Origin of the sequence: Paenibacillus sp. CFBP 13594, assembly GCF_014842675.1 — a bacterium.
GTDB lineage: Bacteria > Bacillota > Bacilli > Paenibacillales > Paenibacillaceae > Paenibacillus > Paenibacillus amylolyticus_B.
The window spans coordinates 230,687-287,740 of the sequence record NZ_JACYVQ010000002.1 but is presented as its reverse complement, the minus strand read 5'-3'; the positions used below and the strand labels follow the sequence as shown (position 1 = coordinate 287,740).

The following is a 57,054-nucleotide window of genomic DNA, read 5'->3' as shown; positions in this document are numbered from 1 at the left end:
GAGGGTTCGTGAATACACAACGTTATAGGAAATCAGCAAAAAACTAAAGGTGTATATGAAACCAGAATGGAAAAACATATACATAAAATAAATAAGAAATTTCAGACAGAGGAGAAATAACATGTTAGAGATCTTGAGAGTTCCATATGAAGATAAAATGATCTTAAACAGTTTGATCCAGTTCTACAGATATGACTCAAGTGAATTTGATGGACATGAATTGACTAATCATGGAGTTTATCTTTACAAGTATCTAGATCATCAATGGACAGATGACTATCGTAAGCCATTTTACTTAAAAATTAATGGAGAACTGGCTGGCTTCGTACTTGTTTTAACAGATGTTCCTAAAGAGTATGTAAAAGCAAGTACAGCAACTCAGACAAATGTAATTAGTGATTTTTTTATAATGCGCAAATTCAGAAATAAGGGATATGGAAAAGAAGTAGCCCATTTTATTTTTAATACCTATAAAGGGATATGGGAAATACGACAGACTCCACAAAATAGGCCAGCAAATCTATTTTGGAACAAGGTAATTAACGAGTTTACAGGTGGGAAGTACGAAGAAGTTATTTTAAACAATGAAAGCTGGAATGGACCTGTTCAAGTATTTCAAATGAAAGAATAGATGCTAGGGTACTCGTAGAAGCTGCTGACATCCTATAACATAATATTCACGCTGCGGGGCATCTGCCCTTGGTCCGGCATAAGCCGGACACTCGACATGCGTCGAGTCGTGAATACAGGAACGTTTTACGTAATTACTGCAAATTTATAAAATGATAAAAACACATTGGAGAGCATATGAATAATTTTCTTGAAAGCAGCATTGCAGGGATTCCTTGTATACAGATCAATTCTAGTAATGAATCCAAAGGTGTAATTCTTCTGTATCATGGCTGGGTTTCAAGCATTAATGATTACGTGTTCCTTGGATCATTGATTTCTAGTTGGGGTTACATGGTGATCATTCCTGAGATCCCGCATCATGGAGCCAGAGGGAAACTTAATTATTTCGATCCATTAGAGTTACAACAATATTATTGGAGTGTCGTTGTTCAGGCTGTGGACGAAGCACGGCAAATTATTTCTGAATTAAATGATAATATAGTTGCGGTTATTGGACATTCCGCAGGCGGGTTTATCGCTGGAGGTATTTTCGCGAATAACGTAGGTATTAAATCTGCAATTGTAATAAACGGTTCTTGTGCTTGGGTGAGATTTGAAGAACATATATGTGAACTAGAAGGAAGAGAACCTTGGAGATTAATAGATAGGGACAGAATCAGGAAGTTTGATCCAGTGTCCTCACTAGAATACATGCGGGGTAGATCAATGCTGATTTTACATGGAGCAGAAGATACCACAATATCAATAATGAGCCAGAGATACTTCATGCATATAATTAGGGAAGAGAATCTATTAAATTCAGTAAAATTCGTTGAGTACTCTAGGGTTAATCATCATATTACTCTAAGTATGTTAGAAGAGGCTAAGCGTTGGTTATTAGAACAAAGTGACATCTGAAAGTGATTCAGTGAAGGCAGTAACTACGTATAACACAATATTCACGCATCGGGCATTCGCCCGCGGTCCGGCACGAAGTGAGAAGAGGATTCGAGGAGGCAATTCAGTTTCAGGGAAGCGGAATCAGCGGACACATCCGCACCGTCTAATCGCATCGCGGCCTGTTCCTGGCGGAGCCTTAAGTCGGTGGGACGTCGTGAATACGAGAACGTTATACGCAACCCCTTAAGAATGTTAAACCATGCAACCATTTAATAACAAATAATAAATATAGGTGAAAGAATACATTTACAGCGTAGCAGTTGAAACCAGGATGAACGGAATATTAGAAGGTGTACCATATAACAATAAATTTCTACATCGTTAGTTATGCTCCTTGGTCATCAAGAGGAATACCAGAGAAGCGGATTCATAATAAAGTGCAAACTAAAAATATCTCTATTATGCGAAAGAGAGGATCAAATGAAATATCATTTTGGTTTTTCATGGAAGGGTCTGATCATCTTTTTATTGCCAATGATACCAAATATATTTTATTTTCTAATTCCTGCGTCAGATATATCAGGAAACAATGCAAATAGCCATTTTATTTTAGATGTTTTGGAGCACGGAAGTCAGGCGATATTTTTCTTTCTTCTGATATTTGTTGTAAGAAAACAAGCATCTGAAATGCGATGTCCGTATATAATTGGTATGGCAATAATGTTGATTTTTTATTATGGGCTATGGATATTGTATTTTACAGGCAATGCAAACTCGATTATTTTTTTGGGGATGGCCGTTCTCCCGGTAGTATATTTTATATTAGCTGAGATTTGGCTTCGAAATTATCTGGCTATTATACCAACAGTACTTTTTGGTATTGTGCATGTCATTAATACATATTTGTCTATTGCGAATTAAAGGGAGGACAACAATTCTCTTAAATTTTGATTGTGCGTTCAACATGTATTCTATTTCAAGGATTAAGTCCCGAATGGTGAAGGCGTACGAGAGTAAATGAGGGGATCTTTCCTATGCGGAAACGGATTTGATAGGAGCAAATGATAGAACCAAAAGATAAAACACGTAAAGACATATTAAATACATAAAACACACAAGACATATAAGGATGTGGAATCGAAGAAGGGGCAGCGTATAACAATGCATTTTTGCTTCGTCGCTGACGCTCCTCGGTCTTCAAGAGGGATTTCGGAGAAGTGGAATCAGGCGACACATCAACCAGCTAAGTGGCAAAGCTACCCGAACCTCCGGTCCTTAAGCCGTTTGGACGTCAGAAATGCGCAACGCTATACGCAATACCCTAAAGTCAAGAAGAAAAACTAAAGAACAATAAAAAGAAGAAACATAATAAAACTTAAATGAAGGTGATAATTATGAAAGAATGGGACTATAGTAAGCCTTGGTTCCATGGCTCGCCATTATTTCTAAATGAATTACTAGTCGGAAGCACAATAACTCAGGATCGAGAGTTAGCAAGAATCTTTTCACACAAACCATCTATTGTTGCTTTTGATGAGAATGGCGCAAGATTTCATAATGGCAAGTTATGTGGATACATTTACATAATTGATGAAGAAATTATAAGTGAAGATGTTTATCCACATCCAGAAACTACTATGAAACCTGGTGAAGAATGGCTCATAAAAAGAGGATTAAAAGTACGAAAGATAGATGAGACGAGAACAAGAGCGGAAGAACAACTTTCTGAGGAAGAGGAGTTAGAGTTATTAAAAAAGCTAAATAACAGATAGCTCATAGCTTGTTCGCAGAAGAAGTTACTGCGTATAACAATATATTCACGCCTCGTGCCATTCGGCCCTGGGTCAGGCAGGGGCATTGGGAGCAGCCGGACAACCCTGCACTGGCTAAGTCCGTCAGACCCGGCTGTAGCCCTTAAGCCAGTGAGGGTTCGTGAATACAAGAACGTTATCTGTAAGATTGAAAAATGATTAAAACTGTAAAAAGAAAAAGTATATATTATCTAATTATAGAGTTAATTCAATTGCAACGTTCTGTTGCTAGAGGGGAAGTGATCAAGGTGCTAATTTTGATCCTGCTTATAATTATTGTTATGGGAGTAGCAATCATAGATGGGAGATTAAAAAAGAAACTTGAAAATGATAAAAGAATTATTGAAAGATTAGATGTGTTAATTAATGAAGTGAGAGATATCCGTAAAAAATAGAGAAATAATAATCACAAAAGAAAATAAAGGTTTATTGTTAATTGTAAATCGCTAAAACCTATCAAATTCAAATCAGATGGAAAATGGGATTAAGTGGACTTGTTTACAAAAGGCACAAACGATTTCTTTTTTTATCAGGGATGCATTTCTAACGGACAACTGATTAGTAGTAATGAAGAAAGTATAGAACTTCAATTCTTCAATCCTGATGAAATGCCTGATTTATTTAATCAGCAACATACTGATGCTTTTAATGATTTCAGGACTCAAAGAGTAGAAGTATTTAGATAGAATTAGAATAAAGTCTTAGGGGTGAAGGCAGATTCGAAGACGACTGATCCATAACATAACATTCACGCTACTGGCGTCAGCCCTTGGCCTGGCATCCGCCGTACACTCGACATGTGTCGAGTCGTGAATACAGGAACGTAAGGTGAAATTCAGCAGAATGCTAAAAACTTTATCAAATCGAAGGAATAGATAACAACACCTGAATGGAAATAAAAGTGATATAGATCAGTTAAGGAGATCGTTTGGTTGGTTCGAGTTCCAAAATGTCTAAACTTTTCTTCAAAACAAACAAGTTTTTGTATGATGTCGACCCATTTCCTCCAGGTTACCTTGTAACAATCAGAAATGGCTTCATTAAAGCACTGAAGCGAAAGGAATATATAAACATGAACAATTCCCTCCTGAAACTTCGAAAGAAATTTATCTTAATAATAGTGATTATAGATATAATTTGGTTATTTTCATTTATCATCAATTATGATATTACTATATTCAAAAAAAGTAACTTTGTAATGCCTATCATACTACACATCATTTTATTTTTTTGGTTAGGCTATAAAAGTAAAGGAAGAAAGCTAATTCTTTTTGTTGTTTTGATTATTTTTTCTTCTCTTCTTTTGATTAAGTATTCATTTGCTCCAGTATTTGATCCATACAGCTACGAACATCTGCATATCCCTGGCCCTGGGCATTATAGTGAAGTTATAGTTGAACATCGAGCTAATCTGCTGGATCAAGGCATTACACAGTATCGTGTCTACCAAACGAAGTTTTGGGGTTTATTCTTAACTGAGTTAACGACTAAGGAAGTTGTGATAGAAGAGCCACATGACTTATATCTTTCCCAAGAAGATATTTTTGATTTCTCTGCTCCAAAATGGACGAGAGGGACAGTTAGCTTTGATACCTATAAAGGAAAACTTACTTTCAAGCTTAAATGACTGAACATAAAATCCAAAATATTTATGAATTGGATTACTTCAAGAAGGTGCTATGGAAAGGCATTAGGATAGGGACATAAGGATGATTTTAAATGAGAACTCAAAGAAGCTCCCAACATCACCTACCATAATATTCATGCTGCGGACATTCGTCCTTTGTCCGGCATTTGCCGGACACTCAGCATACGCCGAGTCCTGAATACAGGAACATTAGCAGAAACCAAGGGATGCCTTAATTAAATTACAAAGACTAGAAAAATTATTATTTAAGGACGGGGATTTCAATGAGTAGCTTGTTACTAACCTCTTGTGGTTTTTATACTGAAGATATTAAAAATCAATTTCTGGATTTTATTGATGGAGATATTTCTCAATTAAAAGTCTCAATTATTACAACAGCATCCCCTAGAAAAGAAACTAATAGATATGCACAAAGAGCAATGCAAGAGTTTAAGGACATGGGATTTCAACATATCAATTTTGTAGATATTGAATTTGATGACCCGCAAATTCTCTTACATAGAAATGTTATATATATCAATGGTGGAAATCCATTTACATTATTGTATTACGCGAAGAAAAGTGGTGCTGATGAAGTTATTAAAACACTGGCTGCACAGAATGTAATTATAGTTGGTGTAAGTGCTGGAACTTTATTACTGGGCCCGAATATTAACATTGTGGATTTCTTTACTCCACAGATGAACACAATGAATTTATCGGATTTTAAAGCATTAGGTGTAACCGACAAGCTTATTTTTCCTCACTATGATCGAGAGGACATATTTAAAGATAGTACTAATAAAACAATTGAAGAGAGAATAATAGAATTTGAATCCAATGAGAACTGTAAGGTGACAAGGCTTAAAGATGAAGAATATATTTCAATCTTAATAAACCAAGCACATTGAATCGAAGAATTCCCTGAAATCTTGCTAACACTGTATTCACGCTGCTGTACTACGCCCCTTGGGCTCCCAGTGGGATTTCGAGGAAGTAGCGTCCAGCAGACACAACTCCTGTGAGGCTAACTCTTCGACTTAGTCGCTCCTTTAAGCCTCACGGGTCGTGAATACAACAACGTTAGATAAAATAACGAAGAAGTTTATATTGGGAGTTGATTCATTGAAGTATTCAACTGTAGTTCTTGACTTGGACGGAACATTATTAAATTCAAAGAAAGAAGTATCTAAAAGAAACGTAGATGCGGTCTTATCTTGTTATCAGAAAGGAATGAGAATAATATTTGCAACAGCTCGACCGCCTAGGGCGGTAAATTGGTTGCTTCCACAAGGATTAGTAGATATCGGGGCTTTTGTATATTACAACGGAGCTCAAGTGATATGTAAGGAAACCAAGATAGAAATTAATGAAACAATCCCTGCTAATGTAACTACAGAAATTCTTGATTACTGTTTGAAGTGTGACCCTCAAATTGAGCTGACTATGGAAGTGAAGGATGAGTGGTTTAGTTTAAGAGAGCTTGATTATATTGGCTCAATGGACACACAATCAAACCCCATAGTAAAACCCTTAAAAGAATTAAAGCAATATGATGCTACGAAGATACTTCTGACTGGCAATAATCACAATTCTGGATTGTTTGAAAAATTCGAGGGTAGAGTGAATATACTAATTACGGATAATAATAAATTAGTACAAATCATGCCTCTTATGGCATCTAAGGAAATGGCAATTACTAAACTCTGTGAATTGTATAATGCAGAATTGGATTCCGTTATTGTATTTGGTGATGATCATAATGATGTAGGCCTCTTTAAGATGGCGGGATATTCTATTGCTATGGGAAATGCGATTAGGGAATTGAAGGAAATCGCTGATGAAATAACCGTTAATAATGATGAAAACGGTGTTGCTGTAAGTCTAGAAAGATTTTGTGGGTAACTTAAGGTTACTTTATCTCACAGTACATTCATACACCGTCGCACTTGCTCCTCGGTCGCCAAGAAGGATATCGGAGAAGTGGATTAAGGCGACACATTCAATCAACTAAGTCTATTGCCCGTTCCCTACGGTAAGCTGCTTGAACGTCAGGAATACAAAAACGTTAGCCGAATGAAGTTCTTATTTTAGGAGGAGTCTATATGATATTAGAAAAAGTTATAAATAGAATTGCAATACAAAGTGAATATAAGGATTTGGTTGATAAGTATGTGGATCGTATACTTTACGAATTCAAAGATAAGATTCATAGCATTTATATGTGTGGCTCGATTCCCAAAGGAACGGCTAAACCTTTTAAGTCAGATTCAGACTTTACTATTGTATGTGCAAATCCCGAAGATATTGATTACGAAAGATTGTCAATGATTAAAGACAGGCTTTTGGAAGAATATCCATTCGTCACTAAGATGGATACGATCATTTGCTCGATTGATGATGTATTAAGTAGACCGAACGATTGGGGTTTTTGGATTAAGATCATTTGTGTTTGTATACATGGGGAGGATATTGGTGAAAAAGTACCCCCGATCATAATTTCTCCAGAATTCATTTTAGACTTAAATACAGATACCAAGGAGGAAGTAGATCGTGTACATCGTTCACTTTCTAATGTTAGTGATCACGCAATGAAAACTAGATATATTAAAGGTTACTCTAAGAGATTAATTCGTGCATTATACTCTTTGGTTTTAGAAGATACAGGGGTATGGGAAGACGAAATCATTAAGATGAAGAATGCTATATTAAACTATTGCGATATTGACTCCGCTTTAGTTGAGTATCTTTATGCTTGTTACTTGGATAGCGATGTATCTGTTGAAGAGTTTCTGGAAATCGCAGATGAAGTATATAGCTATTTTGAGAACGCCTTAAATAAAATGGCTGCCTCCAGAAATTAATCCAACCCCTAAGCCTTCTGGACGGAAAGGAGAAAGAATGATACTTGGGTTGTATGAAGCGCATTTACCAGTGAGTAACTTACATCAATCAATTGAATTTTATTCTAAATTAGGATTAGAGCTGGCCTGGAGAGATGAAGATACAGCTTTCTTCTGGATTGAAAAAGAAAAGAGTTGGGTCGGTCTATGGCAAGGTGAAGAGTATCTCACTTCTTATCATCCATCATTAAGGCATATAGCATTTCGAGTGAGTTATGAAGATCTTCGAGACAGTGTGAAATGGCTTCAATCAATTGAAATAGAGCCAGTTCCATTTGGGAAGAGAGTTTCAATAGATCCTTTTGTTAGGCCTAATCAGGGAAATGCTTCGGTCTACTTCAATGATCCAGATGGAAATAGTTTAGAATTAATGTGTTTTGTAAGTGTACCTGAAAACTTTAAAAATATATCCGATAAATTATCAATCGAAGAATGGGAAGACCTTTTGAAAGCAAAAAACTAAAGAACCTATCGGGGGATTTTAAAAAAAGTAACAACATCAGCTAACATAATATTCAAGCAGCGGCTCCTCACGGAGCCTTGGTCTGCTAGCATATTTTGTGGAAGCGCTTCACCGAACCCTTTAAACTAATGTTGAACGTTATGATTACAGGAACGTTAGGTAAAATAATGGTTAGTGAGAGGAGAATTGAATGCATATTAGAGGAGTAATTCTTGAGGGGTACTCAAATGCCGGGAAGACTTCAGTATTAAAAGCGATTAAACGTTATCAATCACAAGAAGAATCCTCAGAACGGAGCGTAGTTATTCTTGGAGAACATTATTCTCAAATTTTGAATAATAAATATGGAGAATATGTGAGTCTAACGCGAGAAGAACACATTGAGTTACTTAAAGAGCGGGTTGAAATGCTAAAGAAACTTAACGATTGGGCAATTCAACTTGGTCCTGCATCTAGAGGATCTAGGGGACTATTTTATGTTCTGGAGAGGTTTCACTTAAATCATAGAGCTGCATTTGCAGATTCGGATTTGGATGAGATAAATAAAATAGAAGAACAGCTTGAGTCTTTAAACGCCAGGTGTATTTTGCTTACAATCTCGCCCGAAGTCGTAGAAGAAAGAATCAAAAGCAGACAATCCGAAGAATGGATCTATAAAACAGAAGAAGAAGTAAGATCGTCGGTAAATGAATTATTAAAAGTCCAAAATGTATTAAGACATCAAGCTCAAATCTCAAGAGTGCCAACAATCGAAATCAATACAGACGGTAAGGATTGGGATGAGTATGTAAGGGTAATCATGGAGGGCCACGACATTGCCTAACCAAATGTTTAAGCATCGTCGCTAGTGCTCCATGGTCGGGTAGAAACTATAAACAGAAGAATGTATCCAGCCAGTCGTCGTGAACACAAAATGTTAGATGAAATCAGTTAAAATCAAAATCAATATGAGGTGCGTAATGGATCGTAAGATTATTCAAACCGCAAAAGAGATTGCGATAAGAATTATTCGCGAAGCAGGTCTAATCTCTAAAGAAAAGTTTGATAACTTTGTTGAACTGAGATCTAAAGATGAATTTGGGGATGTAGTTACTGAAGTAGATCATATCTGTGAAGAAATCATCATCAAACAAATACAAGACGTATTTCCAAATCATCAGATACACAGTGAAGAGGCAGGGCTTATCGGAACTAAGCACGATTGGTTATGGTTAATTGATCCTTTAGATGGAACTAATAATTTTGCAATTGGTTTACCTGTTTTTTCGATATCAATTACCTTAATGTACAAAAGAGAGCCTGTTCTTGGAGTGGTCTATGAACCTCTAACAGAACGTTTATTTGTATCTGTTATTGGTGAAGGGGCAAGCTGTAATAATCGACAAATACAAATGAAGAGTAACCCGAATATTTTCAAAGGAAATATAGGTTGGATTCAAGGTCACAGAGTACAAAACGACCCACAAGCAGTAAAACTAAGACAATACATTGATATTAGATTTAAACGAATGTTAAGATTATGGGCTCCAACGCTTCAATGGTGTATGTTGGCCAAAGGAGATATTGATGGAATTGTTCTGTACAATTCTGAAGGTGATGACTTGTATTCAGGTATCTTAATGGTGAAGGAAGCGGGGGGACTTGTTATAGATTTTGAAGGAAATAAGTTTAATGGAATGAAAGAAGAACCTTATTTAATTGCATGTCACCCGAACCATAAAGAGGAATTGTTGAAAATTGTAAGAGAAGGATTGAGTTAATGTTACAAGCAACTGACTTCATCTAATATTATATCCATGTATCGGGGCTTACGCTCCTTGATCATTCCGATGTATAATTATAGGAATATTTCTGATGACATCCGAGCCGACCTAAGATAAGAGCTATCTAAGGTCGGCTCGGGTCGTGAATATAGGAACGTTAGATGAATATCTTGTATTCAATACATTACATCATATTAATAAAGGAGATCTGAAAATGAGAAAACTCGTTTTATTTCTGCACGCTTCACTTGATGGGTTTGTAGAAGGGCCGAACGGTGAAATGGACATTGGCTGGGTTTCCTACGATGCTGATTTGGAGAAACACGCACAAGAAGTTTTGAGTACTGCCGACACTGTCCTTTGGGGACGTGGAACTTATCAGATGATGTATAATTACTGGCCATCTGTGTCTTCAGACCCATCAGCTTCACCGTATGAACGGAATCATGCCGAGTGGATCGAAAAGACAGCCAAAATCATATTTTCCACAACGCTGGAGAAAGTGGAATGGAACAATTCCAGACTGGTGAAAGAAGATGTCGAGGAAGAGATTAGGAACCTCAAACAGCAGCCAGGCAAGGATATGGTAATCCTAGGCAGTCCAAGGTTTGCACACCATGTGATGGGTCTTGATCTAATCGATGAGTACAAAATCACAGTTTCTCCTGCCCTGATCGGTAGCGGTTTGCCATTGTTTCAAGGACTACAAGAGAAGACCAATCTTAAACTTATTGAAAATAAAACTTTCAAGTCGGGAGCTATTGGTCTCTGCTATCAGGTGGTTAGATGACTCCTCGTAAAGTAGTTGCATCACCCAACGGGACTTACTAACGGGCAGACACCTCCTACTAGGATAAGTCTTAGACCCGGTGGTTGATACTACCTTTAAGTAGTCTCTCGAGTGCATGAATACAACAACGTTATCTGGAATCAAGGCAAAAAAAAAATATCTGAAAGATGGTGAAGTGATGAGTAGTATGTATACTGAATCCGTACAAAACGATATTATGAAAGATATCGAAACAAAATATGGATGGATTGTACATGCAGTTGAACCAAACTATCTGGGTTATGGTAATTTAAAGTGGATTATGACAACTGAGATTGGGCCCATCTTTGTTAAACAATATTGCAAGATAAGGTATCGACGCGGATTAGATGGGGTTAAAGAAGCACTAAAGTATCAACATCTTATGCATCTTGATGGGATTCCTTGTCAGCCAATATATAGTTTCAACAGTGAGTATATTCATACCACATCATCCGGGGAGGACTATATGATTTCTGGTGTTAGTACTGGAAATTTAATAGAAGCAGGGCAATTAAACAGCCTTCAGATGTATAGTCTTGGTGAAGCTACTGGTCGTATGCATATGTGGATGAATATACATATGCCAAAATTACCATCCTTACAATGGGAGTTGCCTTCAAAGGCAAAGATGTTTGAAAAGATACAAACCAATCTAAATGAAATGAAAAAAGTGACTAATAAAAGATACATAGAAGCGGTACAGAAACAAAGAATTATTCTTGAAAAATTAGATTTGGATATATTTAATGAGTGTGCTAAAGGTTGGGCGCATTGGGATATGCATGTCGACAATTTATTATTTTACGAAGATAGGCTAGAAGATATTTTAGATTTTGATAGACTACACTACGTATATTCAGATTTCGACATTTCCCGCGCGATACTCTCAAGTGCACTTTTAGATGACGGGAAATTAAATGTTGAGTCAACTAGGGCATATATTGATGGTTATAGAATTCATACTAATCTTACGATTGAACAGTTGGTACTATCGATTAAATTAACTTGGTACAAAGAGTTTAAGTGGGTACATGAAAAGTTTAGTCAAGATAAAGCTATGAGTCGGTTTATCGAAGAAATGATTTGGATAGGGAATGAGTGGGAAAATCTCGAAGAGATATTCACAACTATCTTTAAATAATGATTGTGGGTTAATTGGAGGAAGGTATTATCTTAAGCCTCTCGGGTTCAAAGGAACATTATCGGAAATATTCGTAAATACTTTATTTTTTGCGGGGGATCTCAAGGATGCGTATAAAGTCAATAATTATTGAAGATTACAACAATGAATGGCCTGAAATGTTTTTTGATCTGAAATCTATCTTAGAACATAGACTCGGGGATCTAGTACTTAGAATCGAGCACGTTGGTAGTACTGCAGTACCTGGACTAGCGGCAAAACCTATTTTAGATATTGATGTAGTAATTGATTCTATGGCATTGCTCCCAGATGTAATTCAAGGATTAGAAAGTTTAGGTTACGATCATGAAGGGAATTTGGGTGTTGAGAACAGAGAAGCTTTTGCAAGGAAAGATGCAAATGTTCCCTATAGTATAGTGAAAATACAGAAACCTGAACATCATCTATATGTTTGTAATAAAGAGAGTAAAGAGTTATTAAGACATATTTCCTTCAGAGATACATTAATTAGCAATCCTGAATTTGTAGTCGAATATGCCAATTTAAAGAAAGAACTTGCTATTAAATATAGAGAAAATCGCCAGTCTTATACGGATGGGAAGACCGAATTTGTAAATAAAGTTCTTAATAAATGTGAAATAATTTGTAGGTAGTTCAATTGGCTAAGACATCCGCTAACAAATTTTCACACTCGCGAGGCTAATGCGCCTTGGTCTTCCAGAGATATTTCGAGGAAGTCGTATCAGACAGACAACTCCTACGAGGCTGAGTCTTTGACCCAGTCGCGATACAGTAACTTTATGCGCCATTAAAGGAGATTCGTTTATGAAAGGTAAGATACTCTTATTATTTTTTATTACGATAGTGTTTTCATCTTGCCAAAATAGTAGTCAATCGACTACCTTGAACAGCGAAACTAAATCAATAATGAATTCTGAACTGCCTCCTGAAGCAGTGAGTACAGGTGATGGAACAGAATTAAAAGAAATAACGGAAGGTCTATCAGATACTGCTAACAATAAAAAAAATATTACCCATGAGCATTGGGAACCTTGATTTAAAAGGAGAATTTTATGATGAAATGCTTCGAAATCCTATAGATCATGATTATGAAGTGGAATTTAATGAGGCTCAAAATTCAAAAGAGATTATTACAACAATGGGATGGGGGGCGTTGGAAAGCAAATATACAGAGATTTGGGATAAAGAGTTGAATCAAATATATAAAGAGCTTCTTTCTAAGTTGGATGAAGAACCAGGAGAAGCACTAATTGAATCGCAGAAAGAATGGTTACAGTATCACTTAAGGGAAACAAAATTTGTTGAGAAGAAATTTATTAATAATGGTTACCTAGGATCACAAGGATCGGTAAGCCTAGGCACGGTTATACGGGAGAGAATTAGGGAAAGAACAATGCAATTATTTGAATATCGATATTTGTTAGATGGTGAAGTTGAGTTTCTATACCAAAGTAAAAAATAGAGTTGGAATCTGGATCGAAGGTGTTAGGTGATGCTTCGAAGTCAGTAACGGCATATAACAATGTATTCAAGCTGCGGGGATGCCAGGCCTTGGTCGCCTGCGAAGTTTCGATGAAGTGAATCCAGACGACACATTGAGTTTACTTAAGATAAGAGCTATCTAAGGAGAATCAAAGTCAGGAATGGACATACGTTAGATGAAACCACGAAATGCATTGAAAAAAACAAAAGGAGTTAGATGCAAATATGGAATTAAAACTTGTCCCAGTAAATCCTGAAGATAAAAGTATACTAATTAATTTATATGAATTGTACGAGTATGACTTCAGTAAATATACAGGTCGAGATATAGATAGAAACGGAAAATTTGAAGTAAACATAGATTATTATTGGGAAGGCGACGAAAGATGGAATCCATTTTTTATAGAAAGAGCAGGTATAATCGTTGGTTTTATAGTAGTCCTTTTTGAGAATATGGATACTGATCCAGATCCGACGCATGTGATATACGATTTTATGGTTTTACAGAAATACAGAAGATCGGGCATAGGTCGTAAAGCAGCAATAGAAGCATTTAAGATGTACAAAGCGAATTGGAAGATTTCGCAAATGGAGAGCAATCTTCCGGCAAGGACCTTTTGGAGAAGTGTAATAGAAGGTTTTAAAGGAACTAATTACACTGAACACTATGTACAAGATCAAAAAAAATATATACAAGAATTTACTACAAGAAATTAAAGGCATTGCGGGCTAATTCAGTACAGCATCACTAACCCTCTTATATATTAGAATTCTGCAATTCACTAAATAGTTGTAGGGCATCTTTGAAACCTTGTATGTAGATACTTCTTTCTAAGATGGATTGGAGTGAGATTTGTGCGTCTTCGTAAAGAAAAACTGTATGTTGAAGTTGATCGGGCAAAGCATCACGAAGTGTTTTAAAATATTCATCTCTCTCAGCAGAAAGCTGAGTGTACTCCCTATGACACTCCAGAAGCTTAGTATAGAGCAAATCTAAACGTATCCTTATCAGTGGTTCTGTTGATGATTGCTAATATGAAAGATAAGATAGAATTATGGAGGGGAAAAGATGAACATAATCAAGTGTAGTATACGAGAACTCATGGCGGAACATCGAATAGATGATATAACAGAATTGATGGCAAAATCGGGCTTAAGTCGGAATTCGATCAATAAGCTCTATAGGGAAACAAATATAGAAACAACAAAGCTGGAAACCTTACTCAAGCTATGCGATACATTTAATTGTAAATTATCTGATTTGATTGAATACGTACCAGGAGAAAAATAAATCGTGAAGGTCAATTCTAGAAGCGATTCCATCCTATAACATAATATTCAAGCATTGCTCCTTCGGAGCCTGGGGCTGCGATGGATTTTGAAAAGATTTTCAGCTGACAACCCCCTTTGGGTTTCATTATTACAGAAACGTTGTCCAATACTCCCAAAAAAAACAACAAGCATAGGAGCAATATTATGACTATCATTTTCAAAGAAGTAAAAGACATTGATACACAAGCAATTCAAGAACTGTTTCACTCTGTGGAATGGAAATCAGGAGATTTCCCAGAAGATCTGAGACAAGCAATAAACAACTCACATACGGTTATTACTGCATGGGATGGTACCAAATTAATTGGCTTAATAAATGCATTGTCTGACGGCGTGATGACAGTATATTTTCATTACATGTTAGTACACAAAGAATATCAATCATTAGGAATTGGAAAGAGAATGATGGAACAAATGCTTAGTCGATATTCTAATATCAAAACAAAAGTGCTTATATCCTATGATAGTGCAGAAAAATTCTATGGATTATTTGGATTTAAGCCAGAAGAAGGCACAAAAGCCATGTTTATTTCAGATATGGTATAGCATTTTGGGAGTTTATCAAAGAAGTTGGGATCATCAGATAACAACACTTTTCAGTTCTAGGCATTTAGCATAGCCATTAGAGGAAGAGTGGTTATATAAACCAACATAGGAGGAATTAGAATGAAATTTATCGTTTCTGCTAGTGTAATCGTTCTCAATGAACATAATGAGATTTTACTCATGAAAGGTCGAAGAGGCTGGGAAATGCCTCAAGGTTGTGTTGAAGAAGGAGAGACTATTAGGCAGGCAGCAGTACGAGAAGTGAAAGAGGAAACAGGGATTGACATTGAATTAATTAAATTTTGTGGTTTGTATCAGAACATAACGCGCGGCGTATGCAACAATATATTTACTGGAAAACCGATTGGTGGAGCTTTAACTACCAGTGATGAAAGTGAAGAGGTGGGCTACTTTACTTTAGAAGAAGCTGGGCAAATGATAACATGGGGGAATTTCTATGACAGAATTCACAATGCATTAGATGAGAAAAGTCATCCTTTTTTGATTGAATTTTCAGAATAAGGGCAATCATTAGATCACAATATATTCACTTATCGGGTTTACTCCCTCTGTCCGAAGACGAGATCTCGATAAATTAGAGAAAATATACTCCACATGACACTCCACAAGCTCTACATTATGGTAGATTCCATCTTAAAAGGTGCTCCTCTCATGGTTGGTGATGTTCTAAACAAACACCATTCTACCATAGATAGGAGCTCTTTTTATATGATTTTACCTTCGTAACTCAGGTTTAATTGCGCTAGTTTTCTTATTAGGATATAGATATAAGAGTAGGTTAATATAAGGAGCAGCCTGAAAATAAAGGTTGCTTCTTTTTTCACTTTTACACTTCGCAAATGGAACATTGTGGGTTATATTGGATATCATTTGGTTCTATAGTAGGGAAATGGAGGTATTCAGCCTTGGATGAAAATATACGCTTTCCGATCGGACACTTTGAGCCAAGTCTTAACACCACTAATGAGGACCGAGTTCACATTATAGGTCAAATTCCCGGAATTACGAAGACCTTAAAAGAGATTACACAACATCTCAATGCTGATCAACTCTGTACTCCTTATCGTGAAGGCGGTTGGACAATCACACAGATTGTGCACCACCTTGCGGACAATGACATGAACGCTTATATCAGATTTAAGAGAGCTTGACTGAAGATGAACCGATGGCAAGCTCATATCGAGAGGATTTATGGGCATCATTAGATGATTACAGGAGTGCGCCCATTGAAGATTCAATTTTGCTGATGGAAATACTACACAAGCGATTTCTCTCGCTGTTGTATGGTTTACATCGGGATCAGTTTAGACGAAAACTCCGAACAGAAGTGTTAGGTACAATTACACTGGATATCGCGATTCAAAGATTTGTATGGCATGGTCAGCATCATATTGCTCAAATTAAATCTTGTATAACATCGCAAGGGTGGTAGGGTCTTATACACATCTCAAGTGTGGAGGTAACATATGGGTAATGGAAGGATTCTGGGCATTGCATATAATGTGATTCCAGTGAAAGAGTTAGAAGTGTCAGCTGCCTGGTTCGTAAAACATTTTGGATTTAACATTCGCCACCAACGCGAAGGATATTTGAGTTTATCTCGGGGTGATCGCCCAATTTTGGACTTGATCCAAAGCGATAATGAAACACGAGCGACATTTGAAATTCATCAGAGAAAGAGATGGGTCATTACATTTTTCACTGATGATATTGCTGCTTTACATAACTATTTAACATCAGAGAATGTGAAAGTAGGGGATATTAGTGATGAGGGACACTATGGGAAGTTTTTTGTGTTAGAAGATTTGGACGGCAACATATTTGATGTGTGGGAACACCATGATTGTGAATTGAATTTTTAATGAGGAACTTTGGTCAGCTACTATCATTTACCGAGGGTTTAGGGGGATACGAATGTTGATTGAAGACGAGAAAATATATCCTGACTGTTCAGTTGAAATAAGAATAGTAGACGTTGGCGGCTTAACAAAGCCACAGCTTAGTCAGAAATTGGACCAACACTCTATTTTATTGAATAAATATGGAAAACAGTTGTTAAATGATGAGAGATTTATAGTCTCCAATACAAAGCAAAGCTTGCAAACGGTTGAGTTGACCGTCAGACAACTTGGATTTTCGGATGGTGCTACAACTCTCCAGTTATTTCGAAGAGCAAATGAACTTGGGTTGGATTGTTGTCCGGTTGAGTTAGGACCTTATCTAAGACTGCAATATTTGGATCAGCCCGAGATAGTTTCTACCCATATTTCAGAGGAGAGGAAAGCTCCGTCCGGCTCCATTACTATAGCATCTGAAGCCCTTACAGAGGATATTGATTTTCCAAAAGGTTTTTATCTCAGACGAATAAACGACGAGTTTTGGTTACGAGGATATCTTACGGACCATCTACATGTATGGAGTCCTCATGATCGCTTTATCTTCTGCAGGGCTCAGCTTCTATTATATGAGGATCAGGAAGATGTTTTGAAAGGAAAGGAGTGAAGATCAATGGATATCAAAAACAAAAGCGGAGATGTGCTTGGGAAAATTCAAATTGAATCCTTACGCAAAGATCATGCGATTGACCGGATCGTCATTGACTTAAAGCCTGGTGAGGGGAAGGCGATTTATACCGCAGATGCTACAGAGAACCAATTCACACAACAGACCAATTATGCAGCCATTCCATGGGAAGACGGGTTGGAACAATTGCAGAAACTTTATTCTCCATGGCAACCGAAATTTCCGATCGATTCTGATATCGATGCCATTCATGTATTTTATGGATTTGATAATCTAACTCCGCAAGAAATCGATGAAATGATTGAAGAAAGTAACAGGTTAGGCAGCAATGTAGTTATACGAGACCTCAAGCCCAATAAGAAGGTTGTGGGCATCAGCATCACGTATAAAGAATACGGTGGTTATAAACTTAACATTTTCGGGACAACAAAAAGCCGGATCGCATTGCCTGATCATGATGGTACTAAGGTTAAACAGGTAGCCTTACGTGGCGTCGAAGCATTTTATATTTTCAATAACGAAACTTCCCAATTGATATGGATCGAAGAGGATGTGCATGGGAAGGCACTGCAATACGAGATCATTGGCAGAAATATGTCAGAAGATCTTGTGATGAAGATTGCGAATTCAATGAACGGATAAATTTTATATTATTTTGAGTGAGGTGCTACGATGAGTTACAAAGCTATTCTCATAGACCAATTAAATGCCTGTTATCATGATCAGAGCTGGTTTACTCCGCTTCATGATATGTTGACAGACCTCAATGCTGCGGAAGCCGCTTATGTAAAGAATGAGGGAGAGCATTCCATTTGGGCGATCGTCAATCATCTTATTTTCTGGAATGAGAGGTGGCTTGAGAGATATGTTGCCGAACAGGTCGACGGGCTGCATTCAGTGAATAATGAGGATACATTTGACATAGATCCGTCTAACCTGAACGATGTGGAGTGGCGCAAGACACTACATAGACTGAAAACCGTTTTTAGTGATTGGAACAGGGCACTCGAAGATAGCGATGAACATAAACTGACCCGTGAAATTCCTTCTTATTTCAACGCGCCTTGGTGGGGAGTTGTATCGAATCTATGTATTCATAATGCCTATCATATTGGCCAGATCATGCTGCTCAAAAAATCAATGAAACACACGTAGTACACGCTGTATTGCGTTTACAAAATTATACTTAAGCAAAGGAAGATGACTTTCATGGAAAAAGGCAAAATTATATTTTTGAACGGTGTAACGAGCTCTGGTAAAACTTCAATTGTAGAGGCGATGCAATCATACGATGATCCGTTTTTCTATGTGGTCGCTAATGATCTTTTTGAAAATACGATCGGGGATAAACATCTTCAGACGGATTACTGGAAGTATCTGAGTGAAGCGATTGTAATGATGTATCATACGGCAAAAGTATTCTCAGACCATGGCAAGCATGTACTGATCGATGGCATACTTGTGGAAAGACCGGAGCTTGCGCCGCATTATGAACAAGTCAAACAGATTTTTGAAGGGTATCCACTGGATATCGTTGAGTTATATTGCCCTCTCGATATCTGTCGTCAGCGTAACATTGAGCGTGGTGATCGCAGAGAAGAGCAATCGGATGAGCAACATCAAATTATGGCCAAACACATCCACTATAGCTATTCGATTGATACAAGTATGAACACACCCGAAGAATGTGCGGAGAGGATTATTGCAGCACTGTTCAAGACCAATCATGAACCATTGAAAAATATATAAAGATGATATTTCGAAACTGTAGTGGAATCGATATCTAGTAACAACTTTGTCTGCTTTGGTCTGGAGGATTAAAGGAGGAATTCAATGGAATTACAAAAAACACTCTGATTAATGATTTAAGACGATTAGGTGTTAAGAAGGGCATGACGATAATCGTTCATTCCTCCTTCAAAGCAACAGGTAAGGTTATAGGCGGCCCGGTAAGTGTTATTTTAGCTCTGGAAGAAGCCGTTGGAACCAATGGAACCATTGTCATGCCCACTCAAACAGAACATCTTTGTGAACCTTCAGAGCATGACGCGAACCTGTCTTCAGAGGCAATTGAGTTCATCAAAGACAATATGCCTATTTATTATCCTGACTTAACACCAACCTCGTATATGGGCATCATTCCCGAGGTGTTTCGGAGGCAAGATGGTGTGTTTCGAAGCTCACATCCGCACATGTCTTTTGCTGCCTGGGGGAAAGAGGCAAAACGGATAACGGAAGATCACAACTTGCATTATGCATTAAATGAGAAATCTCCGTTAGGAAAAATCTATGATTTGAGTGGATACATTCTGTTACTTGGTGCACCTACAAATAGTAACACCTCCCTGCACCTGGCCGAATATAAACAGCAGAATACATTTGTTAAGCCAAAAGTCTAGGGAGTAAAAATGCTGGTGGATGGACTTGAACAATGGACTACATACGATGATATTAACAATGAATCGGATGATTTTGAATTAATTTTTAATGAGTTTAAGATCCAGACTAACGCTGTTACCGAAGGAATGGTAGGGAACGCTGTGAGTTATATGATACCCCAAAGAGAGATGGTTGATTATGCTTTGGGATGGATGAATCGGAACCGAAGAGAACATATAGGGCAGTGAATCATCTCAAAAAGAAAGAAGGGGGAAATGTAATCATGACCAAAGAGATTGAAGATTTGCTTCAAACTTTTGAAGAATGGGCTTTGTTTGTTAAGACGATGAATCATCTTGAAGAGAAGACCTGGAATTCGAGCTTGGAAGAAGGGAAATGGACGATAAAATCAATCGTAAGTCATATCATGTTATGGGACCGATATTTTTACAAGGAAGCGATTGAGAAGATTGCGCTGAAGCAGGAAGTTACGTTGAAACATATCAATTTTGAAGAGTTTAATCGAAAAGCTATTGAGTACGGGAACCGAACAGAGACGTCCGAAATCGTAAATAAGGCTATCACGTACCGCCATAAAATTATGAATGACATTCGAGGGTTATCGGAAGAACAGCTTCATCAGACGTATTTGGACGCCAAGGGGAACGTATTCTATATTCCCCAATACCTTAAAGATTTTATATGGCATGACCAGCATCATATGCAACCGTTGAAGAAATATCTTTCCAACCTTGAAGCGTAAAGGATTGCAGGCAGGGGGCGGAACGTAATACAGCATGTTGCTTGCTTTGAATATAATATGTATCCCAAACTAGGGAGGGATTGTAGTGAGTACTCATACAATTGAATTAACTCAGGCAAATCTGATCGGTTCATTAACCAATGAGGTAACTCCCATATTGAGCGTGAAATCTGGTGACTCCATTCGTTTTCAGACGCTGGATGCGGGCTGGGGAACGGGTGTGAGTTATGAGGAACGCAAGAAACCTTTTGATCGACAAGGTGAAAAAGATGGAGGTCATGCCTTAATCGGTCCGATCTATATCGAAGAGGCGAAGCAAGGACAGACGTTGGAGATTGTTTTCAATGAGATCGTACCCGGGAGATACGGGTTTACTTCTGCTGGCGGATATCCGAACTGGCAGAACCAGAAGTTACATCTAACAGAGGTTGAAGAACTGTCGCTGAATTGGACACTTGATCGTCAAACGATGAATGGAACCTGTGAAATAAAAGGAAAGTCCTTCACTGTATCTCTCTCGCCGTTTATGGGTGTAGTGGGCATGCCGCCAGAGTCACGAGGGATTCATACAACATGGCCGCCTCGCTATTGTGGAGGAAACATCGACTGCAAGGAACTGGTGCAGGGAAGTAAATTATATTTACCTATTCCCGTAGACGGAGGTTATCTCGCAATTGGTGATGGTCATGCACGGCAGGGGGACGGTGAAGTCAGCTGTCAGGCCATTGAATGTCCGATGGAGCTTGTCGATATCACGATCAACGTGATTAATGATATGATTTTAACCAATCCTCGTGCACATACGCCATCCGGCTGGATTACCTTCGGTTTTCATGAAGATCTGAATGAGGCTACGGTTCAAGCATTAGACGGAATGCTCCATCTGATTGGTGAGTTGTACGGACTAGATCGAGTGGAAGCGATTGCACTTGGAAGCGCGGTAATTGACCTGCGTATCACCCAAATTGTGAATGGCGTTAAGGGTGTGCATGCTGTCCTTCCACATGATGCTTTTAAGTAACTTGAGCCCCGTTATACGTCGTATTAGATGAACTTGGGAGTCGATAAAATGAAAGGCAGACCACAGATCGTTTTAGATATCGCAGGGGTTTTGTTAAGTAATATTTCATTGACGTGCTGGAGTGATATGATTCAGGAAACCAACCTATCGGCAGCATCCTTGAAAGTACATTTTACAGGAATCAAGCGACAGCTCTGGACAGGAATAATGCGAGAAGAAGAGTTCTGGCAATCGTTGAATCAGGCTTATCCCGAATTATCAATAAGCCGAGCGAAGGACATCTTAACCAATTCAATTGTTCCCTTACCAGCGGCTCAATACCTTGAGCGATGGAGTGAGTTTGCCGATATCCATCTGCTCAGCAATCATTGTAAGGAGTGGATTGAGCCGAATCTGAACCGTTTAAGCTTATTTACCAAAAGTATAACCATCTCTAATCAAGTGGGTTTATGCAAGCCTGAGATTGAGATATATCAACGGGTCGAGACCTTCCTGGCAGCTGGAGAAGAAGTTCTATTTATAGATGATCAAGAGAAAAATTTACATTCGGCTAAGCTACTTGGTTGGAAGACTTTACTGGCTGACGAAGCAGGAGATTGGGTTAATGAAGTTGAGTCATTGCTAATTTAGACGGTAAATAACCCTAAACTCCAAATTGCTTTAGATGATGATCTAAATGCTTGTATATGCCCTTACCCCATTGCTCGGCTGTTAATTTTCCGAAGAAGGGATGGGGGTGGCGGGAGAATTTTTCTGAAGCACCTTGTTGAAAGATATTAATCTGCTGCTCGAGTTTTTCTTTTTCTGTTATAAACTGTCGATGATCATCAATAATGATTGTCGGGATCGTAGACATATTATGGGGCAAGGGCTTGTCATTATAAAACATTGGTTTTGCGAACCGTCCTATAAGTCTCCCAAGTAATCCTCTAGGTGGAAAAGCATTTCCTAAGGGGATATCATGAAATGCTGAACAGTGAGCCAGCATTTGAGAGACCTGCATCGTGCCCCATTTAGGGATGGAATTTTCACTAAGTTGATCCATGCGCTCTTTAATTTCAGCGGCATTTATCGTATCAAATATACTTTTCACAAGAACACCTCAGTTCTTCAAGATATATAATTTGAACTTGAACTATCATCATTCTATTATTGAAAGGTTTATCCTCTTACTATCAAGAATAATAAAATATGGTAAGATTAGTCAATGTATTATGGGAAAATCACAATTGAAATCGGAGGATGCGAACTTGGAAAATAAGGAAACATTTAATCTCGTAGCAGATGAATATGAACGATATAGACCTGTCTATCCGAGTGAAATGTTTGATGATATTTTTACATATCTGAATCTTAATAAAGAGGATTCCATTCTTGAGATTGGCTGCGGAACGGGACAGGCCACAAGCGGATTGGTGAGCAAGGATTATACAAACATCACCTGTATTGAATTAGGCAGTAACTTGGCACAGTTCACCGCAGACAAATTCAAGTCATATCCATCGATTCAAGTAATCAACACTTCCTTTGAGGAATGGAATAACGAAGAAAAGCGATTTCAATTGATTGTGTCAGGAACGGCCTTTCACTTCATTGATCCGGAAGTAGGTTACAACCGGGCTTGGGAATTGCTAGAGAATACAGGCGGCATTGGACTTTTCTGGACGATTCATGTACCGGTCTATGACCCGCTGCACAATGAAATTCGTTCCCACTACACAGCATTAGCCCCTCATTTGGATGATTCTCAATATCCTTCGCCAGATGAAGTTATCCAGGAGCGTAAAGAAATAACAGAAAAATCCGGCTTGTTCACGGATATTGAGGTTAAGGAGTATAACTGGATACAGACTTGCTCCAGCGAAGAATATGTCGCTTTATTAAATACCAATTCCAAACATCAGCAGCTTTCTATTGATGTTCGGCGTTCACTTCTGGAGAGAGTCAAAGATTCCATTGATGCTGCAGGTGGAACGATAGAGAAACAACATAAGGTTGCTCTTTTTTTAGGGAAGAAAAAGGTCTAAGAATATATGTTTTTATTATTCTACTTAAGAACAGGAGAGAATATATGAGTGATCCGCGTTCAACATACAGTATCCAAACGGCAGTGTTAAGTTTACAAGAGGAATTAGAGAGGTTAAAGATACAGGCGGTAATGGGGTGGTCCAAAGAATTCCGAAATCTGGAGTGGTATGGTTTGAAAAATGGAATGTGTGTATTGGAGGTCGGAAGCGGACCAGGTTACATTACAGAGCAATTATTGAACAGTCTGCCGGACAGCGAGCTTACCTCGCTTGAGATTGATCGTTCACTGCAAACACAAGCCAAAGAACGGCTGAAAGATACTCCTTCCAAGCGATTACAATTTGTAGAGTCTTCCATCTACAAGATGGATCTGCCTGATGATTCTTTTGATTTTGTCGTGGCAAGACTTATCTTTCTTCACTTGAACAATCCTGAAGAAGCCGCAAAAGAGATATTCCGTGTACTGAAACCTGGCGGCCGTCTTGCTATTATTGATGTGGATGACGGCGTTTTTGGAGCAGTGAATCCTGATGTCCCTGCTTTGCATACGGTATTAATGAAAATTTCGGACTATGTGGCACAACACGGCGGTAATCGCTTAATTGGCAGAAGTCTGCCGCGTCTCCTTTCTGAGAGCGGATACATCGATGTTGACATTGATTCTGTCCTTCAACATAGTGATCTGTTAGGCATAGAAGGGTTTAAGCACCAGTTTAATCTTAATCGTTTTGTACATTTTGCTGAAAAAGGTGTGATCAGTTCGGAGGAATTTGCTCAGCTGCAACACGCTTCTGAAGCGATAAATCATTCGCCGGAAGCCTATGCCATGATGAATTTCATTACAGCTTGCGGCACGAAGCCATTGTAAGAACTGTGTACGTTTGAATTAAGTTTTACTTGCTCGGTGCTCGGACACTGTCTATGACAGACTAAGCTTCCTAAGAGACGGAGGATGGGAATGAATATCGCTCAAGCTTTCCAGGAAACTGTAGTGCAAGGAGATCATCAAGGTATGATTGATTTGCTGAAAAAATATGAACAATCCAGCAAGCTATCTGTCAATGAACGAGGTTGGGTCTACTGGAATGTTTCCGATGGTTATGCCTTGTTAAGAGAGCCGGAACTGCTTTATGCCAATCACCGGGCATTCTTCGAATGGGGGAAAGAAAATCTCGCCCCGGAGCAGTTACACTGGATCGTTTCGGATTCGACACAAGCGTTGTCATTATCTCTGGGGAACTACTTTGATAATTGGATGGATTGGTACCAATATGCTTGTGATCATGCCCCGAAGTTGGATACCAACCGAGGTGTTCGATTCGAGAGTCATCGGGCTTTGGGTGGTTCGCTTTGGGTTTTGGAGAGATACAGTGAAATGGAAAGTTTGCTTGAAAATATGAACCAGCTCATACAAGAAGATGAGACATGGTCCAACATTCTTTTTGCCCGGATTACATATAACAAACAGCGTCTGGTCTATCTGTATCATGCCGCGGATTTTGCGGGAGTCGAAGCTCTTGTAAACGAAACGACGGACTGGATTGATGAAATCAATGATAGAGCACTACGGATTTCAAGAAAAGATGAAGTGGTCGGCAGCTGGGAGGATATTAATGTCTCCAGAAATTCGCAGAGAGATATCACAATTGCGTTAAACAATTTGGCCTGTATTTTAACGGATATCGAAAGGTATGAGGAAAGTGTGAATTTGTTTATCCAGATACAGGAACGTGGTCACCACATGAATGCATATGGTTTTTCCAAATGGATATATTCGATCTGGAAGACAAGAGGGACTGAGGCAGTTAAAGATGCATTAGCAGTTAATGCCTCTTATGAAATAGCTGACCTTGTGAAACATACTCCTAAACTATTAGAGATCAAAGGTTAGCATGAGGTGATTTAAGTTGCCAGAGGTTTGCACAAAAACGTGAAAGGAGTGATGTGATATGAGAAACAATACAAATCTGAGTAGAAGAAATAAAGTTGCCAGAGGTGTTCTTGTCTAACGCAGAGGACCCAAGAAGGGTTTCGAGGAATTCCTCTGTGTAATTTTCACTAGGAGGAGTTTCAATCTATGATTCATTTAAAACGTGTGTCGGTGGATAATTGGTATGCATGTACTCAACTGAATGTAACGGAAGAACAGAAAAAAAGTTTTCCCGCGCCGGTTGTATATTGGATTGCTGAATCCAAGGTAGTGACCGATTTTCGACCCATGGCCATCTATGTTGATTCGGATCTGGTTGGTTTTGCTGTGTACTCAGATAAGCCAGATCATGAGGATAACTATTGGCTTCTTGCTCTAATGATAGATACCAAATATCAGGGCAGAGGTTATGGAAGAGAATCGCTTAAGAAGTTGATTGATCTAATGAAAGAATCGCTGAATTGCAAATGCATCATGATTGGACACAGGCCGGAAAATGGTATCGCCGGGAATCTGTATGAATCACTTGGTTTTCAGAGAGTAAGTGAGGGATTGATCGATGGCGAAGTCGTTCGGCTTCTAAGATGCAAGTAGTACCAGAACGCACGCGCTTTGGATTGTAAAGGAGGTAGCTTGTCTTTGAAGCATGTACACATTATTTTCTCATTACTCTTTATCATGTTAGGAATTGTGATTATTACGATCTCGAAAATAATTGAAGAGGTGATTCCCAAGCTAGGGTATGCAGCATTCCAGTCAGCAGCAGCTGGAAGTTATACTCCGAGTGATTATCAAGTGAATTTTGCACTGAATTATTGGATAGGTGCGATATGCATTTTGGGTGGAGTTATCTATTTATTAGCTGGAATGAATTGGATTCAGAACTCCATTCGTGAAATGAATATAAGAAACAAAGCGTTTGATGAAACTCATCATGCCGACACAAGAGAACTGAAATAGACTATGATATGACATAAAAAAGAAAGGACAGATCAATATGATTACATTTCAATACTTTGAACCGGAAGATTTTGATCAACTAATCGAATGGAGTGGAGATGAAGCGTTTCTGCTCCAGTGGGCTGGTCCGCAGTTTCATTATCCACTTTCCAGAGAACAACTAGCAGATTATTTGCATGGTGCGAATGATAAGAACACTTCGAATAAGTTCATTTATAAAGTGCTGGATGAATCAACTCAGGAGATTGTTGGTCATATTGCTCTTGGCGGTATCGATCGATATAATCGTTCAGGACGTATCGGTAAGGTACTTCTTGGTAAGCCATATCAGGGTAAAGGCTATGGAAAGCAAATGATCGATGAGGCACTTCGAATTGGATTTGAAGAGGAGAAGTTACACCGGATCAGTCTGGGTGTGTTTGATTTTAATGTCTCAGCCATCCGATGTTATGAAAAAGCGGGCTTTGTACGAGAAGGACTTATTCGTGATGCGAGAAGACATGAAGATACATTCTGGAATCTTATCGAGATGAGCATATTAGAAAACGAATGGAAGAAATAGCTTCTCAAAAGGGCTCATTATACTTGAGAGGAGGTTTACCCACCCGTCATGCTGAACATACTGAAAAAGCTGACCTTTTGGTTTGTTATTTTCTCGCTAACCGTATGTTTTATTAATCTATCAGGGAACGATGATAAGAATATTCTGATTTATCTAACGAATCCTATAAATCCGTTGCTGAATGACTGGTTGACCAAAATAAATACAAATCCAGAGACGACCTCATTGTTCAGGCCGTTAATATACTTGTTCCATTTGATTTTTTGGGGCGGAATGGGGTTCATCCTCGATCGGCTCATTATGAAGTTTAAACGCAAAGGGTAGATAGGAGCAACTCTCAGAAAAAGGTCATCTTTCTTGAGAAACACTTCGATGAACGGATGTAATAACTACGTGTACGAAAATTTAAAAGGTGCTGTCCTCCTGTCATTTTCATGACAAGAGGACAGCACCTTATTTACTTCCTTCCTGATTGATTACAATGATCCCCGTATCAATAAATTCCTTCACAGGCGCGCCGTCGCTTGCGAGTAACAAGGTCTCCATCATTTTGGCGCCCCAGACTCCTTCATTCTGTGAGATAACGGCAGACAATTGACCGTTGAGCAACCCGTTTTCACTGGTCGGGCTATCACCGAACGCGATTAAATGCCGGTTAAGGCCTTTCGCTTTCCAGATCAGGGTAGAGGCAGAGACGGATACAAAATCGAGGCCAATAATCGCATTGAAGTGAGGGTGAGCTTGAATCATGTTCTCCATATCGGACATGGCTTGATCTTCATTCCCTTGATGATAACGAACCTCCAAGATTTCGATGTCTGTTTCACTGCGGATATAATCAATGAATCCATTAAGCCGCTGTTGCAAACCTTGCATCTCCTCCAAGCCGTTCTCGACAAGAATCATGCCTTGATTATGCAGGAGTCGTGTAGTCGTCATCGCGAACTGCTGGCCAGTGCGATAGTTATCGGCGCCCACATAAGCGATTCGATGACTGGATGGGACATCTGACTCAAATGTAATGACAGGAATACCCGCAGCTTGGGCTGCATCAATAACGGGTGTAAGTGCAGCAGCATCTACAGGAGAAATAGCTATCCCGTCCACATGCTGTTTGATCATATTCTCCATGATACGGATCTGTTGTTCGGTATTGGCTTCATCAGGTGCGTTTACAATTAACGTAATATTGTGTTTCCCTGCATACTCCGTTGCATCCTTCGTGATCATCTCATAGGTTGGATACGTCATTGGATAGATAATACCGAAAGTTTTGCTCGCTGCAGATTTCTCTACAGGTGAAGTCGCAGGAAGTGTTGCAGCCATCTGCTGTGGACGAATGTTTGCCGAACCGAATGAAATGATCATCGGGAACACAAGTATTAGTGTAAGTAAAAGTGCAAATCTGGCTTTATTCATACATTGGCTCTTTTCTCATATCTGATGGTCTGGTCTGCGATGCCTCGGTCCCTTGAGTTCGGTATTCTCTTGGTGTAAAACCTGTTGTTTTCTTGAATATATTAGAAAAATAGTGAGAGTCATTGTAACCAACTTTGTAAGCAACCTCAAAGGTTTTGTTGTTGGTTGTTTTCAGCAGCTCCTTGGCTTTGCCGATTCGAATCTGGGTTAGATACTCCGTTATCGTTTGACCAGTTTCCTGACTGAAAATCTTGCTTAGATGACTTGGACTGATTCTGACGTGTGCAGAAATCATCTTCAACGAGACCTGTTCGTTATTGTATTCACGAGATACATAGGCTTTCACCTGATCAATGACGTCACTGTATTTCCCGGAGCATGCTGCTCTTCTCTGCCATAACAGGTTAAGTAGGGAGCACAGATATTGAGTGCAATCTTCCCAGCACGTAATCTTCCGAATTGTCTGCTGTAAGGAAGTAATGTTCTCATCCGAATGATCACTCATGCGGAACAACTGATTCGCCAGCCGAAACGACTCCAGCGTAAGATCATTCAACAAATAGAAGCCATACGAGGAGGACTTCCAGTCGAAGGACTGTAATGGAGCGGCAAACTCCTGCACAAAATGGTCACGCAGATTGGGGCTGCCGATTTTGAGGAATTCAAGAAAAGAATTCCTGTCGAGAAAAAGAGTCGTGTGCTCATCCGGGTTGATTTCACGTAGAGAAGCTCTGTTCTGAAGGGTGAGCCGGGTAATATATTTATCCTCCTCCGCTTCCAGATACGAGACATGAATTCCTTGCAGACGCTCCTGCTGACTGCCAATGCCCAGAATAATATTACATTTGAACGTATGTTCAAGTTCCATACGAACCCGCCCGCGAAGCTGCTCCAGATATACGGATATGCTGTCATCGGAGTGATACTTGAGCAGAAGCACCAACTCGGTTCGGCTTCGAATATAAGGAAGAAGTTCAACGTGGGGATCACGAGTTTCCTCCAGTATGGGAAGTAGCTTTTTCATCAGGGATTCCGGGTCCCGGGAATCATCTGTTAATCGAACGTCGATAATGACAATGGTATAATACCTGGCCGAGAGAGGAAGTGAGAGTTGTTTGGCTGATTCAATTGCATCGGTTGTACCGATGAGTCCTCCGCACAGATCGGCCAGCAGTTTTTCTTTGGTGATCGTCCGGTTTGTCATGCGTTGATGTTCTTCATCCATTTGTTTGCTGACCTTATGCAGCATTTGGATTAGCTCTGCTGCACTAATGGGCTTTAGACAGTACTCGGTCACCCCAAGTCGGATGGCCTCCTGGGCATAGCTGAATTCATCATGACCACTCATGATAATGATTTTGATATCAGGTTGTTGAGTGCGAACAATGGAGGTCAGTTCCAATCCGTTCATAAATGGCATTTTGATATCTGTAATCAAAATATCCGGAGCCCACTCATGAATTAAAGGTAACGCAAGCTCGCCGTCGGGTGCATCCCCGCAGTAGTGAAAACCTTCCTTTTCCCAATCGATGCAGCTCCGTATATTCTCCCGAATTCCAATTTCGTCATCCACGATCATCACCTTTTTCAACGGTTAACCTCCTTGCTTTTGGGGATACGAATCATAAATGTGCTGCCTTCCATATACGTACTTTCCATTTCAACACCATAAGATGGTCCAAAATATAGTCGAATCCGGTGATGTACATTGAGCAGACCGAATCCGCCTTCCTGCTCGTCATCTTGGGGTGAACGGGAAGCAGCCGGCTTCTCCAGCTCTTCACGTAATTGTGCCAATCGATCCGCAGACATGCCAATTCCGTTATCCTGTACGGTGAGAATGATGCTATTGTCCTCTACATATCCGTGTATGGATATCAGCCCTTGACCGCGTTTGTTCTTGATCCCATGATAGAGCGCGTTTTCAATCAGGGGCTGCAGCGTCATTTTCAAAATGGGATAATCCTGAAGCTCACGATCAACGCTGATCTCGTAGGTGAGAATATCGTGGTACCTCATCTGTTGAATAACCAAGTAACTCCGCGCATGTTCAAGCTCGGTTTGAATGGATACCCAGTCGAATCCTTTGTTCAGACTCAAACGAAAGAACTTCGAGAGGGCTTGCACAAGTTTGATTACATTTTCTTTTTTCTCTGCTTCAGCCATCCATAAAATAGACTCCAACGTGTTATACAGGAAATGAGGGTTGATTTGAGCTTGCAGCGTACGTAGTTCAGCTATTTTCACCTGTTCATTCTCCCGGATGCTCTTTTCGATTAGCATTTTGAGCTTATCCAGCATCACGTTGAAGCTTTTGCCCAGATCAGCAATTTCGTCCGAGCCGTGTGGTGTGACTTTGGCTTCCAAGTAACCGTTTGCAGCTTTACGCATCTTGTTCATCAGAATTTGGATGGGAAGAATCAGTCGATTATTCAGGAAAAAATATAACGATATTGCAAAGAAGGCACTTAACAAAACCGTGATGATGATTAATTGGCGAATGCTATTGGCCTCTGCAATGATTTCCTGATAAGGAGCTACCCCGATCATCTTCCATCCGGTCTGTTTTGAGGTGCTGTATACAACAAACTGGGGCTTGGATCCTGCAGACAGAATAAAGCTGTCGTGCTGTAGATGTAAAGGGACCGATCGGATCTGATCCATCATGGTTATGGATGCCGTGGTGGCATCCGGCCTGAAGAGTGTATTTCCGTGTTGATCACTAATATAGAAAAAACCGGAATCCTTAATGGGGGTATTCGTCAAAAAATCATCAATGAACGAATCATTTAAATCAATTACTATGAACCCGATGACCTCATGTGTAATTCTCTCTTTGACCGTGGTTATAATTGAAAGCGCATTCTGTTTAGAGTAAGCAAACCCATCCAGCCTGTTATATTCGGCATAGGCTGCAGAATGAGGAATGCGCAGAATGGCATCCGGATACTGTATCAGATACTTGAAGTACGGGTTACGCAGCGGATTTCGTTCCAGCTTGAACACGCCTTTTCGTTCACTTATGCCTTTTCCATAAAAATTCACGAACGAGATATTAAGTACCTTGTCATACTTGTAGGTTTCCCGATAAAGATTGTATGTCTGAAGGATGGCTTTGGCTTCCGGGTAGGACTCCGATTGAGAATACAGATATTGAAGCACTTGCGGGTTCTTGCCCAGTTCGAGCAGCCGTTCCGTATCCTCAAACAAGATGTCAATGTTCCTGGCAAGCTGGTCGGCAACCAGCTGTGTCGAGGCCTTGTTATGATTGGATACGACCGTATAAGATTTGTGGTAAGAAATCAATCCAACCACGATCAGTGGTACTGAACTGAGGATGATAAACATGCTGAGTAATTTAAGCCTGAGGCTTGAAGCAATCCATTGAATGAGTTTCAACGTATTCCACTCCATCTGAAGGGATCAAAAATGTATCATTAGTATAACATGATTTTCTAATATGTAAGAGAATCGCTAAATACTACACAATTAAACAAAGAAATTACACTTTTTAAACTCCATTTTTTGAAATTACTAAATTATTACATAAATAAAGTATGAGACTCCATATAAGCTCGGAATGAAAGCGTTTTATAATGTGGTCACACCACAAGGTGAAACGAAAAAAAGGGAGGATCACAATATGCGAACCAAAAAAAAGTGGGGACTTGCCATAACCTTGGCTATGGTGATGCTGGTCAGCACGGCATGTAGCAGTACCAATGGAGGAGCAGGCTCCGATAATGAAACTTCAACGAATGGGAATGGCAGTACACCTGCCAGCGCCAAAACAATTACGCTTGGTTTTTCGCAGGTTGGTGCGGAGAGTGGCTGGCGTTCGGCGAATACCAAGTCGATTCAGGAATCAGCCAAAGAAGCGGGTTATGATTTGAAATTCTCCGATGCGCAGCAGAAGCAGGAAAATCAAATTAAAGCTTTGCGATCCTTCATACAACAGAAGGTGACGGTGATCGCTTTTTCCCCTGTTGTAGAATCCGGTTGGGATACCGTATTGAAGGAAGCGAAGGATGCAGGAATTCCCGTGATTTTGACGGACCGTGCTGTGGATTCCCCGGATAAAACCCTCTACAAAACCTTTATTGGCTCCGACTTTGTAGAAGAAGGACGCAAAGCAGGTCAGTGGCTGAGTGACCAATACAAGGACACACAAGACGAGATCAACATTGTTGAGCTGCAGGGTACAACAGGCTCCGCACCAGCGAATGACCGTCAAGAGGGCTTTATGGAATTGATTGCTTCCAATTCGAAGCTTAAATTGATTGCTTCACAATCGGGTGACTTTACACGTGCCAAAGGCAAAGAAGTCATGCAAGCTTTCCTCAAAGCACATAAAAAAATAGATGTTCTCTATGCACATAATGACGATATGGCACTTGGTGCAATTCAGGCCATTGAAGCGGCAGGATTGAAACCAGGCGTAGATATTACCATTATCTCTGTGGATGCCGTGAAGGATGGGATGCAGGCTGCTGCTGATGGCAAAATCAACTTTATCGTTGAATGTAATCCGTTGTTAGGACCTCAATTAATGGAAGCGGTTCAATCAGTAGTAGACGGGAAAGACATCGAACCCCGAATCGTTACGGATGAGACGACCTTCACATCGGAGCAAGCCAAAGAAGCATTGCCAACACGCGAATATTAAAAGCAGATTCGTATAACACCGAAAAGTCATTTTTCGACTAGGCTGTCGCTAAATGACTTTTTTCCATAACAAAGGAGAGGGTTATATGGCCGAGCAAGCACCCATTTTGCAAATGACAGGCATCACCAAACAATTTCCCGGGGTTAAAGCGCTGTCCAGCGTCAGCTTTCGCTTGTTTTCGGGCGAGATTCATGCCTTGATGGGTGAGAACGGAGCGGGGAAGTCGACGCTTATTAAAGTTTTGACCGGCGTTTATTCCATTGATGAAGGAACGGTAAGCATGGATAACCGGGATCTTTCGATCTCCGGTCCGCTTGAAGCGCAAAAGGCGGGAATCAGTACCGTTTACCAAGAGGTCAATCTCTGTCCCAACTTAACGGTTGCTGAGAATATTTTCATCGGGCGTGAGCCGATGCGATTTGGCAAAATCAATTGGAAGCAAATGAACAAAGATGCGGAGAACATTCTGCGAGACAGATTACATCTGTCCATCGACGTTAAGGCTCCTTTACAGACCTACTCAGTCGCGATGCAACAACTGATTGCAATTGCAAGAGCACTCAGCATCTCGGCAAAAGTGCTCATATTGGATGAACCCACATCCAGTCTGGACAAAAACGAGGTTCAGCAACTGTTTCGTATTATGCACAAATTAAAGAGTGAAGGTCTCGCAATTCTTTTTGTTACTCATTTTCTTGATCAGGTATACGAAATGTCGGATCGTCTAACGGTGCTCCGTAACGGGGAATTGGAAGGAGAGTACATAGCCGCAGAACTTCCACGCATGGAACTGGTGCTCAAGATGATCGGCAAGGAGCTCGAGGTGCTTGAGGAGCTTCCGAAGGAAGCGGATGCTGCCCAGGCGGAGTCGGGAGAACTGTTAATTACCGCTAAGGCACTTGGACGCAAAGGAGCAATTGAGCCTTTTGATCTGGACATTCGCAAGGGAGAAGTCGTGGGCTTGGCTGGGTTATTGGGGTCTGGTCGTACCGAGATCGCTCGCCTTTTCTTTGGTGCAGATCGTTCAGATGTAGGCAAGCTGCTCGTTGTAGATACAGGAAGTACGGTCAAGTCGCCGCGTCATGCAATTGATCAGAATATTGCCTTTTGCTCCGAGAACCGTAAAACCGAAGGCATAATCGATGATTTGACCATTCGGGAGAACATTATTCTGGCTTTACAAGCGACACGAGGTTGGTCCAAACCAATCTCACGCAAGAAACAGGATGAGATCGCCGAAAAGTACATCAACCTGTTAAATATCCATCCGAAAAACCCGGAGCATTTAATTAAAAATCTGAGTGGCGGTAATCAGCAAAAGGTGTTGCTTGCACGGTGGCTGCTGATGAACCCCGATCTGTTGATTCTTGATGAACCTACGCGTGGAATTGATATCGGTGCAAAGACTGAGATACAGAAGCTGGTGCTCTCTCTGTCGAAGCAGGGCATGGCCGTGCTGTTCATTTCGTCCGAGCTGGAAGAAGTGATTCGTGTCAGCCACCGAATTGCCGTAATCCGGGACCGCAAAAAAGTGAAAGAACTTAGCGGGGATCAGATCCATCAACAGCAAATCATGAAAGCAATGGCAGGAGGTTAAAGAGATGGCGGGCAAGATGCGTAAACATCATTTGTTTTGGCCGTTATGTATGCTTGGTTTACTTTTAATCTTTAATTTGCTGTACTCTCCGGATTTCTTCTCCCTCGTCATGCGTGAAGGGAATCTGTATGGCAGCTTGATTGATATTCTCAATTTTGGAGCGCCTTTAATTCTGGTATCAATCGGCATGACACTGGTGATTGCGACCGGAGGTATCGACTTGTCCGTGGGCTCCATTGTAGCGATCTCCGGTGCCGTGGCTTGTATGAGCATCAGCAGAGGAGTGGATCAGAGTTCGCTTTGGCTTGTGTTGGGTGCACTTGGATTATCTATAGGTCTCTCACTGATCTTGGGTATATGGAACGGAGCGCTGGTTTCGGTTGCCCGAATCCAGCCCATTATTGCAACGCTTATCCTGATGGTAGCCGGACGTGGGATTGCGCAATTAATTACGAGTGGACAGATTATTACGGTATCCAACGCGAACTACGCCTATATCGGGGCAGGTTCGCTTGCAGCATTACCTTTTTCCATCTTCATCGTATTAACTGTGCTGCTTGTTGCCTCATTGCTGACGAGAAAAACGGCACTGGGACTGTTTATTGAATCGGTCGGAAGCAACGCAAACGCGAGCCAACTGGCAGGTATTCGTTCAAAAACGGTTATTCTCACGGTATATGTCTTCTGTGGTCTGTGTGCCGGCATTGCCGGGCTTATTCTCAGCTCGAATGTATCCAGTGCGGATGGAAATAACGCAGGTCTGTGGTATGAACTTGATGCCATTCTTGCGGTAGTCATCGGGGGTACTTCGCTCAATGGTGGTCGTTTCTATCTAATGGGTACCGTCGTTGGAGCACTCATTATCCAAACCTTAACAACGACGATCTATATGATTGGAGTCCCGCCAGAAGTTACGCTGGTTGTCAAAGCCTTTGTTGTACTGGCCGTATGTTTGATTCAATCCGATTCATTCCGCAATTCCATGGTGATCCGTTGGAAAAAACGGAAGTTTCCAGCCGAACAGGGGGTTAACCGCCATGTTTCTTAATCGTAAGTATCTCCCGGTCCTTGTCACCTTCGGTTTGCTGGCCGTGATGTTTGCTATAGGCTCTTTCCGGTATACAGGGTTCTTTTCCACACAGGTATTGCTTAATCTTCTCATTGATAACGCATTTCTGATTATCACGGCGATTGGCATGACTTTTGTGATTGTATCGGGAGGAATCGACCTGTCGGTTGGTTCTGTCATTGCGCTGACGACCATCATTAGCGCAAGTCTGGTCGAGAAGCAAGGGTGGTCGCCTGCGATCGTTATACCGATGGTGCTTGTCATGGGTGCGCTCTTTGGCACAGTCATGGGGGCGATCATCCACTATTTTAAAATTCAGCCTTTCATCGTGACACTGGCAGGCATGTTTTTGGCGCGGGGGCTGTGTTATGTCATTAGTCTCGACACCATTACCATTACAAATTCATTTTACACACAGGTTGCGCAGGCGAAAATTTCCCTGCCAGGGGGCAGCTTTGTCTCCATTAATGTCATTATTGCTCTGGTCATTGTACTGCTCGCGATCTACCTGGCACATTACACTCGGTTCGGGCGCAACGTTTACGCCATCGGCGGAAGCGAGCAATCCGCGCTGCTTATGGGACTGCCGGTTGCACGTACCAAAATCCTGGTGTACACGTTCAGCGGTTTGTGCTCCGCGCTTGCCGGTGTTGTCTTCACCTTTTACATGTTATCCGGTTATGGATTACACGCCATGGGTCTTGAACTCGATACCATCGCCGCTGTTGTAATAGGAGGCACCTTGTTAACAGGTGGTGTGGGGTATGTGGCGGGAACCTTTATTGGTGTATTGATCCAGGGGGCTATCCAAACTATAATTAGCTTCGAAGGCACGCTAAGCTCATGGTGGACCAAGATTGTGATTGGCCTAATGTTGTTTGTTTTTATTTTATTCCAACGACTGCTTAGCGGGCGGCGAGTATCCTCGAAATCACTGCATTAAGTGGATCGAATGAAATGAAATTGCACACAAATACCGACACAATTATATAACTAGATGTGCTCTGCATCGGTGGCAGCAGAGACTAACATGGAGATGGGAGATGCGTGAATGAGAAGACATGTGATCGGGTTGTATTTGTTCATACTGCTACTGCTGCTTGTCGGTTGTACAACACCTGAGTCTGAATCTGTGTCTCCTCCCATCTCGTCTAACAACTTGGAAACTCTCCCATCTGTTGAGGAATGGATGGAATCAGCGGTAGCAAGGGATACCTCTACGAAACCGATTGTCTTGGGTTTTTCACAACTGGGTAGAGAGAGTGCCTGGCGTCTGGCAAACTCCACGTCTATCCGGAATGCTGCGGCAGAATCGGGAATCTCCCTTGTAATAAAAAATGCAGAACAGTCTCAGACGAAACAGTTCGAGGCTGTTCGGTCGTTCATCAGGCAAAAGGTGGATGTCATTGCCATTGCACCGGTCGTGGAATCGGGCTGGGATGGTATTCTTCAGGAGGCCAGGGATGCAGGTATACCTGTGATCATCGTAGACCGGTCAGTTGATGTCAAAGACACTTCACTTTTTGTGACAACGATTGGATCGGACTTTTATGAGGAAGGTGTGAAGGCCGGGAAGTACATTCAGGATCGGATGCGAAATCATCCGGGTTTGATACGGATTGCCGAACTGCAAGGCACGAGTGGTTCTACACCCTCTATCCAGCGTGGCGAGGGCTTTAGAAGCATTTTCGACACCAGAGCAGATATCATCTTCTCACAAAGTGCTCCTGCCGATTTTACGGAGGACAATGGCAAACAAGTGATGAAAGAATTCCTTCAGGTCCCGGAAGATGAACGGCCGCAGGTTCTTTTTGCCCATAATGATGAAATGGCTTTTGGCGCCATACAAGCGATTGAAGAAGCTGGGCTGAAGCCGGGAGAGGACATTATCATTGTTTCGGTGGACGGCTCCCGCAAAGCACTTGAAATTCTAGCCAGTGGGAAAATCAACGCTGTGGTGGAATGTAACCCGCTGCTTGGTCCTCAGCTTATGCAGGCTACAAAAGAAATTATTGCAGGGCGTACACTCCCGAAGCGCATGGCACCCCCGGAGGACATTTTTACACAGGAGAGTGCTAGACGGGAGATGTACAACAGGCGATTCTAGAATATGCGAAAAAATAGAACATTTTGGATAAAATTCAATTTACTTTAAATAAACTTATCGTTTATACTGAACTCACCTTGAACTAAAGTTCTTTTCTATGAGAAAAGACGTAGCGGTTTGCATACTTTTGAAAGCGCTTTTTTTTCGAGGGGTGAAAGTTCGATAAAGAGAGGGAGTGTAAAAGGTATTATGCTGTCAATATATTATGAGGAGGTAATTTTATGTTCAAAGTAAAGCTGGCAAAGGTGGTAATATCTCTCGCACTTTTCGGTACCTTGTTTTCTATTCCAGGGGTGCCCAATGCTCGTGCTGCAGATGCAAGTTGTCCGAATGGTTATGTAGGTCTGACGTTTGATGATGGCCCATCTGGAAATACAACAAACATGCTTAACGCGTTGAAGCAGGCGGGCTTACGGGCAACGATGTTCAATGTTGGACAAAATGCACAAAATAATAAATCTCTGGTTACTGCACAGGTGGCAGCTGGGATGTGGATTGGCAATCATTCCTATACACATCCAAACATGACTACATTAAACAGTTCTCAGATGTCGTCAGAGATTACTCGGACACAGCAGACGATCCAGTCCATTACCGGAAGTTCACCTAAACTGTTCAGACCTCCTTACGGTGCGACAAATGCGACTTTGAAATCCGTTGTAAGCCAAAACGGCCTGAAGGAAGTGCTGTGGAACGTAGATTCCCAAGACTGGAATGGTGCCAGCGCAGCCCAGATCGTGACAGCTGTGAACACGATGAAAAGTGGTGACGTCATTCTAATGCATGATCAGTACCAGACGACACTTCAAGCCATTCCACAGATTGCACAAAATCTGAAGAATCGTGGCCTTTGCTCCGGCATGATTTCACCGACGACAGGTCGGGCAGTCGCTCCTGATGGCGGCACCACCAATCCCCCAGGTACGTCAACAAAAGTAGAAGCCGAGAATATGACCAAAGGTGGACAATACACCGGCAATATCAGTTCTCCTTTCAATGGCGTGGTCCTTTATGCCAACAATGATTTGGTTAAATACACTCAGAATTTTGCAACGAGCACTCATAATTTCTCGCTTCGTGGAGCTTCAAACAATGCCAACATGGCTAGAGTGGATTTGAAGATTGGCGGACAGACCAAGGGGACCTTTTACTTTGGCGGGAGTTCACCAGCGGTCTATACCCTGAATAATATCAGCCATGGAACGGGAAATCAGGTCATTGAGTTGGTTGTAACAGCCGATGACGGGACATGGGATATGTACATCGATTACTTGGAAATACATTAACAAGCTTAAGGCTGATTGAAAAATAATGCACTATGATGAACTCCCGTTGGGTTGACCCAATGGGAGTTCATCATGTTTTTGGCCATTTTGTAACACAAAAGTGGAAGGAAAACATTTATAATGGATGAAATTGTATGTGAAGAATCTGGTTTCTATTGAAAAATTTCATTGAATAGAAGTGGAGTGATCAAATGATCATCATGATTAACGGAGCGTTTGGTTCGGGAAAAACTTCAGCAGCAGAAGCACTCCAACCTTTGATTGCAAACAGTATGATCTACGATCCTGAAGAAATAGGTTATATGCTGAGAAAACTTCTTCCGGAGAATTGTAGAGAGGAAAGGGAACGTACGGATGATTTTCAAGATATCGATCTGTGGAAAATTCTGACCGTAAAAACGGCTAAAGAAGTAAAGCAGAAATACAACAAACACTTAATTGTCCCCATGACCATCTATAAAGAGGAAAACTTTAATTACATTTATAACGGGTTAAAAGAGATCGATCAGGACATTCATCATTTTTGCCTTACGGCTACAGAAGAGACGATTTATCATCGTTTGGCTAAACGCGGAGATGAATATGGAGGCTGGCAGTATCAACAAGCACCAAAGTGTGTTGAAGCTTTCAAAGATGAACAATTTCAAACTCGCATTATTACCGATCATCTGGAGACTAGTGAAATCATAGAACTCATATTGAGGAAGGTCCTATCCAAATAATTATCATTTTTTTAATAGGAGGGTTTTATGATGATGATTGTACATGTGCTCTTAAGAAAAGAGTGGGAAGCCGCGTTGATTAATGGAATTCTAAAATAAAGTCAGAAGATATATGGGAAGATCTGTATAATGAAGGCAGGGAATATCCTCATATTTACGGTGAATTAAATCTAGACGCGGTATTTCATACATATGATGAAGAAATGAACAGAAGAGGATGGAACCTAATTGACGATTGTGAATTATGAAGAGGTAACCGAACAACACCTCCCTGAAATTAGAGTGATTTATAACTATTATGTAATGAATACAACGATTTCGTTTCATACGGAGGAATTAGATCTTGATCAGATTAAATCCTCTGTCATGAACAAGGATACACGGTATAAAACTTATGTAATTCTTGAAAACAATCAAATGATGGGCTATGTTCTGATAACCCAGTATAAGAGTAAACAGGCATATGACATTTGTGGTGAAGTCACCATATATTTGAAGCCCGATATTTTGGGAAAAGGCTTGGGGAAACAAGCACTACATTTTATTGAGAAGATTGCAAAAGAACAAGGATTCCATACCTTAATTGCGACGATTTGCATGGAGAATACAAGAAGTAAATCATTATTCGAGAGAAATGGTTATGAACAATGTGCTCTGTTTAAAGAGATTGGATATAAATTCGATAGAAAACTGGATATTGGAAGTTTCCAAAAGATATTGTAAGGAGAATAGAGAATGAGTAGAAACCTATATATTATATCTGGCCCCCCTGGAGTAGGGAAATCTACAACTTCCAAGCTGCTGGTTCAGACTTTAGATAAAAGTGCCTACATTTCTGGAGATGCGGTTAGTCACTTTCCGGTCAAAGGGCGAGGTAAACCCTGGCTTGATAAGGATACAAACGACTTAACTTGGAAAAATATATCTAGCCTAGTGAAAAACTTGTTGGATTATAAATACGATGTAGTGCTGGACTATGTGGCCTTTCCGGAAGACATTGATGGGTTAATGACAGAATTGGCAGACTATCATGTTCGCATAATCTATGTTGTATTGATGGTTGATCGTCAAACCATTATTCGTAGAGACCGTCTAAGAGCAGAAGAATATCAAATGAAAGAAAGAAGTATAATTCTGCTGGGTGAGTTTGAAAATCATCCGGATCTGAGAGTAGATAACAAGCTGTATACTAATTATTTTACAGAAGAACAATTATCTGAAATAGTAAGTGAAATTATAAATAATGAGAAATATCGGGTGAAATAACTGCACTGTTATTGTGCTTCGAATTGAAAATGATAAGAGGGTGAACAGATGAACAGAGGAATACGTTTTGAAATACCAAATGCCTATGGTCGCTTTCTTGGGGAGATTTTAAAACCAATGGAAGTATCTAATTTCGATTGGTTTATTGGTGAGGAGGAGTCCTATTTCGTTGTTGATGATACGTTAGGAAATGATCTTTTTCCGGATATGATTATGGGTATGAATGGAGAAGAATTACAGAAGATTATTGATAACAACGAGTATTATTTAATATTTGCGAATTTAAAAGCATTTCCAAAAGGCACACAAATAACAGATGTTATCACCTATGAAGATTATATGTTGAGTGACTGTCAGATGGTTCTTCTTGTGATCGATAGTACCTACGTCACGGTTTATTGTAAAGATCTAGAGAAAGTCGAGGAATTATATAATCATATAAATAGACAGGGATTTGAATCTCTCGCATATTTAACAGATGAGAATGATACGAGGACAAAACTATCGGTCTGGTGATAAAGGAACATGGGATTAACTGCTAAGGTTTGATAGACCATCCCATGCATACGTTGATATGCATTAGTATAGCGTTGAGTTTAGTGTTAGGGATTAAACGCTAACGAACCTGACACGTCTTATTGGGGAATTTGAAACGCCCTCCGAAATCTAAGAAATCTGAGACACGCTATACCAGAAAAAATAGCCTTTTGTAACATTTTTGTCAGATGATTTTGAGAAATAAGATGTCTCATGTTCCTTACAATTCTAAAAGAGGACCTGAAGGCCGAATAAGATGTCCTGTGTTCCTTAGAAATCGCCTGGCCATTCGCCAGCATCAGTCACCCTGAACTTTAGCAATTTTCGGACGGTAAGCTGGCACCCATCACCGTTTACTTGCCTGAGTTTGAAGACACACTCTAGTCCGTTTCCCCCATGATATTTGAATGTGTATGAATACGATTACATCTTTATGAATGAAGAAGGAGTTGAGAGAAAGATGGAGACAGAACGACTTGAATTTCGGAAATATACCAAAAATGATTTCGATTTACTTTTTGAGATGACTTGTGAGCCAAATATGATGAAATTTATAAGACATGGAGGACCCTGGACGAAGGAAGAAACCATGCAAAGCCTGGAAAAGTTCATCAACTGGAATAAAGACGATAAAGGGCTGTTCCTCGCATTTAATAAAGAGGATAACAAGTTAATTGGAACCTCTGGACTGATTCCTCAAATCATTGAAGGCAATGATGAGCTTGAAGTTGGTTACTGGGTTGTAGAGCAATACTGGGGAATGGGTTATGGTTATGAACAAGCAAAAGCGTGGAAAGAATATGGCATGGATCACTTGAAGCAGAAAAGATTAATATCGTTAATTCAACATGGCAATGTGGGTTCTATGAAAGTCGCGCAAAAGAATGGCATGAAACACGAGAAGGACGTAGATATAATTGGGAAAAATGTAGCAGTATACTCGATTGAGGTGAAGTGAATATGACTCCATTTCCTGAGCTAGAAACCAAAAGATTGCTGTTAAGAGAGATTAAACAGAGTGATTCCCAAGACATATTTCATATTTTTTCTTCAGATGAAGTTACAAGATTCTACGATGTAGAAAGTTTTAAGAATACAAAACAAGCAGAAGAACTCATACAAAGATGGACTGAACGATTCGAAAATGGTCAGGTCATCCGCTGGGGAATTGCTTTGAAATCGGATAACAGAATTATTGGAACATGCGGATTTCATGGTTGGATGAAACAACATCATAAAGCTGTGTTGGGATATGAGTTAGCACCAGAGTTCTGGCGGCAGGGTTACATGACCGAGGTAACTCAGAAAATCGTTGAATATGGATTCAAGAACCTTGAATTAAACAGAATTGAAGCATTTGTTGAACCAGAGAACGCGGGATCAAGGAAGTTACTTGAGAAAATTGGGTTCAGTGAAGAAGGCATATTGAAAGAACATTATTATTGGAAAAATCGATTTGTTGATAATGTCATCTATGCATTTCTGAAGAAAGAATATGTATGAGAATACGAATTATTGGATCTTGCGGTAGTGGGAAATCAACATTAGCCAAAGAATTGTCGGATAAATACGGTATACCTTCCTATGAATTAGACAATCTCATCTGGGACAGAAGTGCCGAAAATCTGAGATATCCTGAAAGTGTTAGGGATGATTCGATCCAATCTATTATCAGTTCAGAGGCTTGGATTATAGAAGGAGTGCAGTGCAAAGATTGGACCATTAAGTCCATCCAGGAAGCGGATTTGATTTTTGTATTAGCTCCAAATGTTTTCATTAGAGATTATCGGATTATAAAAAGGTTTGTATTGTCCAGAATGGGTTTGCAACCGTGGAATTACAAGCAGTCATTCAAGAACTTATGCAAGATGATTGTGAAATGGAACCATCAATATAATATAGAAGAAGTTATATGTACAATTAACAAAAACCATAAGACTGCAACAATCACGAAGAATAAAAAACAAGCGATACAGTTGATTGAACATCATTTGGAAGTGGTTGTAAGTGAAATTGAAAAGAACTTTAGAATCTAACAAGGATTGTCGAAAGAGGAGATGCAGTGGTGAATATAAGAATACAACCAGTCACCCGAGAGAATTGGGAAGAGGCGCTGAAGATCTCTTTGTATGAACACCAAGTCTCATTAGTTCCATCTGTTATTGAGGGGATCGCTTACGCCTATATAAAACCGTGGGATGAAGCATTTGATCCTTACGTACTTGAGATTGATGGGAAGGTATTTGGTTTCTTTTATCTAAGTTATACGCCAGATAGTACAGATAATTACTGGATTGGTGGTTTTCAAATCGATCAATCCTATCAAGGCAAAGGAATGGGAAAGCGCGCTATAAGAGCCATTCTAGATTACATTACAAAACAGCATCCGGAATGCAAGGTTATTTCATTAACGGTTGAACGGGATAACGAAATAGCACAGAATTTGTATAAGAGCATGTCCTTCATTAGTGAGAACAGAACCAATTCAGATGATGAAGTGATCTACAGGTTGGAAATAAAATGATAGACTCAACATTTCAGAGGGCAATATATCTTTGTTAACCAAGAGCAAGGATTGGTTGCGGTATTCACAACGATTATATCCGATGATAGCTTGTTACCACTTCAATGGTTTAACAATTATATATTGAAAGAATAGTTGTTTATGGGAGAGATAACATGAGCCACTGGTTTGATCTAGATGAACTTGATCCGGAGTTAATCAAATTTGCAGTTATGATCGCTAAATACAATAATAAATTCATCATTATAAAAAATAGGAAAAGAGGAGGTTGGGAGATCCCAGGAGGCAACAAAGAAATAGGGGAAACCATTTTACACACGGCAAGTCGAGAACTCTATGAAGAGACAGGGGCAGTACGCTTCGAATTAATACCTTATGGTGTATATGAATGGAATGGGAGCTTTGGTATGGTCTCTTATGCTGAGGTTAAATTGCTGGAGAGCTTACCGGAGTCTGAAATCGATGAAATAAAGCTTGTGGATGTATTACCTGAAGGGATGAACTTCGGAGATATGTTTTATCATTTCTCAGACAGATGGTATGGACTTGAGAACCATAAGCTTAAGAAATACACTATTGAAATAAATCATTTGAATGAGTTACCTGAAATTGAAATAAGCTGATTTAAGTATCACGAAAGAACAATAGCCGTTCCAATGGATATGTCAAAACTAATTGAAGAGAACAAGGAATACACTATTTTGTACGATAAAAGGGTCTTTGATAAATACAGACTTCGATCAATAAAGCCATAGGATCTTAGAAATAACATGGGGAAGGAGAGATGGCAATGACCATGATAACGTATAGAACGTTGACCCTTGATGATGTGAATCAGCTGCAGGAAATAGATCGCTCGGAACATATTGATCTCATTTATGAAATGAGAGAGAACCGATTGGTTGAATTTGAACAAAATCATGAATGCTCAAACTGGGATGAGATGCTTTTGAAAGAGATTCAAAATCGATATGTGTACGAATTAGAACAAGGTGGCATGGCATATGGTGCGTTTGCTGACGATCAATTAATCGGATTTGGTGTGCTGGCACATCAATATAGAGGAAAAGAACGAAATCAATTACAAGTTGACTTGATGTATGTCTCACGCGGGTACAGAAGACAAGGTATTGGTAAACGTATTCTAAACGAGTTAGGTGAAGAGGCTAAGAAACGTGGTGCACAGTATCTGTATATCTCTTCCACAGAGACGAAATCAGCGGTATCCTTTTATAAAAGTCAGGGCAGTCAGATTGCAAGCGAGATTGATCAAGAACTTTATGACAAAGAGCCGAACGATATACATATGATAAAGGAGCTGGGCACATGACAACGGTTGGGATACTTGGCACCATTTCATATGTATCGTTGGAGCCGATCACAATTACATCTTCCAAGAAGAGCTGATGATAGAACCCGTTGAATTGTTGTATCCGTTACGATAAAGGAACCGTTGGTAGAATTACAAATGAAACTTATTATTTAAGGAGCATTACATGCGCAAAAAAATACGTAAAACACTCAAATACAGCATACTTAGTATTATTTTAATAGTTATAGTAGCTCTGATATTTCCCACATGGACACCCAAAATTAAAGGTGAAAACAGCATCAGCATGTTAGAGCAGGTCGAAATTAACGGTACAGGACATGAAGTCATGATCAGGGGTGTTGATCGGACTAACCCTATCCTGATTTTTGTGCATGGCGGGCCGGGATGCTCGGAGATTCCATACGTAAGGAAGTATCAGAAAGAGCTTGAGCAACACTTCACGGTGGTGCATTACGATCAACGTGGGAGTGGAAAGTCCTATCACTTTTTTGAAGATTACTCGAATCTCACAACAGATGTATTAGTAGATGATTTGTTAGCGTTAAGGGATTATGTATCTAAGGAGTTAGGTCAAGAGAAGGTTATATTAATCGGTCATTCATTTGGTACATACATCGGGATGAAAGCTGCGGCTAAAGCACCTACTCAGTTTCACGCTTATATAGGCATTGGACAGATGGCTAATACACTTCAGAGCGAACTGGAAAGTTTGGAGTACACGTACGAGCAAGCGAAACAAGCCGGTAATGAAGATGATGTTAAAAAACTGGAGCTAATCCGTAGCTCGATCGAGCATGGAAAGGAACTTACGCCTAGAATTTTGTTGCAAAAGTACGGTGGTGCAGCCAGACTCATCAACGAGAATAGAGATTATATTTCAGGATTCCTTTTAAATCCCGAATATAATGGGCTGGATATGATTCGCTTTTATTCAGGGATGTTCAGTTCACAAGACATCTTACTGAGGGAAGCATTTGATCAAAATTTACCTGATATTGTTGATCATCTGGAGATTCCTACCTATTTTGTAACGGGTAAATATGATTATATGACCACTGCAAATACAGCACGTGATTATTTTGACGTATTGGATGCACCGATCAAAGACTTCATTGTATTCAACGAGTCGGCGCATTACCCACAGTTTGAAGAGAGAGAAAAATTCGTAAAGTGGTTAAATGAGCTATTTTAATATGCATTGAGAGGAGCAAGATCATATTGTTAAATGAATTCATTGAGCTTGAAGAAGAGAGTGATGAGAGTTACCGGTGTTACACTCTGCAAAATACTGTGCAAATATTTAAACATTGCATACAGGATGAGGATTTAAATGACGTTCGAATATATGTGTCCACAAATACACCGTTAGATTCAATTGTTTATAAAATAGAAGACTACATTAAGTGGTTTTCAACTTGTGAGACTGTCTTTCGAGAATATTATGAAAATGAACTTCATGAAAAGGTACATCAGAATTGGTTTAATGAGATTGAAGTCTATCGTGTGGATATCACATTTAACAGTGTAACCGACTACGGCGCAACAATATCTTGCGGAGATCATATTTTGCGCGATCACATCATGATTATTGATTTTGATAGAGAACAAATCCAAGCAATTCACATAAACGGATAGATGGATTATTTTGTAGTAAATAGTCACAAAAAACAATAAAGATATCGCTTTATTTTCCATAAATGTGTTATTATGTTGGTGGTGGACGAAGAATTCATTTGTTTGATCGATAGAGAGAGGAGGCACGTATTCTCGTATCATTCAATCTGTATGCATAGATTAACTGCACTGCTTGTTAAAAATAATAGAATAAGCGGAGGTATGGTTATGTTCAAAAAATGGAAGAAATTTGGCATCAGCAGCTTGGCACTGGTATTAGTGGCTGCGGTAGCCTTTACGGGATGGAGCGCTAAAGCATCAGCAGCGGACGCTTCGCAAATAGTGTCTGAGATGGGTGCAGGATGGAATCTCGGCAATCAGCTGGAAGCAGCGGTGAACGGTACACCGAATGAGACAGCTTGGGGCAATCCTACGGTAACTCCAGAGTTAATCAAAAAGGTAAAAGCGGCAGGCTTCAAATCCATTCGTATTCCCGTTTCCTATTTGAGTAACATTGGAAGCGCTCCCAATTATACAATCAATGCGGCATGGCTGAATCGAATTCAGCAAGTCGTGGATTATGCGTACAATGAAGGTCTGTATGTGATCATCAATATTCATGGTGATGGGTTTAATTCCGTACAGGGTGGATGGTTACTCGTGAATGGTGGCAATCAGACTGCCATTAAGGAAAAATATAAGAAGGTGTGGCAGCAGATTGCCACCAAGTTTAGCAACTACAATGATCGTCTTATTTTCGAATCCATGAACGAAGTATTCGATGGTACCTATGGCAATCCAAACTCGGCCTATTACGCCAATCTGAACGCATACAATCAAATCTTTGTGGATACGGTTCGTCAGACTGGAGGCAACAACAATGCCAGATGGTTGCTGATTCCAGGTTGGAATACCAATATTGACTACACTGTTGGTAATTATGGCTTTGCTCTTCCGACAGATAATTACAGATCCTCGGCTATTCCTAGTTCGCAAAAGAGAATCATGATCTCGGCACACTATTACTCTCCTTGGGATTTTGCAGGTGAGGAAAACGGTAATATCACACAGTGGGGTGCAACTTCTACGAATCCTGCCAAGAAGTCTACTTGGGGACAAGAGGATTATCTTGAATCGCAGTTTAAGTCCATGTACGACAAATTTGTGACTCAGGGCTATCCTGTAGTGATTGGTGAGTTTGGTTCCATTGATAAAACGTCCTACGATTCCAGCAACAATGTATATCGTGCTGCTTACGCCAAAGCAGTTACCGCAAAAGCTAAAAAATACAAAATGGTTCCTGTTTATTGGGATAATGGGCATAACGGTCAACATGGATTCGCATTGTTCAACCGTTCAAACAAAACCGTGACGCAGCAAAATATAATTAATGCCATCATGCAAGGTATGCAATAATTTATTGTCTATCAGCATCCGTACAAACGGCGTGTTCCTGTAAAAGGGACATGCTGTTTTTTTGTGCTACCGGAGATGAAGATGAACAACATTTACCAATGCATTTTACATAAGCCACATACAGAATTCATTAAATCCCACAATAGCTTTTATATACTTAATTTGCTTGATATAGCGAACTAAAAGGACTAGGTGGTAGACAGAATGTTAAAAAAACGTGATTTGCAGGAATGCCTTTCACTGTACAGCTTAATGATGGACCCCGCAGTTTCTCCTTACGTTCGTTATCAATGCCAATCGTATGAAGAATATCTATTCCTGACCAAACAATTGATGGTCGAAGAAGAGCAAAAGACAGTGATTTCCCGAACGATTTTGAATGAAACAGGGCAGCCTATTGGAACCATTGATCTATATCATATTGAGCATCAAACCGGTTTTTTAGCCACATGGATTGGTTCACCGTTTTTTGGAAATGGGTATAGCCAAAGAGCCAAATCAGCCTTTTTTGTTGAATTGTTTCTGGAACATGGGATTGAAACGGTATTTATGAAGATACGCAAGCAGAATATAAGATCCAGAAAAGCAGTACAAAAACTGCCTTATGTGAAGTTAGCCAATGGTGTGTATCCAGATGTATATCAACGGATTAATATGAATGAACAGATGTATGATCTGTATTATGTTGAACGGTCAGCCTTTTTCGAAAATAGTATGGATCTGCACCAAGTGGTAGCTACGTAACTTATTCAGAGAGCGTCAACAGCGGCGTCAGTGATGACGCCGCTATTTGATATGTTGATATAGGAACGGACCGTTAATATAACATGCAGGAATATGGACTAGAGAATCGAAAGACATTAAGTAGATAACCTCATAAAAAGTGGACGGTTAATCAAGGAGGCATGAAATGAATAATATTAACAAGATTTTGGGTGTAGTCCTCATGCTTGGCAGTGTGTTTATTTCGACGATGGAGAGAATTTCAATACGAGTATCTGTCGCTATAGTAGAAGCAGGATACGCTTCAGGAGGGACGAACGTACCCCAGTTTGCTCAGATGAACGAGCATCCAACAGGTTTACTCGTATGCTTCATGTTTTTTGTTGGATTCATACTATTGGTGGCGGGATTCCCCGGGAGTTATAAGAAAAATCGTAATCATGGGTATAACAAGGAAGTTTAGCTTGAGGAGGGATGAAAGTGGCCCAACAGGAGGAAGTGTTATCGGGAGGTAATGTGAATCAGGTCGTCAGAATAGGTGAGACGGTTCGACGGCATACGAAACCAAATCCATATGTGAGTGAATTGCTTTTACATCTCGAAAAAGTTGGTTATGATCATGCCCCTCTATTTCTGGGAATAGATGAACAGGGGAGAGAAACGCTCTCTTACCTTGAAGGCATCGTTCCAGGCAATGACTACCCTGATCTAGAAGAGTATATGTGGTCAGACGAATCTTTGATTGAAGTCGCAAAACTGTTGAGGAGTTACCATGATGCGACCGTTGGATTTACAACAACATCAGTTTCAACGAACAGATATCCAGGCATAACAGAAGATGAAGTTGTATGTCATAACGATTTTGCGCCGTATAATGTGGTGTACAAGGATGGCCGTCCTCAAGGCATTATTGATTTTGATATGGCGGGTCCGGGTCCGCGAATGTGGGATATCGCCTATGTCTTGTATACATCCGTTCCACTCGCAAATTTCTCACCAGAGATGGACGGAAAGGGTGTAATGCCATACGTCAGCCAGGCACACGGAACTGTTCGAAAAGAACGGATTGCCTTATTCATGGCTACGTACGGGCTGAGTGTTCCAGCAGATTTGAAGGATTGGGTCATATCCCGTATCCGTTTCATGTGTAAAACACTGACTGATCGTGCGGCTGATGGAGATGTCGCTTTTATGAAGATGGTCGAAGAGGGGCATCTGGCCCACTATGAGAAAGAAGTCATTTTTCTTGAAAACCATTGGGATGAATGGGTTTGAAAGGTAATGCTAATGGACCGCGTGATAGCCTACGGGCTGGACAGCGGTTTTTTTTGTTTTCATCTTTCAAATCCCTATAAATTCCTTTCTAATCATTTTCAACAATTGTGATCAACAATACAGCAATATAGTTCAGATTAGATCGAAATAACTGTGATACAATTCATTGTAAAGCGCTATCATTGTAAATTATTAAACTATATTGCTTTTTATATTCTGGGAAGGGAGATCTTACTGATGCTAACCATACACACCCCGACGAATATTGCTTTGCAGGAAAATGAAGTTTATGTGCGATCAGAAGCAGATAATTTTCAGGATGAATGGCCTGTTCATACGCATAATGGGTATGAGATACATTATTTTATTCAAGGAGATGCAACCTTTTTAATCGGTGACCGAATATATAAGCCGCTGCCTGGAGATATGTTTATATTCAGAGGCGGTGTGCCCCACCGAATCAATCCTTCAAGAGAAATGGTGTACAAGCGAAGTTTTGTCAATTTCACGGAATTATTGCTTTTGGACATGCTTGCTGTCAGTCAGTTGGAGAATCTGATGTCCATATTCCGTCATCCCAATGGGTTATTGGTGCATTGGCCTCCGGAGGAGCGTGAGTATATCACAGCTATATTTAAGGGAATCAAGGAGGAGATGGGGGCAGGAAATACAGGGTACAAAACAATGGTCAAATTAAGTCTTACCCAATTGCTACTGCGGATTTACCGGAAAACAACCAGTGAGCAATCCGCCAATCCTATCTTATGTTCTTCCCAGAAGCAAACAAGCGTAAGCCGGGTTCTTCATTATTTAAACCAGAACTACACGGAGAATGTTTCATTGGATGAACTGTCCAAAACACTCCATTTGAATAAATACTACATTTGTCATTCTTTCAAAGAGACGACGGGATATACCATAAGCAACTATGTTATACGGAAAAGAGTTGCAGAGGCCAAAAAATTGTTGCTGTCTACGGATGCACCGATTTTGTCCATATCTGAGACGCTAGGTTTTAACACACCTGTATATTTTAGCAGGGCCTTTAAACAATATGTGGGTGTATCACCACAGTTATTCCGTAAAAGTGAATTGCTCAACGAAGCCAAAATTCATTAGAACCTTCCAAGGAGATGTTGATATGACAAGAAGAACAACGTTTAAGCTCATCACTAGCATGGTATTGGTCATGTTACTCATCGTATTGACTGCTTGCGGAAATTCAGGTACCAATGCTAATCCAAAACAAACAACCCTGGATTTCCTGTGGTTCTCTGACGGAAAAGAAGGAGAAGTCATCAAGGAAATCATCAAAGATTATGAGCAGACCAATACCAAGGTTAAAATCAACCTGATTGAAGTTGGCTTCAAGGATATCCAAACCAAATTAAAAACAATGTTATCCGGTGGAAAGCCACCTGCCCTGAGCCGGGTCACGGATACCGGATCATTTGCTAATCAGGCGGTTGATCTGACACCTTACGTGGACAATGCGGACCAATTCGAGGATCAATTTATTGACTCACTTAAACCTTATTATGTTATTAATGACAAGCTGGTAGCGGCGCCTATGGATGTTACAGCGAATGGGCTTATTTATAACAAAACCTTATTTGATAAAGCGGGCGTCAAAGTACCGACCTCTCCTGACCAGGTATGGACGTGGGATGAATACACAGCTGCGTTAAAAGAGGTTATGGACAAAGGCGGAGCACGTTATGGCATGGTATGGGATGTCACACCGCATAGATGGTCCACTCTTTTGTATCAGAATGGCGGAAGCATCTTAACAGAGGATGGCACTGCAGCAGCGATTAACAGTGAAGCCGGAATCAGTAGCATGGAGCAGTTCAAGCAGCTTCATCAGGAAGGGATCATGCCCGAATCCGTATGGCTCGGAGGGGAAAATCCGAACAACCTGTTCCGTTCCGGGACGGTGGCTACCCACTGGGCTGGCAACTGGATGATCAGCAATTACAAGGATATCACTGATTTTGAATGGGGAGTCACCTATATGCCAAAAGGAACACAACGTTCTTCAGTGCCAGGCGGGAAGTTTCTGATGGCATTCAAAGGCAGCGGATATGAGCAGGAGGCGGCAGAATTTATTGAATACTTAACGTCCAAAGAAGTGAATTCAAAATATAACCAAGAATCATTGTTTATGAGTCCGCGGAAGGACAGCTCTGTATTGAATTATGAATTCGGCAAGGAGATGTTTGAAATTTTCGCAGATGAACTGAAGAACAGTTCGCCTCTTGCAGCTAATGACTGGTCCAGACAGACCATTATATCCAAAATTTCAACGGACCTGAAAAATAATATTGTTGAGGTTTTATCCGATAAGGCAACTCCGCAGGAGGCATTGGATCGAACAGCCAAGCTGATTAACGAGGCTATTGGCAGTCAATAAACGTAAAGCGCTTTGGTTAATTCGTATACGGGGGCTTACCGATTCCTGTGAAGCCTCCCTTTCGAATAACGCATAAGGAAGGGGCAAGCAGATGAGTGAAGGACAACGATTAAACAAAAATACGCTGGCAAAACAGAACAGGAAGCTCGTTATTGCTCCTTATCTGTTTATACTACCCAACCTCCTGATCTTTGGAACTTTTATCGTATTTCCCTCTTTATTGGGCCTCTATTATTCCTTTCATGTCTATGATGGATTGAACCCAATGAAGTTCAACGGGCTGGATAATTATATCAAAATTATAGGGGATCGGGAATTTTGGTCGACCATCGGACGAACGGGGATTTATGCAGCGATTGTTGTCCCGCTAATATATGCAGCAGCGTTAGGCATTGCTTTGCTGCTTGCGCGCGAGATTAGAATGCGCGGGTTCTTCAGGGCCGTATTTTACTGGCCGACCATGATTTCTTACATTATCGTTGGATTGACCTGGAAGTGGATTTTCGGAGATTCATTTGGCATTTTGAATCATCTGTTAACCGTGGTTGGTGTGGAACCTGTCGGCTTTTTAACCTCTTCCTTTTGGGCAAATACGGCTGTAATCATCGCGACAGTGTGGTCACGTGCAGGCTTTTTCATGGTCATTTTTATCGCGGGTTTGCAGGCTATACCTACGGATTATTATGAGGCTGCCCGCTTGGACGGGGCAACGGGAATAAAGGTGTTCCGCTATATCACGCTCCCGCTTTTGAAGCCGACAAGCTTGCTTGTTGTTATGCTGACTCTGATTGACGCGTTCAAAGCATTCCCACTTATGTTTGCGCTTACAGGTGGTGGTCCGGGCAAAGATACCACCTATATTGTTCAATATATTTATGAGATTGGCTTTAACAGACAGGAGCTCGGTCTGGCCAGTGCCATGTCGGTGATACTGTTTATCCTTATTGGTGGATTCTCGGCTCTGCAATTCCGTCTATCGAAAGGAGGGGCTACGTAATGGTAATGAAGCCTATGGTCAAAATCTTCATCTACAGTCTGTTAAGTGTTGCCGCAGTGGTGTGGCTCCTGCCTGTCCTGTGGGTCGTGATTTCTTCTCTGAAAACGAATAGCGATCTGTACAGCTTCCCTCCCAAGTTGTGGCCGCAGCCCGTCACCTTTGAGCATTTCAAGGAGGCATTTAGTAAAGGCGATTTTGGCTTGTATTTTATGAATAGTACGATCGTAACTGTAAGCTCAACGCTGCTACTGTTATTGATTAACTCCATGGCAGGTTTTGCATTGGCGAAATATCGCTTCCGCGGAAGCGCGATCATATTAATTGCTTTTGTCTCAACACTCATGATTCCGATTGAGGTAATTATGATCCCTATATTCAAAGTGCTGAGTGCACTGGGGTTGTATAATAGCCTACTCGCGATTATTATCCCGCCAGCAGCAACCCCAACAGGTGTGTTCCTTATGCGGCAGTATTTGTTGTCCGTACCGGACGAGCTGTTGGAAGCTGCCCGGATGGATGGAGCGGGCGAATGGAAAATTTACTGGAGCATTATTCTTCCGATAGCGAAGCCGATTCTTGCGGTGCTCGCAATCTTCTCCTTCATGTGGAGATGGGATGATTTTGTATGGCCATTAATTGCGATTAGTGATCCATCGAAATATACGATTCAGCTTGCGCTCTCTAATTTTATTGGTGAATACAACGTGGATTGGGGAAGTTTGCTTGCGATGTCCGTCATCACGATGCTTCCGGTACTGATTGTTTTTATGGTTTTCCAGCGGTATTTTGTCAGCGGTATGATTACTTCAGGAATGAAAGGATGAGTTGAATGTCAGATACCACCCGGAGTGGGATGGATACCTTGAATTATAAACCTATGAAATTAGGTCACAATCAGGTCATTAATCATTGGATGATCAGCGGCATATATACAAAGCCTGTTGCCTTTGTTCCAACAACGATGGAGGGAGATATTAATGATTGGCTTATCGATGGTTTTGCCATTCATGAGAATCCATGCAGAAAGGAATTTGTAGAACATAGGAGAACGCAGCCTGTGAAGCGATTTTTTGATCAATGGAGCGAGTTTCCTAGCCCGGGAGACGACTTCGTTGGAGAAGAGAACGGAATGCCTTGGGCACTGTATTCTCCTTGGAATAATCCACGGGTGGAGCAATCAGGATTTTGGTTTGTACCGACACATCTGCGCAGTTACGCGGCGACAAGACTCATTTCTCCGACTGCTCATACCGCCTCTTTGCGGATTAAGACCTATGGCAGTCTGACGTTGTGGGTGAATGGGGAAATGGTAACGGATTTTGCGCCACTCATGCGTAACAAGGAGCAGGAAATCGTAATTAAAGCTGAACTTTTAGCTGGAATTAATGAGATCTATGCCTGCTGGGAGGATCTGGCTGAGCGGGATACCATGTATGCCTTTGCGTTGGAATATCTGGGAGACGAGGAATTGGTGATTTCCCTGCCTATTGCTCCTCATTTGGCGGAGTCTGTAAAATCCGCAGAGCAAGCCCTCGAACAGGCTTATTTTCCTTCGGATCTCTTCAGAGGTGAGCAGATTAAGCTCAAGCTGCCGCTTCCCTTGCCGGATATCGTTAGAGAGGTTGATATTCAGTATGGCAATTTTTTTGACGGTACCGAAAACAAGACGATACACATCGCCGAAAAGGAAACGGACTTGGTCCTGGCACATACGAATCAACTCGGTCATCATTACGTATATTTCACGCTGGCTATTTCAGTTTCAAATGTTGTACTAACCAAGAAGTTTGGCTGCCAATCCTATGATACGAGCTATGATGAGGCAGCTCAGCAAGCTGCGGATATTGAAGCCCGCAAATCCTTGGCTCTGCGATGTATTGCCGAGAAGGGCAGTCCCAATATTCATAAGGCCATTGCCATGCTCAAAACAGGAGGTAATCTGCAAGAAGCGGAGAACATTTTGCTTGAGGGTGTGGAAGGGATTGAGCAACGGAAGGATTGCAGTGACTTCTATCTGGTGGGACTGTTCCGTCTTTGGAGAGATGAGCGAAATAGCGGTCTGTTCAGTGAATCGTTCTGGGATTGGGTGAAAGCAAGTATTCTGGGCTATCGGTATTGGATTGATGAACCTGGCGATGATGTGATGTGGTTCTTCAGTGAGAACCATGCCTTGTTGTTCCATACCAATGAACTGTTAGCCGGACAGCTGTTTGGAGATGAAACGTTCAGCAACAGTGGTGAATCCGGTGAAGTACACCGTCAAAAAGCAGAGCAGAGGCTTGCATTATGGTTTGAGCGCTTTTTGGATGAAGGATTGGCAGAATGGAATTCGAGTGCATACATTCCGATTGATGCGGTTGGGTTGTTGCATATCTATGAATTTGCCCATAATGAACAGCTCAGACAGCAAGCCAAAAAGGCAATGGACCTATTATTCTATTATATTACCGTTCAGATGCATCAAGGAGTCTTGTCCACAACGTTTGGGCGC

70 protein-coding genes and 1 pseudogene (1 of these 71 running past the window's edge) are annotated in these 57,054 nt (G+C 40.6%); 66 read left to right on the top strand and 5 right to left on the bottom strand.

Annotated features, from left to right (window positions below):
* Positions 1–121 precede the first annotated feature (121 nt).
* The 19 genes from IFU39_RS08705 (at position 122) to IFU39_RS08620 (ending at position 14,251) form a co-directional block, all read left to right on the top strand.
* Positions 122–631: a GNAT family N-acetyltransferase gene (locus tag IFU39_RS08705; RefSeq protein WP_192132259.1), complete on the top strand. Its 510-nt coding sequence runs from the start codon at positions 122–124 to the stop codon at positions 629–631.
* 176 nt (positions 632–807) lie between these two features.
* Positions 808–1,530, top strand: coding sequence for an alpha/beta hydrolase family protein (locus IFU39_RS08700; protein ID WP_192132256.1), 723 nt, complete (start codon positions 808–810; stop codon positions 1,528–1,530).
* Between the two features lie 462 nt (positions 1,531–1,992).
* Positions 1,993–2,433: a hypothetical protein gene (locus IFU39_RS08695; protein ID WP_192132254.1), complete on the top strand. Its 441-nt coding sequence runs from the start codon at positions 1,993–1,995 to the stop codon at positions 2,431–2,433.
* Between the two features lie 473 nt (positions 2,434–2,906).
* Positions 2,907–3,284: a hypothetical protein gene (locus IFU39_RS08690; RefSeq protein WP_192132252.1), complete on the top strand. Its 378-nt coding sequence runs from the start codon at positions 2,907–2,909 to the stop codon at positions 3,282–3,284.
* 194 nt (positions 3,285–3,478) lie between these two features.
* On the top strand, positions 3,479–3,718 hold the full coding sequence (locus IFU39_RS08685; RefSeq protein ID WP_192132250.1) for a hypothetical protein: 240 nt from the start codon (positions 3,479–3,481) through the stop codon (positions 3,716–3,718).
* A gap of 93 nt (positions 3,719–3,811) precedes the next feature.
* On the top strand, positions 3,812–4,009 hold the full coding sequence (locus IFU39_RS08680; RefSeq protein ID WP_192132248.1) for a hypothetical protein: 198 nt from the start codon (positions 3,812–3,814) through the stop codon (positions 4,007–4,009).
* A gap of 386 nt (positions 4,010–4,395) precedes the next feature.
* Positions 4,396–4,950, top strand: coding sequence for a hypothetical protein (locus IFU39_RS08675; RefSeq protein WP_179198553.1), 555 nt, complete (start codon positions 4,396–4,398; stop codon positions 4,948–4,950).
* A gap of 284 nt (positions 4,951–5,234) precedes the next feature.
* The gene (locus IFU39_RS08670) at positions 5,235–5,861 is read left to right on the top strand and encodes a Type 1 glutamine amidotransferase-like domain-containing protein (RefSeq protein ID WP_192132245.1); all 627 of its coding nucleotides are present in this window, start codon (positions 5,235–5,237) and stop codon (positions 5,859–5,861) included.
* Positions 5,862–6,018: 157 nt separating this feature from the next.
* Positions 6,019–6,855, top strand: coding sequence for a Cof-type HAD-IIB family hydrolase (locus IFU39_RS08665; protein WP_192132243.1), 837 nt, complete (start codon positions 6,019–6,021; stop codon positions 6,853–6,855).
* A gap of 200 nt (positions 6,856–7,055) precedes the next feature.
* Positions 7,056–7,814, top strand: coding sequence for a nucleotidyltransferase (locus tag IFU39_RS08660; protein ID WP_192132241.1), 759 nt, complete (start codon positions 7,056–7,058; stop codon positions 7,812–7,814).
* Positions 7,815–7,851: 37 nt separating this feature from the next.
* Entirely contained in the window at positions 7,852–8,316 is a 465-nt protein-coding gene (locus IFU39_RS08655; RefSeq protein ID WP_192132239.1) for a VOC family protein, read from the top strand.
* Positions 8,317–8,506: 190 nt separating this feature from the next.
* The gene (locus IFU39_RS08650; protein WP_192132238.1) at positions 8,507–9,139 is read left to right on the top strand and encodes a hypothetical protein; all 633 of its coding nucleotides are present in this window, start codon (positions 8,507–8,509) and stop codon (positions 9,137–9,139) included.
* 136 nt (positions 9,140–9,275) lie between these two features.
* Positions 9,276–10,076, top strand: a complete 801-nt coding sequence (locus IFU39_RS08645; protein WP_192132236.1) for an inositol monophosphatase family protein — start codon at positions 9,276–9,278, stop codon at positions 10,074–10,076.
* Between the two features lie 217 nt (positions 10,077–10,293).
* Positions 10,294–10,869: a dihydrofolate reductase family protein gene (locus tag IFU39_RS08640; RefSeq protein WP_192132234.1), complete on the top strand. Its 576-nt coding sequence runs from the start codon at positions 10,294–10,296 to the stop codon at positions 10,867–10,869.
* A gap of 115 nt (positions 10,870–10,984) precedes the next feature.
* On the top strand, positions 10,985–12,031 hold the full coding sequence (locus IFU39_RS08635) for a phosphotransferase (protein ID WP_192132231.1): 1,047 nt from the start codon (positions 10,985–10,987) through the stop codon (positions 12,029–12,031).
* A gap of 107 nt (positions 12,032–12,138) precedes the next feature.
* A complete protein-coding gene (locus tag IFU39_RS08630) occupies positions 12,139–12,684 on the top strand; it encodes a GrpB family protein (RefSeq protein ID WP_192132229.1) in 546 nt (181 codons plus the stop codon).
* A 172-nt stretch (positions 12,685–12,856) separates the two neighbouring features.
* Complete coding sequence (locus tag IFU39_RS32860; RefSeq protein ID WP_244660932.1) at positions 12,857–13,087, top strand: hypothetical protein; 231 nt, start codon at positions 12,857–12,859, stop codon at positions 13,085–13,087.
* The gene (locus tag IFU39_RS08625) at positions 13,068–13,514 is read left to right on the top strand and encodes a lysozyme inhibitor LprI family protein (protein ID WP_244660931.1); all 447 of its coding nucleotides are present in this window, start codon (positions 13,068–13,070) and stop codon (positions 13,512–13,514) included. The genes IFU39_RS32860 and IFU39_RS08625 overlap by 20 nt, the downstream gene beginning before the upstream one ends.
* Before the next feature lie 245 nt (positions 13,515–13,759).
* On the top strand, positions 13,760–14,251 hold the full coding sequence (locus IFU39_RS08620; protein WP_192132227.1) for a GNAT family N-acetyltransferase: 492 nt from the start codon (positions 13,760–13,762) through the stop codon (positions 14,249–14,251).
* Between the two features lie 40 nt (positions 14,252–14,291).
* Here IFU39_RS08620 and IFU39_RS32855 read toward each other — a convergent pair whose 3' ends face one another.
* Positions 14,292–14,546 carry a hypothetical protein gene (locus IFU39_RS32855; RefSeq protein WP_244660944.1) on the bottom strand — a complete coding sequence of 85 codons (255 nt, stop codon included), beginning with the start codon at positions 14,544–14,546 and terminating at the stop codon, positions 14,292–14,294.
* Positions 14,547–14,603: 57 nt separating this feature from the next.
* Between IFU39_RS32855 and IFU39_RS08615 the strand changes: the two genes are divergently transcribed.
* The 13 genes and pseudogenes from IFU39_RS08615 to IFU39_RS08550 all read left to right on the top strand — a co-directional run bounded on the left by IFU39_RS08615 (position 14,604) and on the right by IFU39_RS08550 (position 22,749).
* Positions 14,604–14,825: a helix-turn-helix domain-containing protein gene (locus IFU39_RS08615; protein ID WP_192132225.1), complete on the top strand. Its 222-nt coding sequence runs from the start codon at positions 14,604–14,606 to the stop codon at positions 14,823–14,825.
* A 185-nt stretch (positions 14,826–15,010) separates the two neighbouring features.
* Positions 15,011–15,412, top strand: coding sequence for a GNAT family N-acetyltransferase (locus tag IFU39_RS08610; RefSeq protein ID WP_192132223.1), 402 nt, complete (start codon positions 15,011–15,013; stop codon positions 15,410–15,412).
* Positions 15,413–15,532: 120 nt separating this feature from the next.
* Entirely contained in the window at positions 15,533–15,934 is a 402-nt protein-coding gene (locus IFU39_RS08605; RefSeq protein WP_105598261.1) for an NUDIX hydrolase, read from the top strand.
* A gap of 664 nt (positions 15,935–16,598) precedes the next feature.
* Positions 16,599–16,865 carry a DinB family protein gene (locus IFU39_RS33395; protein ID WP_341074219.1) on the top strand — a complete coding sequence of 89 codons (267 nt, stop codon included), beginning with the start codon at positions 16,599–16,601 and terminating at the stop codon, positions 16,863–16,865.
* A 34-nt stretch (positions 16,866–16,899) separates the two neighbouring features.
* The gene (locus IFU39_RS08595; protein WP_192132221.1) at positions 16,900–17,295 is read left to right on the top strand and encodes a VOC family protein; all 396 of its coding nucleotides are present in this window, start codon (positions 16,900–16,902) and stop codon (positions 17,293–17,295) included.
* A 52-nt stretch (positions 17,296–17,347) separates the two neighbouring features.
* Positions 17,348–17,935 (top strand): helicase, encoded by a 588-nt coding sequence (locus IFU39_RS08590; protein ID WP_192132219.1) that lies wholly within the window; start codon positions 17,348–17,350, stop codon positions 17,933–17,935.
* 6 nt (positions 17,936–17,941) lie between these two features.
* Entirely contained in the window at positions 17,942–18,598 is a 657-nt protein-coding gene (locus IFU39_RS08585; protein WP_192132217.1) for a DUF4367 domain-containing protein, read from the top strand.
* Positions 18,599–18,628: 30 nt separating this feature from the next.
* Positions 18,629–19,111: a DinB family protein gene (locus tag IFU39_RS08580; RefSeq protein ID WP_192132215.1), complete on the top strand. Its 483-nt coding sequence runs from the start codon at positions 18,629–18,631 to the stop codon at positions 19,109–19,111.
* Between the two features lie 54 nt (positions 19,112–19,165).
* Positions 19,166–19,705, top strand: a complete 540-nt coding sequence (locus IFU39_RS08575) for a phosphotransferase-like protein (protein ID WP_192132213.1) — start codon at positions 19,166–19,168, stop codon at positions 19,703–19,705.
* 143 nt (positions 19,706–19,848) lie between these two features.
* Positions 19,849–20,583: pseudogene (locus tag IFU39_RS08570) on the top strand (aminoglycoside N(3)-acetyltransferase).
* A gap of 35 nt (positions 20,584–20,618) precedes the next feature.
* Entirely contained in the window at positions 20,619–21,098 is a 480-nt protein-coding gene (locus IFU39_RS08560; RefSeq protein ID WP_181155347.1) for a DinB family protein, read from the top strand.
* Positions 21,099–21,183: 85 nt separating this feature from the next.
* Positions 21,184–22,119, top strand: a complete 936-nt coding sequence (locus tag IFU39_RS08555; RefSeq protein WP_105598277.1) for an acetamidase/formamidase family protein — start codon at positions 21,184–21,186, stop codon at positions 22,117–22,119.
* Positions 22,120–22,167: 48 nt separating this feature from the next.
* Complete coding sequence (locus IFU39_RS08550) at positions 22,168–22,749, top strand: HAD-IA family hydrolase (RefSeq protein ID WP_181155348.1); 582 nt, start codon at positions 22,168–22,170, stop codon at positions 22,747–22,749.
* A 13-nt stretch (positions 22,750–22,762) separates the two neighbouring features.
* Here IFU39_RS08550 and IFU39_RS08545 read toward each other — a convergent pair whose 3' ends face one another.
* A complete protein-coding gene (locus tag IFU39_RS08545; RefSeq protein ID WP_105598468.1) occupies positions 22,763–23,212 on the bottom strand; it encodes a DUF1569 domain-containing protein in 450 nt (149 codons plus the stop codon).
* Positions 23,213–23,369: 157 nt separating this feature from the next.
* On the opposite strand from IFU39_RS08545, the gene IFU39_RS08540 reads away from it, so the two are divergent.
* From IFU39_RS08540 to IFU39_RS08515, 6 genes are all read left to right on the top strand, one after another.
* Positions 23,370–24,146 (top strand): class I SAM-dependent methyltransferase, encoded by a 777-nt coding sequence (locus tag IFU39_RS08540; RefSeq protein WP_181155349.1) that lies wholly within the window; start codon positions 23,370–23,372, stop codon positions 24,144–24,146.
* Positions 24,147–24,190: 44 nt separating this feature from the next.
* Positions 24,191–25,015 carry a methyltransferase domain-containing protein gene (locus tag IFU39_RS08535; RefSeq protein ID WP_105598280.1) on the top strand — a complete coding sequence of 275 codons (825 nt, stop codon included), beginning with the start codon at positions 24,191–24,193 and terminating at the stop codon, positions 25,013–25,015.
* Between the two features lie 90 nt (positions 25,016–25,105).
* Positions 25,106–26,038: a hypothetical protein gene (locus IFU39_RS08530; RefSeq protein WP_105598281.1), complete on the top strand. Its 933-nt coding sequence runs from the start codon at positions 25,106–25,108 to the stop codon at positions 26,036–26,038.
* Between the two features lie 186 nt (positions 26,039–26,224).
* Complete coding sequence (locus IFU39_RS08525; protein ID WP_105598282.1) at positions 26,225–26,671, top strand: GNAT family N-acetyltransferase; 447 nt, start codon at positions 26,225–26,227, stop codon at positions 26,669–26,671.
* Positions 26,672–26,716: 45 nt separating this feature from the next.
* Positions 26,717–27,037 carry a hypothetical protein gene (locus tag IFU39_RS08520; RefSeq protein WP_105598283.1) on the top strand — a complete coding sequence of 107 codons (321 nt, stop codon included), beginning with the start codon at positions 26,717–26,719 and terminating at the stop codon, positions 27,035–27,037.
* Between the two features lie 37 nt (positions 27,038–27,074).
* Entirely contained in the window at positions 27,075–27,599 is a 525-nt protein-coding gene (locus tag IFU39_RS08515; RefSeq protein ID WP_105598284.1) for a GNAT family N-acetyltransferase, read from the top strand.
* A 453-nt stretch (positions 27,600–28,052) separates the two neighbouring features.
* On the opposite strand, the gene IFU39_RS08510 is transcribed toward IFU39_RS08515, so the two are convergent.
* Genes IFU39_RS08510 through IFU39_RS08500 form a run of 3 tightly spaced genes read right to left on the bottom strand, consistent with a single transcriptional unit; the run spans position 28,053 to position 32,417 of the window.
* Entirely contained in the window at positions 28,053–29,018 is a 966-nt protein-coding gene (locus IFU39_RS08510; RefSeq protein ID WP_105598286.1) for a sugar ABC transporter substrate-binding protein, read from the bottom strand.
* Positions 29,011–30,600 (bottom strand): response regulator, encoded by a 1,590-nt coding sequence (locus IFU39_RS08505; protein ID WP_223199983.1) that lies wholly within the window; start codon positions 30,598–30,600, stop codon positions 29,011–29,013. Before IFU39_RS08505 ends, IFU39_RS08510 begins: the two co-directional genes overlap by 8 nt.
* Positions 30,601–30,605: 5 nt before the next feature.
* Positions 30,606–32,417: a cache domain-containing sensor histidine kinase gene (locus IFU39_RS08500; RefSeq protein WP_105598288.1), complete on the bottom strand. Its 1,812-nt coding sequence runs from the start codon at positions 32,415–32,417 to the stop codon at positions 30,606–30,608.
* Between the two features lie 244 nt (positions 32,418–32,661).
* Here IFU39_RS08500 and IFU39_RS08495 point away from each other — a divergent pair, with 244 nt between their 5' ends.
* The 28 genes from IFU39_RS08495 to IFU39_RS08365 all read left to right on the top strand — a co-directional run.
* A complete protein-coding gene (locus IFU39_RS08495; RefSeq protein ID WP_105598289.1) occupies positions 32,662–33,684 on the top strand; it encodes an ABC transporter substrate-binding protein in 1,023 nt (340 codons plus the stop codon).
* A gap of 85 nt (positions 33,685–33,769) precedes the next feature.
* Positions 33,770–35,281: a sugar ABC transporter ATP-binding protein gene (locus IFU39_RS08490; RefSeq protein WP_105598290.1), complete on the top strand. Its 1,512-nt coding sequence runs from the start codon at positions 33,770–33,772 to the stop codon at positions 35,279–35,281.
* Positions 35,282–35,285: 4 nt separating this feature from the next.
* Positions 35,286–36,329 (top strand): ABC transporter permease, encoded by a 1,044-nt coding sequence (locus IFU39_RS08485; RefSeq protein ID WP_083657362.1) that lies wholly within the window; start codon positions 35,286–35,288, stop codon positions 36,327–36,329.
* A complete protein-coding gene (yjfF, locus tag IFU39_RS08480; RefSeq protein ID WP_105598291.1) occupies positions 36,319–37,293 on the top strand; it encodes a galactofuranose ABC transporter, permease protein YjfF in 975 nt (324 codons plus the stop codon). Before IFU39_RS08485 ends, yjfF begins: the two co-directional genes overlap by 11 nt.
* 108 nt (positions 37,294–37,401) lie before the next feature.
* Positions 37,402–38,457: an ABC transporter substrate-binding protein gene (locus tag IFU39_RS08475; RefSeq protein ID WP_105598292.1), complete on the top strand. Its 1,056-nt coding sequence runs from the start codon at positions 37,402–37,404 to the stop codon at positions 38,455–38,457.
* Between the two features lie 221 nt (positions 38,458–38,678).
* Positions 38,679–39,743, top strand: a complete 1,065-nt coding sequence (locus tag IFU39_RS08470) for a polysaccharide deacetylase family protein (protein ID WP_105598293.1) — start codon at positions 38,679–38,681, stop codon at positions 39,741–39,743.
* 200 nt (positions 39,744–39,943) lie between these two features.
* Positions 39,944–40,465 carry an AAA family ATPase gene (locus IFU39_RS08465; RefSeq protein ID WP_244660930.1) on the top strand — a complete coding sequence of 174 codons (522 nt, stop codon included), beginning with the start codon at positions 39,944–39,946 and terminating at the stop codon, positions 40,463–40,465.
* 95 nt (positions 40,466–40,560) lie between these two features.
* The gene (locus IFU39_RS33575) at positions 40,561–40,713 is read left to right on the top strand and encodes a hypothetical protein (RefSeq protein ID WP_446740338.1); all 153 of its coding nucleotides are present in this window, start codon (positions 40,561–40,563) and stop codon (positions 40,711–40,713) included.
* The gene (locus IFU39_RS08460) at positions 40,703–41,188 is read left to right on the top strand and encodes a GNAT family N-acetyltransferase (protein WP_342345658.1); all 486 of its coding nucleotides are present in this window, start codon (positions 40,703–40,705) and stop codon (positions 41,186–41,188) included. Before IFU39_RS33575 ends, IFU39_RS08460 begins: the two co-directional genes overlap by 11 nt.
* A gap of 12 nt (positions 41,189–41,200) precedes the next feature.
* The gene (locus IFU39_RS08455) at positions 41,201–41,731 is read left to right on the top strand and encodes an AAA family ATPase (protein WP_192132203.1); all 531 of its coding nucleotides are present in this window, start codon (positions 41,201–41,203) and stop codon (positions 41,729–41,731) included.
* A 48-nt stretch (positions 41,732–41,779) separates the two neighbouring features.
* A complete protein-coding gene (locus IFU39_RS08450) occupies positions 41,780–42,247 on the top strand; it encodes a DUF2691 family protein (RefSeq protein ID WP_192132202.1) in 468 nt (155 codons plus the stop codon).
* A 481-nt stretch (positions 42,248–42,728) separates the two neighbouring features.
* Positions 42,729–43,226: a GNAT family N-acetyltransferase gene (locus tag IFU39_RS08445; protein WP_192132200.1), complete on the top strand. Its 498-nt coding sequence runs from the start codon at positions 42,729–42,731 to the stop codon at positions 43,224–43,226.
* Between the two features lie 2 nt (positions 43,227–43,228).
* On the top strand, positions 43,229–43,771 hold the full coding sequence (locus tag IFU39_RS08440; RefSeq protein ID WP_192132198.1) for a GNAT family N-acetyltransferase: 543 nt from the start codon (positions 43,229–43,231) through the stop codon (positions 43,769–43,771).
* The gene (locus tag IFU39_RS08435; protein ID WP_192132196.1) at positions 43,768–44,304 is read left to right on the top strand and encodes a hypothetical protein; all 537 of its coding nucleotides are present in this window, start codon (positions 43,768–43,770) and stop codon (positions 44,302–44,304) included. Before IFU39_RS08440 ends, IFU39_RS08435 begins: the two co-directional genes overlap by 4 nt.
* Before the next feature lie 29 nt (positions 44,305–44,333).
* Complete coding sequence (locus tag IFU39_RS08430; RefSeq protein ID WP_192132194.1) at positions 44,334–44,792, top strand: GNAT family N-acetyltransferase; 459 nt, start codon at positions 44,334–44,336, stop codon at positions 44,790–44,792.
* Positions 44,793–44,947: 155 nt separating this feature from the next.
* On the top strand, positions 44,948–45,415 hold the full coding sequence (locus tag IFU39_RS08425) for an NUDIX domain-containing protein (protein WP_192132192.1): 468 nt from the start codon (positions 44,948–44,950) through the stop codon (positions 45,413–45,415).
* Between the two features lie 167 nt (positions 45,416–45,582).
* Positions 45,583–46,122 (top strand): GNAT family N-acetyltransferase, encoded by a 540-nt coding sequence (locus tag IFU39_RS08420; protein ID WP_342345650.1) that lies wholly within the window; start codon positions 45,583–45,585, stop codon positions 46,120–46,122.
* A 166-nt stretch (positions 46,123–46,288) separates the two neighbouring features.
* Entirely contained in the window at positions 46,289–47,317 is a 1,029-nt protein-coding gene (locus IFU39_RS08415) for an alpha/beta fold hydrolase (RefSeq protein WP_192132188.1), read from the top strand.
* Between the two features lie 26 nt (positions 47,318–47,343).
* Positions 47,344–47,760 carry a hypothetical protein gene (locus IFU39_RS08410; protein WP_192132186.1) on the top strand — a complete coding sequence of 139 codons (417 nt, stop codon included), beginning with the start codon at positions 47,344–47,346 and terminating at the stop codon, positions 47,758–47,760.
* A 207-nt stretch (positions 47,761–47,967) separates the two neighbouring features.
* Positions 47,968–49,155 (top strand): glycoside hydrolase family 5 protein, encoded by a 1,188-nt coding sequence (locus IFU39_RS08405; protein WP_076327775.1) that lies wholly within the window; start codon positions 47,968–47,970, stop codon positions 49,153–49,155.
* Positions 49,156–49,359: 204 nt separating this feature from the next.
* Positions 49,360–49,899 carry a GNAT family N-acetyltransferase gene (locus IFU39_RS08400; RefSeq protein WP_192132185.1) on the top strand — a complete coding sequence of 180 codons (540 nt, stop codon included), beginning with the start codon at positions 49,360–49,362 and terminating at the stop codon, positions 49,897–49,899.
* Positions 49,900–50,065: 166 nt separating this feature from the next.
* Positions 50,066–50,341: a hypothetical protein gene (locus IFU39_RS08395; RefSeq protein ID WP_192132183.1), complete on the top strand. Its 276-nt coding sequence runs from the start codon at positions 50,066–50,068 to the stop codon at positions 50,339–50,341.
* 11 nt (positions 50,342–50,352) lie between these two features.
* On the top strand, positions 50,353–51,153 hold the full coding sequence (locus IFU39_RS08390) for a phosphotransferase (protein WP_197997729.1): 801 nt from the start codon (positions 50,353–50,355) through the stop codon (positions 51,151–51,153).
* A 237-nt stretch (positions 51,154–51,390) separates the two neighbouring features.
* On the top strand, positions 51,391–52,272 hold the full coding sequence (locus tag IFU39_RS08385) for an AraC family transcriptional regulator (RefSeq protein ID WP_036609061.1): 882 nt from the start codon (positions 51,391–51,393) through the stop codon (positions 52,270–52,272).
* Positions 52,273–52,294: 22 nt separating this feature from the next.
* Positions 52,295–53,566, top strand: coding sequence for an ABC transporter substrate-binding protein (locus IFU39_RS08380; protein WP_192132178.1), 1,272 nt, complete (start codon positions 52,295–52,297; stop codon positions 53,564–53,566).
* Positions 53,567–53,657: 91 nt separating this feature from the next.
* Entirely contained in the window at positions 53,658–54,563 is a 906-nt protein-coding gene (locus tag IFU39_RS08375; RefSeq protein WP_074094691.1) for a carbohydrate ABC transporter permease, read from the top strand.
* Entirely contained in the window at positions 54,563–55,387 is an 825-nt protein-coding gene (locus tag IFU39_RS08370; protein ID WP_076327781.1) for a carbohydrate ABC transporter permease, read from the top strand. The genes IFU39_RS08375 and IFU39_RS08370 overlap by 1 nt, the downstream gene beginning before the upstream one ends.
* A 5-nt stretch (positions 55,388–55,392) precedes the next feature.
* Positions 55,393–57,054 carry the 5' portion of a hypothetical protein gene (locus IFU39_RS08365; RefSeq protein WP_192132176.1) on the top strand. Its footprint extends 888 nt past the window's final position, so only the first 1,662 of its 2,550 coding nucleotides appear in the window; it begins with the start codon at positions 55,393–55,395; its stop codon lies off the right edge, out of view.

What these genes read in the sequence shown, in the direction of transcription:
- IFU39_RS08705 (WP_192132259.1), top strand. Translation starts at nt 122, where the DNA reads ATGTTAGAGATCTTGAGAGTTCCATATGAAGATAAAATGATCTTAAAC.
- IFU39_RS08700 (WP_192132256.1), top strand. Translation starts at nt 808, where the DNA reads ATGAATAATTTTCTTGAAAGCAGCATTGCAGGGATTCCTTGTATACAG.
- IFU39_RS08695 (WP_192132254.1), top strand. Translation starts at nt 1,993, where the DNA reads ATGAAATATCATTTTGGTTTTTCATGGAAGGGTCTGATCATCTTTTTA.
- IFU39_RS08690 (WP_192132252.1), top strand. Translation starts at nt 2,907, where the DNA reads ATGAAAGAATGGGACTATAGTAAGCCTTGGTTCCATGGCTCGCCATTA.
- IFU39_RS08685 (WP_192132250.1), top strand. Translation starts at nt 3,479, where the DNA reads ATGATTAAAACTGTAAAAAGAAAAAGTATATATTATCTAATTATAGAG.
- IFU39_RS08675 (WP_179198553.1), top strand. Translation starts at nt 4,396, where the DNA reads ATGAACAATTCCCTCCTGAAACTTCGAAAGAAATTTATCTTAATAATA.
- IFU39_RS08670 (WP_192132245.1), top strand. Translation starts at nt 5,235, where the DNA reads ATGAGTAGCTTGTTACTAACCTCTTGTGGTTTTTATACTGAAGATATT.
- IFU39_RS08660 (WP_192132241.1), top strand. Translation starts at nt 7,056, where the DNA reads ATGATATTAGAAAAAGTTATAAATAGAATTGCAATACAAAGTGAATAT.
- IFU39_RS08655 (WP_192132239.1), top strand. Translation starts at nt 7,852, where the DNA reads ATGATACTTGGGTTGTATGAAGCGCATTTACCAGTGAGTAACTTACAT.
- IFU39_RS08650 (WP_192132238.1), top strand. Translation starts at nt 8,507, where the DNA reads ATGCATATTAGAGGAGTAATTCTTGAGGGGTACTCAAATGCCGGGAAG.
- IFU39_RS08645 (WP_192132236.1), top strand. Translation starts at nt 9,276, where the DNA reads ATGGATCGTAAGATTATTCAAACCGCAAAAGAGATTGCGATAAGAATT.
- IFU39_RS08640 (WP_192132234.1), top strand. Translation starts at nt 10,294, where the DNA reads ATGAGAAAACTCGTTTTATTTCTGCACGCTTCACTTGATGGGTTTGTA.
- IFU39_RS08635 (WP_192132231.1), top strand. Translation starts at nt 10,985, where the DNA reads ATGAATACAACAACGTTATCTGGAATCAAGGCAAAAAAAAAATATCTG.
- IFU39_RS08630 (WP_192132229.1), top strand. Translation starts at nt 12,139, where the DNA reads ATGCGTATAAAGTCAATAATTATTGAAGATTACAACAATGAATGGCCT.
- IFU39_RS32860 (WP_244660932.1), top strand. Translation starts at nt 12,857, where the DNA reads ATGAAAGGTAAGATACTCTTATTATTTTTTATTACGATAGTGTTTTCA.
- IFU39_RS08625 (WP_244660931.1), top strand. Translation starts at nt 13,068, where the DNA reads ATGAGCATTGGGAACCTTGATTTAAAAGGAGAATTTTATGATGAAATG.
- IFU39_RS08620 (WP_192132227.1), top strand. Translation starts at nt 13,760, where the DNA reads ATGGAATTAAAACTTGTCCCAGTAAATCCTGAAGATAAAAGTATACTA.
- IFU39_RS08615 (WP_192132225.1), top strand. Translation starts at nt 14,604, where the DNA reads ATGAACATAATCAAGTGTAGTATACGAGAACTCATGGCGGAACATCGA.
- IFU39_RS08610 (WP_192132223.1), top strand. Translation starts at nt 15,011, where the DNA reads ATGACTATCATTTTCAAAGAAGTAAAAGACATTGATACACAAGCAATT.
- IFU39_RS08605 (WP_105598261.1), top strand. Translation starts at nt 15,533, where the DNA reads ATGAAATTTATCGTTTCTGCTAGTGTAATCGTTCTCAATGAACATAAT.
- IFU39_RS33395 (WP_341074219.1), top strand. Translation starts at nt 16,599, where the DNA reads ATGGCAAGCTCATATCGAGAGGATTTATGGGCATCATTAGATGATTAC.
- IFU39_RS08595 (WP_192132221.1), top strand. Translation starts at nt 16,900, where the DNA reads ATGGGTAATGGAAGGATTCTGGGCATTGCATATAATGTGATTCCAGTG.
- IFU39_RS08590 (WP_192132219.1), top strand. Translation starts at nt 17,348, where the DNA reads ATGTTGATTGAAGACGAGAAAATATATCCTGACTGTTCAGTTGAAATA.
- IFU39_RS08585 (WP_192132217.1), top strand. Translation starts at nt 17,942, where the DNA reads ATGGATATCAAAAACAAAAGCGGAGATGTGCTTGGGAAAATTCAAATT.
- IFU39_RS08580 (WP_192132215.1), top strand. Translation starts at nt 18,629, where the DNA reads ATGAGTTACAAAGCTATTCTCATAGACCAATTAAATGCCTGTTATCAT.
- IFU39_RS08575 (WP_192132213.1), top strand. Translation starts at nt 19,166, where the DNA reads ATGGAAAAAGGCAAAATTATATTTTTGAACGGTGTAACGAGCTCTGGT.
- IFU39_RS08560 (WP_181155347.1), top strand. Translation starts at nt 20,619, where the DNA reads ATGACCAAAGAGATTGAAGATTTGCTTCAAACTTTTGAAGAATGGGCT.
- IFU39_RS08550 (WP_181155348.1), top strand. Translation starts at nt 22,168, where the DNA reads ATGAAAGGCAGACCACAGATCGTTTTAGATATCGCAGGGGTTTTGTTA.
- IFU39_RS08535 (WP_105598280.1), top strand. Translation starts at nt 24,191, where the DNA reads ATGAGTGATCCGCGTTCAACATACAGTATCCAAACGGCAGTGTTAAGT.
- IFU39_RS08530 (WP_105598281.1), top strand. Translation starts at nt 25,106, where the DNA reads ATGAATATCGCTCAAGCTTTCCAGGAAACTGTAGTGCAAGGAGATCAT.
- IFU39_RS08525 (WP_105598282.1), top strand. Translation starts at nt 26,225, where the DNA reads ATGATTCATTTAAAACGTGTGTCGGTGGATAATTGGTATGCATGTACT.
- IFU39_RS08515 (WP_105598284.1), top strand. Translation starts at nt 27,075, where the DNA reads ATGATTACATTTCAATACTTTGAACCGGAAGATTTTGATCAACTAATC.
- IFU39_RS08510 (WP_105598286.1), bottom strand. Translation starts at nt 29,018, where the DNA reads ATGAATAAAGCCAGATTTGCACTTTTACTTACACTAATACTTGTGTTC.
- IFU39_RS08495 (WP_105598289.1), top strand. Translation starts at nt 32,662, where the DNA reads ATGCGAACCAAAAAAAAGTGGGGACTTGCCATAACCTTGGCTATGGTG.
- IFU39_RS08490 (WP_105598290.1), top strand. Translation starts at nt 33,770, where the DNA reads ATGGCCGAGCAAGCACCCATTTTGCAAATGACAGGCATCACCAAACAA.
- IFU39_RS08485 (WP_083657362.1), top strand. Translation starts at nt 35,286, where the DNA reads ATGGCGGGCAAGATGCGTAAACATCATTTGTTTTGGCCGTTATGTATG.
- yjfF (WP_105598291.1), top strand. Translation starts at nt 36,319, where the DNA reads ATGTTTCTTAATCGTAAGTATCTCCCGGTCCTTGTCACCTTCGGTTTG.
- IFU39_RS08475 (WP_105598292.1), top strand. Translation starts at nt 37,402, where the DNA reads ATGAGAAGACATGTGATCGGGTTGTATTTGTTCATACTGCTACTGCTG.
- IFU39_RS08470 (WP_105598293.1), top strand. Translation starts at nt 38,679, where the DNA reads ATGTTCAAAGTAAAGCTGGCAAAGGTGGTAATATCTCTCGCACTTTTC.
- IFU39_RS08465 (WP_244660930.1), top strand. Translation starts at nt 39,944, where the DNA reads ATGATTAACGGAGCGTTTGGTTCGGGAAAAACTTCAGCAGCAGAAGCA.
- IFU39_RS08455 (WP_192132203.1), top strand. Translation starts at nt 41,201, where the DNA reads ATGAGTAGAAACCTATATATTATATCTGGCCCCCCTGGAGTAGGGAAA.
- IFU39_RS08450 (WP_192132202.1), top strand. Translation starts at nt 41,780, where the DNA reads ATGAACAGAGGAATACGTTTTGAAATACCAAATGCCTATGGTCGCTTT.
- IFU39_RS08445 (WP_192132200.1), top strand. Translation starts at nt 42,729, where the DNA reads ATGGAGACAGAACGACTTGAATTTCGGAAATATACCAAAAATGATTTC.
- IFU39_RS08440 (WP_192132198.1), top strand. Translation starts at nt 43,229, where the DNA reads ATGACTCCATTTCCTGAGCTAGAAACCAAAAGATTGCTGTTAAGAGAG.
- IFU39_RS08435 (WP_192132196.1), top strand. Translation starts at nt 43,768, where the DNA reads ATGAGAATACGAATTATTGGATCTTGCGGTAGTGGGAAATCAACATTA.
- IFU39_RS08425 (WP_192132192.1), top strand. Translation starts at nt 44,948, where the DNA reads ATGAGCCACTGGTTTGATCTAGATGAACTTGATCCGGAGTTAATCAAA.
- IFU39_RS08420 (WP_342345650.1), top strand. Translation starts at nt 45,583, where the DNA reads ATGACCATGATAACGTATAGAACGTTGACCCTTGATGATGTGAATCAG.
- IFU39_RS08415 (WP_192132188.1), top strand. Translation starts at nt 46,289, where the DNA reads ATGCGCAAAAAAATACGTAAAACACTCAAATACAGCATACTTAGTATT.
- IFU39_RS08405 (WP_076327775.1), top strand. Translation starts at nt 47,968, where the DNA reads ATGTTCAAAAAATGGAAGAAATTTGGCATCAGCAGCTTGGCACTGGTA.
- IFU39_RS08400 (WP_192132185.1), top strand. Translation starts at nt 49,360, where the DNA reads ATGTTAAAAAAACGTGATTTGCAGGAATGCCTTTCACTGTACAGCTTA.
- IFU39_RS08395 (WP_192132183.1), top strand. Translation starts at nt 50,066, where the DNA reads ATGAATAATATTAACAAGATTTTGGGTGTAGTCCTCATGCTTGGCAGT.
- IFU39_RS08390 (WP_197997729.1), top strand. Translation starts at nt 50,353, where the DNA reads ATGAAAGTGGCCCAACAGGAGGAAGTGTTATCGGGAGGTAATGTGAAT.
- IFU39_RS08385 (WP_036609061.1), top strand. Translation starts at nt 51,391, where the DNA reads ATGCTAACCATACACACCCCGACGAATATTGCTTTGCAGGAAAATGAA.
- IFU39_RS08380 (WP_192132178.1), top strand. Translation starts at nt 52,295, where the DNA reads ATGACAAGAAGAACAACGTTTAAGCTCATCACTAGCATGGTATTGGTC.
- IFU39_RS08375 (WP_074094691.1), top strand. Translation starts at nt 53,658, where the DNA reads ATGAGTGAAGGACAACGATTAAACAAAAATACGCTGGCAAAACAGAAC.
- IFU39_RS08370 (WP_076327781.1), top strand. Translation starts at nt 54,563, where the DNA reads ATGGTAATGAAGCCTATGGTCAAAATCTTCATCTACAGTCTGTTAAGT.